At 63.9% G+C, this 43,274-nt stretch carries 42 protein-coding genes, 1 tRNA gene and 1 pseudogene; 23 read left to right on the forward strand and 21 right to left on the reverse strand.

Annotated features, from left to right (window positions below; translation table 11 throughout):
• A partial coding sequence (locus OOJ09_RS30390) for a RidA family protein (protein ID WP_269908746.1) occupies positions 1-304 on the forward strand: 304 nt, incomplete at its 5' end.
• A gap of 9 nt (positions 305-313) precedes the next feature.
• Here OOJ09_RS30390 and OOJ09_RS30395 read toward each other — a convergent pair.
• From OOJ09_RS30395 to OOJ09_RS30410, 4 genes are read right to left on the reverse strand one after another with little or no spacing between them, the layout of a single operon-like run.
• Positions 314-1,117: an ABC transporter permease gene (locus OOJ09_RS30395; protein WP_269908747.1), complete on the reverse strand. Its 804-nt coding sequence runs from the start codon at positions 1,115-1,117 to the stop codon at positions 314-316.
• A 1-nt stretch (position 1,118) separates the two neighbouring features.
• Positions 1,119-2,030, reverse strand: a complete 912-nt coding sequence (locus OOJ09_RS30400; RefSeq protein ID WP_269908748.1) for an ABC transporter permease — start codon at positions 2,028-2,030, stop codon at positions 1,119-1,121.
• Positions 2,031-2,038: 8 nt separating this feature from the next.
• Positions 2,039-3,085: an ABC transporter ATP-binding protein gene (locus tag OOJ09_RS30405; protein ID WP_269908749.1), complete on the reverse strand. Its 1,047-nt coding sequence runs from the start codon at positions 3,083-3,085 to the stop codon at positions 2,039-2,041.
• Positions 3,086-3,139: 54 nt separating this feature from the next.
• Positions 3,140-4,186, reverse strand: coding sequence for an ABC transporter substrate-binding protein (locus OOJ09_RS30410; protein WP_269908750.1), 1,047 nt, complete (start codon positions 4,184-4,186; stop codon positions 3,140-3,142).
• A gap of 216 nt (positions 4,187-4,402) precedes the next feature.
• Between OOJ09_RS30410 and OOJ09_RS30415 the strand changes: the two genes are divergently transcribed.
• The 4 genes from OOJ09_RS30415 (at position 4,403) to OOJ09_RS30430 (ending at position 8,311) form a co-directional block, all read left to right on the forward strand.
• The gene (locus tag OOJ09_RS30415) at positions 4,403-4,798 is read left to right on the forward strand and encodes a hypothetical protein (RefSeq protein ID WP_269908751.1); all 396 of its coding nucleotides are present in this window, start codon (positions 4,403-4,405) and stop codon (positions 4,796-4,798) included.
• Complete coding sequence (locus tag OOJ09_RS30420; RefSeq protein ID WP_269908752.1) at positions 4,791-5,435, forward strand: 4-carboxy-4-hydroxy-2-oxoadipate aldolase/oxaloacetate decarboxylase; 645 nt, start codon at positions 4,791-4,793, stop codon at positions 5,433-5,435. Before OOJ09_RS30415 ends, OOJ09_RS30420 begins: the two co-directional genes overlap by 8 nt.
• 64 nt (positions 5,436-5,499) lie before the next feature.
• Positions 5,500-7,137: a GMC family oxidoreductase gene (locus OOJ09_RS30425; protein ID WP_269908753.1), complete on the forward strand. Its 1,638-nt coding sequence runs from the start codon at positions 5,500-5,502 to the stop codon at positions 7,135-7,137.
• Positions 7,124-8,311, forward strand: a complete 1,188-nt coding sequence (locus tag OOJ09_RS30430; protein WP_269908754.1) for a serine hydrolase domain-containing protein — start codon at positions 7,124-7,126, stop codon at positions 8,309-8,311. The genes OOJ09_RS30425 and OOJ09_RS30430 overlap by 14 nt, the downstream gene beginning before the upstream one ends.
• A gap of 251 nt (positions 8,312-8,562) precedes the next feature.
• Here OOJ09_RS30430 and OOJ09_RS30435 read toward each other — a convergent pair whose 3' ends face one another.
• Both OOJ09_RS30435 and OOJ09_RS30440 read right to left on the reverse strand, forming a co-directional pair.
• Positions 8,563-9,525, reverse strand: a complete 963-nt coding sequence (locus OOJ09_RS30435) for a VOC family protein (protein WP_269908755.1) — start codon at positions 9,523-9,525, stop codon at positions 8,563-8,565.
• A gap of 24 nt (positions 9,526-9,549) precedes the next feature.
• Positions 9,550-10,446, reverse strand: a complete 897-nt coding sequence (locus OOJ09_RS30440; RefSeq protein WP_333474503.1) for a fumarylacetoacetate hydrolase family protein — start codon at positions 10,444-10,446, stop codon at positions 9,550-9,552.
• A gap of 147 nt (positions 10,447-10,593) precedes the next feature.
• On the opposite strand from OOJ09_RS30440, the gene OOJ09_RS30445 reads away from it, so the two are divergent.
• Entirely contained in the window at positions 10,594-12,237 is a 1,644-nt protein-coding gene (locus OOJ09_RS30445; protein ID WP_269908757.1) for a bifunctional 3-(3-hydroxy-phenyl)propionate/3-hydroxycinnamic acid hydroxylase, read from the forward strand.
• Positions 12,224-13,081, forward strand: coding sequence for an SMP-30/gluconolactonase/LRE family protein (locus OOJ09_RS30450; RefSeq protein ID WP_269908786.1), 858 nt, complete (start codon positions 12,224-12,226; stop codon positions 13,079-13,081). The genes OOJ09_RS30445 and OOJ09_RS30450 overlap by 14 nt, the downstream gene beginning before the upstream one ends.
• 16 nt (positions 13,082-13,097) lie before the next feature.
• On the opposite strand, the gene OOJ09_RS30455 is transcribed toward OOJ09_RS30450, so the two are convergent.
• Both OOJ09_RS30455 and hisD read right to left on the reverse strand, forming a co-directional pair.
• Positions 13,098-13,868: an SDR family NAD(P)-dependent oxidoreductase gene (locus tag OOJ09_RS30455; protein WP_269908758.1), complete on the reverse strand. Its 771-nt coding sequence runs from the start codon at positions 13,866-13,868 to the stop codon at positions 13,098-13,100.
• A gap of 2 nt (positions 13,869-13,870) precedes the next feature.
• Positions 13,871-15,178 carry a histidinol dehydrogenase gene (hisD, locus tag OOJ09_RS30460; RefSeq protein WP_269908759.1) on the reverse strand — a complete coding sequence of 436 codons (1,308 nt, stop codon included), beginning with the start codon at positions 15,176-15,178 and terminating at the stop codon, positions 13,871-13,873.
• 15 nt (positions 15,179-15,193) lie between these two features.
• Here hisD and OOJ09_RS30465 point away from each other — a divergent pair, with 15 nt between their 5' ends.
• The 6 genes from OOJ09_RS30465 (at position 15,194) to OOJ09_RS30490 (ending at position 21,361) form a co-directional block, all read left to right on the forward strand.
• Positions 15,194-16,126 carry a GntR family transcriptional regulator gene (locus tag OOJ09_RS30465; protein ID WP_269908760.1) on the forward strand — a complete coding sequence of 311 codons (933 nt, stop codon included), beginning with the start codon at positions 15,194-15,196 and terminating at the stop codon, positions 16,124-16,126.
• Between the two features lie 20 nt (positions 16,127-16,146).
• On the forward strand, positions 16,147-17,109 hold the full coding sequence (locus OOJ09_RS30470) for a sugar ABC transporter substrate-binding protein (RefSeq protein ID WP_269908761.1): 963 nt from the start codon (positions 16,147-16,149) through the stop codon (positions 17,107-17,109).
• Positions 17,110-17,215: 106 nt separating this feature from the next.
• Complete coding sequence (locus OOJ09_RS30475) at positions 17,216-18,682, forward strand: sugar ABC transporter ATP-binding protein (RefSeq protein ID WP_269908787.1); 1,467 nt, start codon at positions 17,216-17,218, stop codon at positions 18,680-18,682.
• Positions 18,679-19,641: an ABC transporter permease gene (locus tag OOJ09_RS30480; RefSeq protein WP_269908762.1), complete on the forward strand. Its 963-nt coding sequence runs from the start codon at positions 18,679-18,681 to the stop codon at positions 19,639-19,641. The genes OOJ09_RS30475 and OOJ09_RS30480 overlap by 4 nt, the downstream gene beginning before the upstream one ends.
• Positions 19,642-19,694: 53 nt before the next feature.
• Positions 19,695-20,639: an ABC transporter permease gene (locus OOJ09_RS30485; protein WP_269908763.1), complete on the forward strand. Its 945-nt coding sequence runs from the start codon at positions 19,695-19,697 to the stop codon at positions 20,637-20,639.
• Between the two features lie 35 nt (positions 20,640-20,674).
• Positions 20,675-21,361: a GntR family transcriptional regulator gene (locus tag OOJ09_RS30490; RefSeq protein ID WP_269908764.1), complete on the forward strand. Its 687-nt coding sequence runs from the start codon at positions 20,675-20,677 to the stop codon at positions 21,359-21,361.
• A 298-nt stretch (positions 21,362-21,659) separates the two neighbouring features.
• Here OOJ09_RS30490 and OOJ09_RS30495 read toward each other — a convergent pair whose 3' ends face one another.
• Positions 21,660-22,085 carry a globin family protein gene (locus tag OOJ09_RS30495; protein ID WP_269908765.1) on the reverse strand — a complete coding sequence of 142 codons (426 nt, stop codon included), beginning with the start codon at positions 22,083-22,085 and terminating at the stop codon, positions 21,660-21,662.
• Between the two features lie 575 nt (positions 22,086-22,660).
• A tRNA-Ile gene (locus tag OOJ09_RS30500) sits at positions 22,661-22,736 on the reverse strand.
• A 134-nt stretch (positions 22,737-22,870) separates the two neighbouring features.
• Between OOJ09_RS30500 and OOJ09_RS30505 the strand changes: the two genes are divergently transcribed.
• Positions 22,871-23,581, forward strand: coding sequence for an SIMPL domain-containing protein (locus OOJ09_RS30505; protein WP_269908766.1), 711 nt, complete (start codon positions 22,871-22,873; stop codon positions 23,579-23,581).
• A gap of 356 nt (positions 23,582-23,937) precedes the next feature.
• Here the strand turns inward: OOJ09_RS30505 and OOJ09_RS30510 are convergent, their stop codons facing one another.
• A complete protein-coding gene (locus tag OOJ09_RS30510) occupies positions 23,938-24,294 on the reverse strand; it encodes a hypothetical protein (protein WP_269908767.1) in 357 nt (118 codons plus the stop codon).
• 263 nt (positions 24,295-24,557) lie between these two features.
• Entirely contained in the window at positions 24,558-25,004 is a 447-nt protein-coding gene (locus OOJ09_RS30515; protein WP_269908788.1) for a YcgN family cysteine cluster protein, read from the reverse strand.
• Between the two features lie 197 nt (positions 25,005-25,201).
• Here OOJ09_RS30515 and OOJ09_RS30525 point away from each other — a divergent pair, with 197 nt between their 5' ends.
• Complete coding sequence (locus tag OOJ09_RS30525) at positions 25,202-27,379, forward strand: OmpA family protein (RefSeq protein WP_420107573.1); 2,178 nt, start codon at positions 25,202-25,204, stop codon at positions 27,377-27,379.
• Positions 27,380-27,710: 331 nt separating this feature from the next.
• Positions 27,711-28,226 carry a TIGR00645 family protein gene (locus OOJ09_RS30530; RefSeq protein WP_269908770.1) on the forward strand — a complete coding sequence of 172 codons (516 nt, stop codon included), beginning with the start codon at positions 27,711-27,713 and terminating at the stop codon, positions 28,224-28,226.
• Positions 28,227-28,334: 108 nt separating this feature from the next.
• Here OOJ09_RS30530 and OOJ09_RS30535 read toward each other — a convergent pair whose 3' ends face one another.
• The 3 genes from OOJ09_RS30535 to OOJ09_RS30545 all read right to left on the reverse strand — a co-directional run bounded on the left by OOJ09_RS30535 (position 28,335) and on the right by OOJ09_RS30545 (position 30,813).
• A complete protein-coding gene (locus OOJ09_RS30535) occupies positions 28,335-29,201 on the reverse strand; it encodes an SDR family oxidoreductase (protein WP_269908771.1) in 867 nt (288 codons plus the stop codon).
• A gap of 101 nt (positions 29,202-29,302) precedes the next feature.
• On the reverse strand, positions 29,303-29,932 hold the full coding sequence (locus OOJ09_RS30540; protein WP_269908772.1) for a helix-turn-helix transcriptional regulator: 630 nt from the start codon (positions 29,930-29,932) through the stop codon (positions 29,303-29,305).
• 8 nt (positions 29,933-29,940) lie between these two features.
• Positions 29,941-30,813: a S1C family serine protease gene (locus tag OOJ09_RS30545; protein WP_269908773.1), complete on the reverse strand. Its 873-nt coding sequence runs from the start codon at positions 30,811-30,813 to the stop codon at positions 29,941-29,943.
• Positions 30,814-31,039: 226 nt separating this feature from the next.
• On the opposite strand from OOJ09_RS30545, the gene OOJ09_RS30550 reads away from it, so the two are divergent.
• The 3 genes and pseudogenes from OOJ09_RS30550 to OOJ09_RS30560 all read left to right on the forward strand — a co-directional run.
• Positions 31,040-32,002, forward strand: coding sequence for a S1C family serine protease (locus tag OOJ09_RS30550; RefSeq protein ID WP_269908774.1), 963 nt, complete (start codon positions 31,040-31,042; stop codon positions 32,000-32,002).
• A gap of 109 nt (positions 32,003-32,111) precedes the next feature.
• Positions 32,112-33,071, forward strand: coding sequence for an endonuclease/exonuclease/phosphatase family protein (locus OOJ09_RS30555; RefSeq protein ID WP_269908775.1), 960 nt, complete (start codon positions 32,112-32,114; stop codon positions 33,069-33,071).
• 273 nt (positions 33,072-33,344) lie between these two features.
• Positions 33,345-33,588 (forward strand): annotated as a pseudogene (locus OOJ09_RS30560) (TetR/AcrR family transcriptional regulator); the annotation flags it as partial.
• Here OOJ09_RS30560 and OOJ09_RS30565 read toward each other — a convergent pair.
• Complete coding sequence (locus OOJ09_RS30565; protein WP_269908776.1) at positions 33,521-34,477, reverse strand: LysR family transcriptional regulator; 957 nt, start codon at positions 34,475-34,477, stop codon at positions 33,521-33,523. The pseudogene OOJ09_RS30560 and the gene OOJ09_RS30565 overlap by 68 nt on opposite strands.
• A 110-nt stretch (positions 34,478-34,587) precedes the next feature.
• On the opposite strand from OOJ09_RS30565, the gene OOJ09_RS30570 reads away from it, so the two are divergent.
• Complete coding sequence (locus OOJ09_RS30570) at positions 34,588-35,223, forward strand: FMN-dependent NADH-azoreductase (protein ID WP_269908777.1); 636 nt, start codon at positions 34,588-34,590, stop codon at positions 35,221-35,223.
• Positions 35,224-35,278: 55 nt separating this feature from the next.
• Here the strand turns inward: OOJ09_RS30570 and OOJ09_RS30575 are convergent, their stop codons facing one another.
• Positions 35,279-35,578, reverse strand: a complete 300-nt coding sequence (locus OOJ09_RS30575) for an AzlD family protein (RefSeq protein WP_269908778.1) — start codon at positions 35,576-35,578, stop codon at positions 35,279-35,281.
• On the reverse strand, positions 35,575-36,309 hold the full coding sequence (locus OOJ09_RS30580) for an AzlC family ABC transporter permease (RefSeq protein ID WP_269908779.1): 735 nt from the start codon (positions 36,307-36,309) through the stop codon (positions 35,575-35,577). The genes OOJ09_RS30575 and OOJ09_RS30580 overlap by 4 nt, the downstream gene beginning before the upstream one ends.
• 173 nt (positions 36,310-36,482) lie before the next feature.
• Here OOJ09_RS30580 and OOJ09_RS30585 point away from each other — a divergent pair, with 173 nt between their 5' ends.
• Positions 36,483-36,941: an Lrp/AsnC family transcriptional regulator gene (locus OOJ09_RS30585; protein WP_269908780.1), complete on the forward strand. Its 459-nt coding sequence runs from the start codon at positions 36,483-36,485 to the stop codon at positions 36,939-36,941.
• 38 nt (positions 36,942-36,979) lie between these two features.
• Here OOJ09_RS30585 and OOJ09_RS30590 read toward each other — a convergent pair whose 3' ends face one another.
• Complete coding sequence (locus tag OOJ09_RS30590; RefSeq protein ID WP_269908781.1) at positions 36,980-37,822, reverse strand: hypothetical protein; 843 nt, start codon at positions 37,820-37,822, stop codon at positions 36,980-36,982.
• Positions 37,823-38,065: 243 nt separating this feature from the next.
• On the opposite strand from OOJ09_RS30590, the gene OOJ09_RS30595 reads away from it, so the two are divergent.
• Entirely contained in the window at positions 38,066-39,268 is a 1,203-nt protein-coding gene (locus OOJ09_RS30595; protein ID WP_269908782.1) for an MFS transporter, read from the forward strand.
• 154 nt (positions 39,269-39,422) lie between these two features.
• Here OOJ09_RS30595 and OOJ09_RS30600 read toward each other — a convergent pair whose 3' ends face one another.
• Together OOJ09_RS30600 and OOJ09_RS30605 are read right to left on the reverse strand one after the other, a co-directional pair.
• A complete protein-coding gene (locus tag OOJ09_RS30600) occupies positions 39,423-40,556 on the reverse strand; it encodes an NAD(P)/FAD-dependent oxidoreductase (RefSeq protein WP_269908783.1) in 1,134 nt (377 codons plus the stop codon).
• Positions 40,557-40,595: 39 nt separating this feature from the next.
• Positions 40,596-41,264 carry a peroxiredoxin gene (locus OOJ09_RS30605; protein WP_269908784.1) on the reverse strand — a complete coding sequence of 223 codons (669 nt, stop codon included), beginning with the start codon at positions 41,262-41,264 and terminating at the stop codon, positions 40,596-40,598.
• 140 nt (positions 41,265-41,404) lie between these two features.
• Between OOJ09_RS30605 and OOJ09_RS30610 the strand changes: the two genes are divergently transcribed.
• Positions 41,405-43,030: a BTAD domain-containing putative transcriptional regulator gene (locus tag OOJ09_RS30610; RefSeq protein ID WP_269908785.1), complete on the forward strand. Its 1,626-nt coding sequence runs from the start codon at positions 41,405-41,407 to the stop codon at positions 43,028-43,030.
• Positions 43,031-43,274 lie beyond the last annotated feature (244 nt).

A 43,274-nucleotide genomic window follows, 5' to 3' on the forward strand; every position in this document is an offset into this window, starting at 1 on the left:
GGATATTTCCATGGAACAAGGTCGCGAGGCAGCGACAATCGCTGCACTCAACCTGTTGGCGCAGTTGAAGGCGGCTTGCACGGGCGACCTCGACCGGATCTCATATTGCGTGCGGATTTCCTGCTTCGTCGCCTGCGCCACCGACTTCCACGAGCACCCGAAGATACTGGACCCGGTGTCTTCCATCCTTGTCGCCGCCTTCGGCGAAGAAATCGGCGTCCATGCGCGGCTTGCCTACGGTTCGTCCGCGCTGCCCTTCAACTCGCCGATCGAGATCGACGGCATCTTCAGGATGTCGGTATAGCGTCGGACATCACGTCTTCAGTGCCGCCGCGCCCTTGCGCAGGATGACGACCACCGCCACCGTCGCGACGACCAACAGCACGGTGGACACGACGGCAATCGTCGGATCGATCTTGTCGCGCAGCGCGGTGAACATGACCTTCGGCAGCGTCGCATTGTTGCCGCCGGAGATGAACATGGCGACCACCACCTCATCGAGCGAGGTCACGAAAGCAAGCAGACCGGAGGCGAGGATCGGCCCGCTCACCTGCGGCAGCACGACGCGAAACCACGCCTGGTGCCAGCGCGCGCCCAGGCTGCGGGCGGCGCGCTCCTGGCTGAAATCGAACTGGCTGAACGCCGCGCTCATCACCACGAACACCACCGGTATCGCCAGCGCCACATGGCCGAGCACCAGCCCGGTCATGGTGCCGACCATGCCGATGCGGGCCAGCACGAAGAACAGGCCGATGGCGATGAGGATCGAGGGTATCACCGCCGGCAGGACGATGAGCCCGCTGACCAGCAGCCGCCAGCGCTGGCTGAGCTGCATGGCGCCATAGGCGGCGAAGATGCCGATGGGCACTGACACCAGCGTGGTCAACGTGCCGGCGGTCAGCGAGGCTCGCGCGGCCTGCGTCCAGGTGATGGAATCGAGGAAATACTGGTACCAGCGCAGCGACAGCGACGGCGGCGGAAACGCCAGGAAATCCGACGATGAGAACGACATCGGTATGACGATGAAGGATGGCGCGGCCAAAAAGATGACCAGGAGAATGGCGAGCAGCCACTTCAGTCGCTCGATGAGCGGTCTTTCCTCGAACCCATCAAGCATGTCAGCTCCTCTGCCGGGAAAGCAGGACGCGCTGGACGCCGTAGCTCAGCGCGAACAGCAAGGCCGTGAACACCAGCAGCAGCACGCCGAGCGCGCTGGCGGCGCCCCAGTTCGAATAGTTGGAAAGGCTGCGCGCGATGCGCATCGAGATGACGTTGACATTGCCGCCACCCAGGATGGCCGGCGTGACGTAGAAGCCCAGGCTCATCACGAAGACGAGGATCGCGCCGGCAGCGATGCCCGGGGCGGCGAGAGGCAGGAAGATCCGGCGATAGGTGTAGGACCGGGACGCCCCCATGCTGGCGGCGGCGCGGATCAGCGCGCTATCGATGTTGCGCATGGCGCCCAGCACCGGGAGGATGAAGATCGGCAGCATGATGTGGGTCATGCCGAGCACCGTGGCGAAATGGTTGAAGGCAAGCTCCAGCGGCGCCTTGGTGATGCCGAGCCCCATCAGCACCGAATTGACGATGCCGGTGCGCTGCAGCAGCACCAGCCAAGCATAGGCCCGTACCAGCAGCGAGGTCCAGAACGGCAGCAGCACCGCCGCCAGGAAGATCACCGAGCGCCTGGGCGGGAGGCCATTGATGAAACTGGCGAAGGGCACGCCGATCAGCACGCAGGCGGCGACCGTTGCCAGCCCGACCTGGAAGGTCGTGATGAAGATGCGCGCGTAGCTCGCCCCGTCCAGGATGCGCTGGTAGTTCTCGAGACTCGCTTTGCCGTCCGAGCCGAAGGCCGACAGGAAGAACAGCCAGGCGCAGGGCACGAGCACGCACAGGGCGACCACCGCCAGGCAGGGCAGTGTGAAGGCAAAGGACACGAGGCGCTCCAGCCTGGCATCCCAGGCCAGGCGACCGCCATTGTCTGCCTGTGCCACTGATAAGGATGCGGGCGGGTTCAGGGCGACCATGTCTCTACCTACAGGAAATGCACGCGGTCGCGCTGGACGTGCAGGTCTATCGTCTGTCCGACCTCGAGCGCGCCGACCTCGGCGCTGAAATGCTTCTGCGCGCGCGCCGTGATGGCCTGGCCGTCGGCGAGATCGACCTGCAGCAGCCAGCTATCGCCCTGGAAGACGACGCCGCGCAGCAGGCCGCCGACGGCGAGCCAGCCATTCTCGTCGCCGCTCCTGGCAAGGCAGAAATCCTCGCTTCGCACCATCAGCGCGTATGCCGATGGCGCGACCGCGCCGAGGTCGCCCGACACCACGGCGCGCGCCTCGGCCAGCGGCAATATGGTGGCCTCTCCGATGAAACGCGCGACGAATTCATTGACTGGCCGCCGGTAGATTGTCTCGGGATTGTCGAGCTGGACGATCTTGCCCTTGTCCATGACGGCGACGCGGTCGGCGATGGTCAGCGCCTCGCGCTGGTCGTGCGTGACGTAGAGCGTGGTGATCTGCAGCTTGTTGTGGAGTTCGCGGATCTCGATCTGCATCTCCTCGCGCAGGATTTTGTCGAGCGCCGAAAGCGGCTCGTCCATCAGGAGCACCTTGGGCTCGAACACGATGGCGCGGGCGAGCGCCACGCGCTGGCGCTGGCCGCCCGAGAGTTCGCCGATGCGCCGCGACCCGTAGCCGCCGAGCTTGACGACGTCGAGCGCGGCCAGCGCCCGCCTGCGCGCTGCGTCCTGCGGCACGCCGCGAACCTGCAGCGGAAACGTCACATTGGCCATGACGTCCATATGCGGAAACAGGGCATAGCTCTGGAAGACGACGCCGAAACCGCGCTGATTGGCGGGAAGCCTGACGATGTCGCTGTCGCCGAAGAAGATCCGCCCGCGATCGGGGCGGATGAAACCTGCGACGGCCATCAAGAGCGTGCTCTTGCCCGAGCCCGAAGGGCCGAGAATAGCGACGAATTCGCCGGCCTCCACCGTCAGGCTGACATCGTCGAGGGCGCGGAAATCGCCATACATCTTGGACACGGCCTCGATGCGGACCGATTCGGCGGAACGACTGCTCATATGACCTGTCTGGCTATGGGTGGAGGCCGGGGAAAGAAGCATAGGGGACCGCGGCTATTCGGTCATCATGTCTTCGAACAACTGCTGGACGTGGTCGTTGTTCTTCGCCCACCAGTCGATGTCCTGGACGACCATGGCACCCGAATTGGCCGGGCTTGTCGGCAACACGGCCTCGGCTTCCTTGCTGATGATCCCGGTCTTGTAGGCGCCCTGGTTCAGAGGTCCGTAGGAGACGTATTTGGTGAGGCCGGCCTGCGACTGCGCCGACGACATCTCGTTGATCATCTTCATCGCCTCGGCCTTGTGGGTCGAGCCCTTCGTCACCGCGAAACAGTCATAGGTCAGGATGCCCTGGTTGTAGGTGTAGTTCACCGGGCCGCCGGCTTCCTTGGCGGTCTGGAAACGGCCGTTCCATCCGGTCGTCATGTCCACCTCGCCGTCCTTCATCAACTGGCCGTGCTGCGCGCCCGACGACCACCATACGGAGATATTGGGTTTCAGCGTCGCGATCTTGGCGATGGCGCGCTTGATTCCATCCTCGGTGCCCAGCACCTTGTAGACATCCTTGGGCGCGACGCCGTCGGCCAGCAGCGCCATCTCGACCTGCGCCTCGGCATCCGAACGCATCGAGCGCTTGCCCGGGAATTTCTCGACATTCCAGAAGTCGGCCCAGCTCGAAGGCGCTTCCTTGGCATAGGTCTTGGTGTTCCAGGCCATCACCGCCGCGTAACCATAGATGCCGACGCAATAGGGCGCCGCCGTCCCCGGCAGGAAGCCGGAAGCATCGACCGCCTTGTAGTCGATCGGCTCCAGCATGCCTTCGGTCCCGGCGATCGCCGCCTGATAGCCGCTCATGATGATGATGTCCGTCTTGACCGAGTTGGAGCCGACCTCGAGCCGGAGCACGTCGAGGGCGTTGTCGGCCGTCTCTTCCTTGACCTGGAAGCCGAGCTTCTTGGCCGCCGGACCCCAGAGCACGGCGCGGCCGCCTTCCTGAACGGCGCCGCCGGGTGTGTTGAGCGTAAGCGTCGTCTCCTCGGCGGACGCCGTCCCGGCAAGAGCCGCCGCAAGAATGCCTGCAGCCAGTATCGAACCACGCATTGATCGTCTCCCATTCTTGTTGAGTCCGACAATGTTTGTTTTTAACACAACATTTATACCGGACAACACGATGTAAGGCCACCGTACCGCTGATTGTCAAGCGCTTTCGCCGCATTTTTGTGCCTATCGCAATTTTTTGTTCTTATAAAACAATTTCTGTTGATCAATTTTCCAGCTGTCGATATGGGTCCTCTCAACAAACAAGGATGGCGCCAGATGAGTGACGGCGAGGCAAAACTGATCAATCTCGCATTCCGCGTCGGCAGCGTCGCCGAAGCGGAGGCGCTGGTCGAAAGCACCGGCGGCTGGTCGAAGCGGGCCATGCACGACATCGATGGCGAACAGTTCCTGGAAGCCCGCTTTGGTGGCATCAGCATCAATTTCTTCGAGACGGCGCTCTACGACGGCAAGGCCGAGCCCGCCAGGGCCGGCTTTCTGCACGCAAGCTTCGCCGTGCCCAGCCTTGCAGCCATTCTCGAAAATCCCGACTGGAGCGCCAGGCTTGTCTGGGGGCCCTCGACGATCCGGGGCGGCTTCGGCCATCGCCGCATCGCCTTTTTCGAACCCCTGCCCGGCTGCCGGATAGAACTGATGGAGGAAATCGATGATTGAGGCCTCACAACTCCAGTTCTTCGCCCGCGCGGGCGCGGCCACCGTCTACGAGGCCTATGGACGGATCGGCGATCTCGACCCGGCCGTGCGCGCCATGCTGCCGGGCCTCGCCGTCGCCGGTCCGGCCTTTTGCGTCCAGTGCGAGCGCGGCGACAACCTGGCGCTACACCGCGCGGTGGCAGAGGCGGCGGCCGGCGACGTGATCGTGCTGTCCGGCGACGGCGAGGCCTGCGGCTATCTGGGCGATATCCTTGCCGAGGCGGCGGTGTGCCGGGGCATTGCCGGTGTGGTGGTGGACGGCTTTGTGCGCGACGTGGCGGAACTGACCAAGATGCGCTTTCCGGTCTGGGCCAAAGGCCTGGCGATCCGTGGGGCGACCAAGGTGCATCCCGGACTGATCGGCGCGCCGGTCCTCTGTGGCGGGGTCCGCATCGCGCCCGGCGACCTCATCGTCGCCGACGACGACGGCGTCTGCAAGGTGGCGCACGCCGACATCGCCCGCGTCTTCGAAAGCACCGGAAAGCGCCTTGCACAGGAAATCGCGATGCGCGACCGGCTGCGCCAGGGCGCGCTGACGCTGGACCTTCTCGATCTTCGCAAATATCTGTTTGCCGCCGGCGAGGAGCAGCCGCGATGATCAATTGCCGCGACTGTCGCCGGCCGTCCGCATGCCAGTCCCGTTCGTGTCCGAGGTCCTAGCGATGCCCGATGCCCAGAATGCCCTGCCGCTTGACGGCGGCCCCTATGACTTCATCGTCATTGGCGCGGGTTCGGCCGGTGCGGTGCTGGCCGCGCGGCTCAGCGAAAGCGGGCGCAAGAAAGTGCTGCTGCTTGAAGCCGGCCCCAGGGACCTGAACCCCTGGATCCACCTGCCGATGGGCTATTCCAGACTGTTCACCGACAGCCGCTACAACTGGATGTATGAGAGCGAGCCGGAGAGCGCCCTTCAGGAGCGCGTGCTCTACCAGCCGCGCGGCAAGGTGCTGGGCGGATCGAGCTCCATCAACGGCATGATGTATGTGCGCGGCAATGCCAAGGATTTCGACGACTGGGCAAAGGCCGGCTGCGGCGGCTGGTCCTATGACGAGGTCCTGCCCTATTTCCGCAAGGCCGAAGACCAGTCGCGCGGCGCCGACCGTTGGCACGGTGTCGGCGGCCCGCTGAAAGTGTCCGACCAGTCTTTCGAGCGTGAACTGCCGAACGCGCTCTGCGCTGCGGCACGAGAAGCCGGGCTGGAGCGCAACGAAGATTTCAACGGCGCCGCGCAAGACGGCTTCGGCTACTACCAGATGAACACGCACAAGGGCCGGCGCTGGAGCACGGCGCGCGGCTATCTGGCCCCGGCCCGCAAGCGCGCCAACCTCAGGATCGTCACCGGTGCCAGGGTCGAGCGGATCGTCGTCGAGAACCACGTCGCCAAAGGCGTATTGTTCAGCCAAGGCGGGCAAAGGCGGATCGCGGCCGCTGGCGAAATCATCCTGTCGGCCGGCACCATCGCCTCGCCGCAACTGCTTATGATGTCCGGGATCGGCGCCGCCGCGCCCATGCAGGGCCTCGGCATCGGCTGCGTCCTTGACCTGCCGGAAGTCGGCTGCAACCTGCAGGACCATACCTGCATCCAGCTGATGTTCCGCTGCACCAGGCCGATCACCGTCAACGACATCGCCAACAGCCTGGTCAGGCGCATTGGCGTCGGCATGCAATATGCTCTCACCCGCAAGGGCTACCTCGCCGAGACGGGCATTTATGTCGGCGGCTTCGCCCGCAGCGACGACACGCAAGACCGGCCGGACATCCAGATGGCGATGGCGGCCTGGAGCGTCGGCGAGCGCACGCCCAAGGGTGCGAAGCCGCATCCGTTTTCCGGCTTTAGCTTCAGCCCCGAACATGTCAATCCCGATGCGCGCGGCGCAGTCACGCTGCGCTCGGCCGATGCCACGGCTGCGCCGAGCATCAACTTCAACTTCTTCCAGAGCGACTACGACATCCGCGCCATGACCTTCGGCATAAGGCTGGTGCGCAGGATTTCCGAGCAGCCAGCCATGAAGCCCTACGTCGCCTCGGAAGTGCAGCCGGGCAAGGACGTACAGACCGATGACGAGATCCTGCACTTCATCCGCCAGAAGGCGGGTTCCGACATCCACGCCGTCGGCACCTGCCGGATGGGCGCCGATGCCGGCGCGGTCGTCGATCCGCGCCTGCGCGTCAACGGCATCGCCGGCCTGCGCGTGGTCGATGCCTCGATCATGCCGCGCATCGTGCGCGGCAACACCCACGCCGCCGTGGTCATGATCGCGGAAAAGGCGGCGGACATGATCCTGGCCGATGCGCAATCCTGAACCCGGGCGCCCGCCCCGGCCCAATGACCTGACGCTGGCCAACTGGGACCGCGCGCCGCATAATCGCTGGGCTTACCAGCACATCAGCGATTTCCTGCCCACCGTCCCGATCGCCAGCGGAGAACCGATGGCCCTCATCGCGGCGGACACCGGCCTCGACCTCGCCGCCCTCACCTTCACCGATCATCGCGGCGACAGGGTGAACGCGGCCGCGGCACTCGACGGCTCCTGGACCGACGGCTTCCTCATCCTGCATCGCGGCCGGGTCGTGTTTGAGAATTATCGCAACGGCATGCGGTCCGGCAGCGTGCACCTGACGCAGTCGGTATCGAAATCGGTCGTGGCGGCGCTTACCGGAATCCTCCATCAACAGGGCTGTTTCCCCCTAGACAGGACCGTCGCGGCCTATGTGCCCGAACTGGCGGCCTGCGCCTATGGCGATGTCACCGTCAGCCAGTTGCTCGACATGACCAGCGGCGTGCATTTCCCGGAGGGCATGGCCGACCCCGTTTCCGGCATCGGCCTGATGGATATCGCGGTCGGCTGGAAGGCCGCGCCGCCCGGCAATGCAAGCCCGCGAACCGTGCGCGAACTGGTCGCCTCACTGCGCCGCCTGTCGCGCCCGCATGGCCAGGAGTTCGAATACCGGTCGATGGAAACCGAGGTGCTCGGCCTCTGCATCGAGGCTGCCATCGGGCGAAGGCTCGCGGATCTCGTGTCCGAACTGATCTGGCGACCGATGGGCGCCGAGGACGACGCGAATTTCGCGGTCGATCCGGAGGGATACGCCATCGCCGATGGCGGCCTGTCGGCAAGCCTGCGCGATCTCGGCCGCTTTGGCCTGATCTACGCGCGGGACGGCTGCGCCAACGGCAGGCAGATCGTACCGGAGCAATGGGTGGCGCGCACGCGCGTCGGCGACCCCGCCCTGTTCCCCGATCGGTACCGCGCCGACCGCCCCAACGGCGCTTACCGCAACCAGTTCTGGATCGCCGATGTCGGCGCCCCGGTCATCCTGGCGCTCGGGGTCTACGGGCAGATGATCTACATCGACCACCAACGGGATTTCGTCGGCGTGAAGCTGTCGACGTGGCCGCGGGCGATCAACCCGGCGATGCGCATCGACGTGCAGAACCTGATGGGCACGGTCGCCGAGGTTCTTGGTGCGGACTAGAAGCGGTCGAACACTCCGGGGTAGGGCTGAACTTTGGTCGAAGCTCACCTCCGGCTCTGGTGAGAAGCCGAGATTGTCCTTTGATATTTCTTTCCGGAGCCGACACAGACTGGAATGATGGCGCATTGGCGCACGGACATATGCCGTAACGCGGGGAGTTGCACTTCAACGAATAGGTGCGCCGGGCAAGTACCCTGCTCTGAGTGGGATGATCAAACACCGGGCCAATGCTGCATTGATCTGACGCAGCTTCAGTCCGTGGCCTCCTCGTAGTTCACCGTGAAGTCGTCGGGAGGTGTCGGGCCCCAGATGTAGAAGGCATCCTCCGCGGCATGATCACCCGCATCCCAGTCATGGTCCGCTGACACATAGTCGATGTCCGAGGAGTACTCGGAATAGCTGCCCCATGGGTCGCGCACATAATGGAAAAAGTTTGATCCGAGCACGTGGCGCCCGAGACCCCAGCCCTTCGAAAACCCCTTGTCAGCCATTTGCATGGCGCCGAGGCCGATCTCCTCGACCGAGCCAACGTCCCAACTGCAATGATGCAGGCCGGGCCCAACCGATTTGGCGAAGGCGATAAGATGATGATCGCTGCCATGAACCCCATGCATGAAGGCGATGCCGTCGCCGGAGCGATCCGAAAGACGCAGGCCCAGGATTCGGGCATAGAAGATGACCGCCTGGTCGACGTCGCGCGTGAAGATCAGCAAATGCGCAAGCCGGCGGGGTCTCGTTGTCGCGGCGCGTGATCTGAACGAGGCTCCGCGCTGATTGGCCGGAACAGACAGGTTGCTTATCTCGGATTTGCTGTTGGGAGACGTCTTTTCCGCCACTCGAATTTCGACCAGATTCCCGTCATGGTCGCGGAACCAGAAACCGTTGCTGGAGAGCCCGGGCGGCGGATCGATCAATTTCACGCCCTGCCCTTCGACATGCCTGCGAAATGCCTCGAAATCATCGTCGAAGACACCGAACGAAAGATAGCTGAGCTTCTTGCTCGCCCCCTCCGAAATACTTCCCCACCGATGCGTGTGGCCGAACGTATAGAGCCCGAGCGTATTGCCTTCCTCGCGAACGTCCATGCCGAAGGCGCCATAGAAGTCCTTCGCCTGCTGCAGGTCGGGAACGACCATGTTGAAGTTGTCCATGGAATGGACGCCGAGCGTTCCGGGGCGCCGGCTTGCACCGACAAAGCCTCTAATGGCGGTCATGCCGCATCTCCTCCCTGAAACGGATCAGGCGGCGGCCTGTGCGTCAGCCGTCTCGTCCACGACAGTATTGACCAGAACTCCGAGTTTTTCGATCTCGACTTCGCAGATGTCGCCGGGCTTCATGAAGAGCTGTGGCTTGCGCGCGGCGCCCACGCCGGACGGCGTGCCGGTCACGATCATGTCGCCTGGCTCGAGCGTCATCGTGCGGCTCATGAGAGCCACCAGTTCAGCCACGCTGAACACCATGTCGTCGATCTTGGCATGCTGCACGACCTGGCCGTTGAGCCGCGTTTCCAAAGTAAGACCCAGGCAGCCGGCAGGCAGTTCGTCGGCGGTAACGAAGGCAGGTCCAAAGGCGCCGGTGGAATCGAAGTTCTTGCCGATCGTCCATTGCGGGGTGATGTGCTGGAATTCTCGGATCGAGCCGTCGTTGAAGATCGAATAGCCGGCGACGTGGTCAAGCGCGTCCTGTTCCGCGATCTTTGAGCCGCCCTTGCCGATCACCGCCACCAACTCACCCTCGTAGTCGAGCGTGTTAGAAAGCTGCGGCCGCACCATCGCCGTCTTGTGGCCGATCAGGCTCGACGTAAAGCGGCCGAACACGGTCGGATAGGGTGGTTGCGCATAGCCGGACTCGGCCGAATGGTCCCGATAGTTCAGGCCGACGCAGATGATCTTCTTCGAAGCCGTGAACGGCGCCAGATAGTCAATCGCCGCCGTGATCCTTTTCCCGGCACGTAGTTTCACGGCCGCATCGGCAATCGCCTCGCTATCCGAGACAAGCGAATCGAGCGTCCCAGGGAAATTCCGGTCCGTCGCCAGGAGCCCATGAAGGACGCCGTGCTCCTCGATCGCCAGCCCCTCCTCGCCCTTCTCCGCAAACCTGACGAACCTCATGACGTTCTCCTTGCGCACTGGCATTTTGGTAAAATGGTTATCTTTCCACTTAACATATTTGTCAATCAAAAATATATTTTCAAGGCGATCATGATGTGGTAGTCGTCTTGCCTGTCGGCAGCGCGCTTCGCTCGCAGCCCCGTCAATGGCATTTGATTTCGGGAGGTAGCAGTGCCAGCAAGAACATTTGACATCGTTGTCGTCGGACGCGGTCCCGTCGGTCTCGCCGCGGCAGCTTTCGCCGAGCAGCTCGGGATGAGCGTGGCAATCGTGGAAAAGCACCGGGATCTCTACGCCTTGCCCCGTGCCGGACATGTTGATCACGAGATTGTCCGCCTGTTTCAATCGGTCGGTGTCGCAAGTGCCATGCTGGAGGATAGTTATCCGACCACCGAATATGTCTGGGTCAATGCGGACGGCGAAACCATCATGGAGTTCGATTGGGGCTCGAAAGGCATTTCGGGCTACAATTCCGACTACATGCAATTCCAGCCGGTGTTCGAGAATGCGCTGATCGAGCGGGTTGCCGGCAGCAGTCTGGTCGAGCAATTTCTCGGCTGGGAAGCACAGACCTTCGACGAGCAGCCGGATGCCGCCGTGGTTGGCCTCGCAAAGACCATCATGGTGCCCGGCCAGATCCGTCCGGTGGCAACCGACGAGAAGCAGACCATCCGTGCACGCTATGTGATCGCGGCCGACGGAGCCAACAGTGGCGTCAGGGCGAAACTCGGGGTCGAGCGCGACGATTTCGGCTTCAACGAAAAATGGCTGGTGGTCGATGCACGCAAGAAGCGCGAAATTTCGTTCGATTTCGATTGCGGCCAGATCTGCGACCCGAAGCGGCCTATCACGGTGCTGCCGCTCGGCAAGCGACACCGGCGCTGGGAATGGGCCATGCTGCCCGGCGAAAGCGTTGCTGAACTCGAGAGCCCGGAAATGGCATGGAAGCTCCTCGCCGAACAGAACATCACGCCGGACGATGTCGAGATCATCAGGCGGCTCGTCTACACCTTCGAGGCGCGTCACGCGCGCGGTTGGAGACGTGGCCGCATCTTCCTTGCCGGCGACGCAGCCCACACCATGCCGCCCTTCATGGGACAGGGCATGTGCTCGGGCCTTCGCGACGCCAAGAACCTCGCCTGGAAGCTCGATCTGGTATTGCGCGGCGTGGCGCACCCTTCCTTGCTCGACACCTACGAGGGGGAACGTTCGCCGCACACCAGGGACTGGACACTGATTTCACTGGAAGCAGGCAAGGTGCCCTGCACGCTCGATCCCGTGCAAGCGCGCCTGCGCGACGAACGATTCCGCTGCGGCTGGAAGCCGCCGATGCCGAACTTCCCCAAGCTTGACGACGGTGTCCTGTCGTTTGGGCCAAACGGCAAGCCCGCTGGTCTTGCTGGCACGCTCAGCCTGCAGGCCAAGATCGCGAAAAACGGAAGCGCCGAGCTGTTCGATCAATTCTTTCCAAGCACAGGCTTCATCGTCATCAGCACGAAGGCGAATCCCGCTACGGGGCTTTCTGGCCGTCAGACCAAGGCCCTGCAGCGGATCGGCACGCACTTCGTCCATGTCGGGTCCGACGCAGGCGCGGACGCCATCGACGTGGACGGAGCCTATGCTGCGTATTTCGCTGAGCATGGTATCGAGGCGATCATCCATCGGCCCGACTTCTATGTATTCGGCGCGGCCGCCAGGCTCACGGATCTGCCCGGCCTGGTGGACGAACTCCTGCAGCGGCTGGACTATATCGAAGTCACCAATGCAGATGTCGGCAAAAAGAACCGGACAGGACAACAAGATGCCGTCGCGTGACGAACCAGTCCTGCTGGCTACAGGCCTCTCGTGGCCGGAATCCCCGCGCTGGCGCAATGGCGCGCTGTGGGTTTCGGACGTACACAATTTCCGGCTGGCGCGGGTCGACATGGACGGTTCGGTAGAGACCGTTTGTGCAGTCGAAGGTCGCCCCTCAGGCATGAATTTTTCGGCCGAAGGGCACTTGCTCATGGCCACCGCGCTCGGCAGGCAACTTCTCGACATCTCTGTGCCGGATGGCGTGCAGCGGCCGATGGCCGACCTTGGCAGCTTGACGAAAGCCTATCTGAACGACCTTGTGACGAGTGCGGACGGCTGGTCGTGGGTTGGCGACACAGGCTTCGTTTTTGGCATGGCCGAGCCGCATCGATGCGGCAGCCTGATTGGTTGGCATCCGTTGCATGGCGCACGGATCGTCGCTGCCGACATTTTCTTCCCCAATGGCATGGTGATCACACCCGACGGCTCGACCCTCTATCTGGCCGAGACTTTCGGCAAATGCATTTCCGCTTTTGATATCGGCCGCGACGGCGCCCTGGACAACCGCCGCCTTCATGCCGAATTGCCCGGATCGCCAGACGGACTTTGCCTCGATGCCGAGGGCTGCCTTTGGGTGGCATTGCTGTTTGAAGGCCGATTCGTCCGCCTGTCGCCCCAAGGCAAGGAGATCGACAGAATCGATTTTCCCGGCAAGAGCGCCATCGCCTGCATCATCGGCGATGACGACGAGTCGACGCTGTTCCTGTGCGTCTCCCGTATCGACAACAGCGATCCGGCCAATATTGTTCGCCACGGCGAAATTCATAGAATGCGCGCGCCGGCCGCGGCCGCCGGGCGGCCCTGACCCGACCGAGGGCGTTTCAATCGGCGGTCCAGCCACCGTCGATCAGCAGCGAGGTTCCCGTCACCATCGAAGATGCGTCGCCGGCGAGATAGACCAGACCGCCAAGAATGTCCTCGACCTGCCCGACCCGCCCGAGCTTGATCTTGGCCAGCACGGACGCGCGGAACGTTTCGTCGAGAAGGAAAGGTCGCGTCATCGGCGTCTCTATGAAGGTCGGGCAAAGCGTGTTGACGCGGATGCCGCAAGGCGCGAGGTCGAGCGCCATAGCCTTGGTAAGGCCTTCCAAAGCGAATTTCGAGCAGCAGTAGATGGTCCGATTGGGCGCGCCGACATGCCCCATTTGCGACGACATGTTGACGATGGAGCCGCGCGTTCCGGTCTCGACCATCTTGCGGGAAACCGCCCGGGCGACGAAGAACGCCGCCCGGACATTGAGGTCCATCACCGCGTCGAAATCATCTTCAGTCACCTCGTGGAAGGACTTTGGCCGGTTGGTGCCGGCATTGTTGACAAGGATCTCGAACGGCGGCTCGGCAGCGACAAGCCGATCCACCGCAGCCACGTCGGTGACGTCGAGCGCGCGCGCCTCCGCCTGGCCGCCGCGTCGACGGATTTCAGCTGCCGTTTCGGCAAGCTCCTCGATGCTGCGCGCGACCAGTGTGACGGCCGCCCCTGCGTCGGCCAGGGCCGCGCCAGACGCTGCACCTATGCCGCGGCCGGCACCGGTCACAAGCGCACGCTTGCCGTCAAGCCGGAAGGATGGCGAGACCGGCAATCCCTCCCCCATCGTCACTCTGCCGCAACCCCGTAGGGAATGTTGCGGCCGCCATAGCGGCGCACGCGGATATTGGCCTGTTCTGCATGGCCAATGAAGCCTTCCAGCATGCACAGGCGCGAACAATACTCGCCGATGAGTGCCGATGCCTCGTCCGTCAGCACCTTCTGGTAGGTGCAGGTTTTCAGGAATTTGCCGACCCACAACCCGCCTGTGTAGCGGGCAGCCTTGTTGGTCGGCAGCGTATGATTGGTACCGATTACCTTGTCTCCATAAGCGACGTTGGTGCGCGGCCCCAGGAACAGCGCGCCATAATTGGTCATGTTCCGCAGGAAATAATCCGGATCGCGGGTCATCACCTGGACGTGCTCCGAAGCGATGCGATCTGCTTCGCGCAGCATCTCCTCCTCGCTCTCGCAGACGATCACCTCGCCATAGTCTTCCCAGGCCTTGCGGGCTATGTCGGCAGTAGGCAGGATCGTCAGAAGCCGCTCGATTTCGGCCATGGTTTCGCGTGCCAATTTTTCCGAAGTGGTAAGCAGGATAGACGGCGTATTCGGTCCGTGCTCGGCTTGCCCTAGCAGATCGGTCGCGCACAATTCGCCATCGACCGTCTCGTCGGCGATGACCAGTGTCTCGGTCGGGCCGGCAAAAAGATCGATGCCGACGCGACCATAGAGTTGGCGCTTGGCCTCGGCGACAAAAGCGTTGCCCGGACCAACCAGCATGTCGACCGGACGGATGCTGTCCGTTCCAATGGCCATGGCGCCGATCGCCTGAATGCCACCCAGGCAGTAGATCTCGTCAGCGCCGGCCATATGTTGTGCCGCAACTATGGCTGGCGCCGGCTTGCCCTTGTAGGGCGGCGCCGCCGTGATGACCCTGTCGACGCCCGCGACCTTTGCCGTGATCACCGACATGTGCGCGGACGCCAGCAAAGGATATTTGCCGCCCGGCACATAGCAGCCGACCGAGTTCACCGGAATGTTGCGATGGCCCAGGATAATGCCGGGCATGGTCTCGACCTCGACGTCGAGAAGTGCTGCCTTCTGATGCTGGGCGAACTCACGCACCCGCGATTGCGCAAACCTGATGTCCGAAAGGTCGCGCTCACTTAGCTCGGCAAGGCAGGCTTTGATCTCGACATCGGTGAGCCGGTAGTCGTCGCGATCCCACCCGTCGAATTTTATGGATAGTTCCCGAACAGCGGCATCTCCGCGCTGCTGGATATCGGCGAGCGTCGATTCGACCGTATTGCGGACGGTTGCGTTCTGTTCAGCGACAAGCACGGCGTCACGCCCGGCTTTCAGGATGCGTGGCATCAAGGCTCCTCCCGGTTGGTTTTCGGCGCAAGGCTACGCACATGGCGGCTTTCGCTTCAACGCCAGACTATCTCAGTAAAACCATTTGTCAATGTAAAATATATTTTGCTTGCCAAAATAGGTTTATCGACATATCGTCTGCCCATGCATCGGAAACCGCCCTCCATTCAGTCCGCGTCAACGCAAGCCGATTGGGCTTATGCGCGGACGCGTGCCGACATCATGAGCTGTCGCCTGATGCCTGGAGCAAGGATCAGGATCTCGGACATTGCAGAGACTCTTGGCGTCAGCCTCGGCGCCGTACGCGAGGCATTGGCGCGTCTGGCCGCCGAGAACATGGCGGTCGCTTCCGCGCAGCGCGGATATTCAGTCGCCAGCGTTTCGATCGATGAGCTTGTCGACCTCACTCGGACGCGCATCGCCATCGAGCAGCTTTCACTGCGGTCGTCGATCGCGGGCGGCGACGTCGAGTGGGAGACCGGGCTCGTGGCGGCCCTTCACCGCCTTCAGCGCATTCCCGAAGTCGACCCCTCCGACCTCTCGCGGCTGAGTGATTCATGGGCTCAAGCCCACCTTCAGTTTCACGACGCGCTTGTCGCTGGCTGCGGCAGCCCCTGGACGCTCAAGCTCCGCTCCATGCTGTTCTTCCAGACAGATCGCTATCGCCGGCTGTCCGTGCCGCTCCGGACAAGTGAGCGCGACGTGGGCGCCGAACACAAGGCGCTCTGCGATGCCGCCCTGGCGCGCGATGTGGAATTGGCCTGCCGGCTGATCAGCGAACACCTGATGCGCACCGCCGACATTCTGTTGGCGTCGCCACTGCTTGTGGCCCCGGCACCCCTGAGACCGGAGAGAGCCTCCGGGACGGGCATTGGAAGCTTGGGATCGCACGCGGAAGACCTGCGCAGTCAAGAACCGTTGAACTTTGAAAACCGGAGGAAACCATGAAAACTTTCAGATACACGCTCTTGGGCGCGGCCGTCGCCATCCAGGCAATCGCGGCGACTTCGGTCCAGGCCGATCCGCAGGGAAAGAAGCTCGTGCTGTTGAGCGGACCGACTGAAGACCGCTTCATCAGCGCTTTCTCCACCTTGTTCGCAGGCAAGGCAAAGGAACTGGGCATGAGCCTTACGCAGCTCACCAGCCCATTCGATCCTGCTCTCCAGGCACAGCAACTCGACGACGCGATCGGCCAGAAGCCCGACATGATCGTCCTGCAGCCCTTGAGTTCGGGCGCGGTAGCGCCGGCCCTCAATCGCGCCAAAGCAGCCAGCATCCCGGTCTTCCTCGTCATATCGCAGGTCGACAATGGCGATAGTCTTTCGGTCGGCGCCATGGGCCTCGACGACGTGAGATCCGGTGAGCTTGCGGCAGAAGCGATGATCCAAGGGCTAAAGGCCAGCGGGCGAACGGCGGCAAAAGTCGCTGCCATAACCGGGTCCCTGGCCGAGGGAATCGCGCCGAAGCGGCTCGCAGGCTTCAAGGCGCGCCTGGCCAAGGAAACGTGGATTGAATTGGTGCAGGTCGAGGACGCCAAGTGGATCCCGCCGATTACCGAACAGATCGCTGGTCAAATGTTCGCGCGCTATGCCGCGACCGGCGGGCTGGACGCGATCTATGGCATGAACGACGCGATGGCGAACGCGATCATCCAGGCAGCCGATAGCGCTGGCGTGACGCTCGGCGCCAAACCCGGTGAGTTGCTGGTAATCGGCGGCGGCTGCCAGGAATCGGGCGTCCGAAACATCAGGGACGGCAAACAATATGCGACGCTGAGCGGCCCGCTCCCCCCCTATGACGGGCCGAAGGCGGCCGAGCTGATTGCTGACCATTTTTCCGGCAAGGCGATACCGGCCCTGAGCGTCACCACGCCGCTCGAAATCATCGATGCTGCCAACATCGACAAGTACGCCGCGCTTTGCAGCTACTGAGCCAGACCGCCATGGCCGGCTGGAGGGCCGGCCATGGCGGACGTTTGGGAGGACAGGATGAACGACCTTGCAGATCTTTCGCCGCCCCGGCTTGCGGTGCGCGGAATTGGAAAGCGCTTCGGCGATTTCATCGCGCTGGAAGACGTTTCGCTGCAGCTGGCGTGGCGAGATTCGCGCTCTTTGCGGCGGCAATGGTGCCGGCAAGAGCACGTTGATGAAGATCCTGAGTGGTGTGATCCGCCCAAGCGAGGGCACGATCGCGATCGACGGGAAATTGGTTGCGTTCCGCAGCCCGATCGAAGCGCAGCGCGCGGGACTGGCGCTGGTCGCGCAGGAACTCAGCCTGGCGCCGGATCTATCCATCCACGATAATCTTTGGCTCGGCCATGCATCGGCGCCGATGCGGCGACAGACAGGCGTCACGGCCCAGAAGGCGCGATCCGCGCTTGTAAGCGTCGGCCTCGACCATCTCGATTTAGGAACAAAAGTGCGCACCCTTGGCATCGCCGAGCGGCAATTGCTCGAGATCGCACGCGGACTGGTTCGCAACGCGTCGCTGCTCATTCTTGACGAACCCACCGCGACGCTGTCGGACAACGAGATATCGCGGGTTTTCGGCGCGGTGCGAACGCTGAAGGCCAGAGGGTGTTCGGTGATCTTCATCACCCACCGCATGGGCGAGGTCTACCAACTTTGCGACACGGTGACCGTCTTGCGCAACGGTCGCGTTATCGCGACGGAACCGGTCGCTGCCATGCCGCGCGAGACGCTGCTCGAGCTGATGCTCGGCCGCAAACTCACCGACATCTACCCGCGCCACTCGACACAACCGGGTGATCAAATCCTCACGGTACGTGGGCTGACTGTACCCGGCGTCGTCCACGACATCTCGCTCGAGGCGCACGCGGGCCAGATTCTCGGTGTGGTGGGACAGATAGGCTCAGGTGCCATCGAAACCGTCAGGGCCCTTGCCGGGCTCGCCCATGCCGCCACCGGTGAGGTGTGGATTGGCGGCGTGCCTCTCAGACTGGGCTCGGCTCCAGCCGCAGCCGCATCCGGGGTCCGTTTCGTTTCGGAAGATCGGGGCGAAGAAGGTATCTTTCTTGACCAGCCGGCAAGCATCAATCTGCTTGCCACGCGGCTTGCCGAAGTTGCAAGCAGGGGCTTTCTGAGGCCCGCTTCGTTGCGAAAGACGGCCGCCGCACTTGCCGCCCAGGTCGGGTTCGATACGCGACGACTGGATACACCCGCCTCGACCCTGAGCGGCGGCAACCAGCAGAAGCTTGCGGTGGGGCGCTGTGCCAACCGCGACATGGCCGGGGTCATCCTGATGAACGAGCCGACGCGCGGCGTTGACATGGGCGCGCGCGCGGAAATCTATCAGATGCTGCGCCGCTTCTGTGACGAGGGCAACGCCATCGTGCTCGCTTCGACCGACATCGAGGAGGTGATCGGATTGGTTGATCGGGTGGTGACACTCTACAGGGGCCGCATCGTCGGGACCCACCAACATCCGGGCATCGTCGAAACCACAGTGTTGGCCGAGATCACGCGCGCGGAGGCCGCGCTATGACCAGCACTCCGGATGCAGCGATTGCAGCCTCGCCTGCAACCCCTCGCCAGCGGCTCGCGCCGGCCGATCTCGCAAGATTTTCGTTGGTCCTCGCGATTGTCGTATTGGCGCTCTCGACGCCCGGGTTCTTGTCTAGGCCGAGCCTGATCGCGCTGATCAACGCCATGTCGCTGGTCGGCTGCGTCGCGCTCGCCATGACCTTCATAACGCTCGGCGGCAATATCATGTCATTCAGCCTCGGCGCCACGACTTCGGTCGCAGGCATCGTGTTCATGGCAACACTCGGCCTTGGCCTGCTGCCGGCGATCGTTGTCGCGATCGTCGCGGGCGTCGTCATCAGTGCGGCGCAAGGCGCGGTGATCGGCTGGCTGCGAGCCAATCCGATCATCGTCTCCATGGCCGCCTACGCGCTGCTGATCGGTGCTACCCAGATGATCGTCGGGCCCAAGGTCGATGCGCCGAACCTCGCCTACGAGGTTCTCAAACAGCGGCTTTTCGGCGTGCCTGCCTCCTTCTTGGTCCTTGCCGCCATGGCTGTTCTGGGCCAGTTGGTGCTCACCTTCACCCGCTTTGGGCACGAACTCATGCTGGTTGGCAGCAATGCCCGGGCGGCCGAGGCAGCGGGACTGGATGTCGGCCGCGTGACGACGGCGGCTTACATGGTTGCGGGGGCATTCAGCGCGGTCGCGGGCATCCTGGTCGCTTCCCGATTTGGCTCGGCAGACATGCAGACGGCGCGCGGCTTCGAATTTACCGCGATCGCAGCCGTTCTGGTAGGTGGCACGGCGATTGGTGGCGGGAAGGGTTCGCTGTGGCAGACATTCATCGGCGTCGCGGTCATGGCGACCATCAACGCGGTCACGCTCTTGCGAGGCTTCAGCATCGAGATCCAGCAACTTGTGGTCGGTCTGGCCGTGCTCGGCGTGATTGTCTTCCAAGGTATCGGCAGGAGGACCTGAACATGCGCTCCGCGCTTCAAGACGATACCGGCCCGATTGGCATCTTCCTGGTCGTGGCGGTGGCGCTGGTGGCTGCGCTCATCGTCCGGGGAAACTTATCGTTCGACCTCATCCTGTTCAGCCTATTGCAGTATTTTGCTACAATCGGCCCGGTCGCGCTTGGCCTCGGCCTGACCATGATTGCACGCGAATTCGACCTGTCAGTGGGCAGCACCATGGGCTTTGCCGGCTGCGTTGCGGTTCTGACCAGCGGCGACAACGCGCTCATCAGTGCTTCCTGCGGGATCGGCGCGGGCCTTGTCGTCGGCCTCTTTCAAGGGTTGGCTATCGCCGGCCTCGGCTTGAGCTCGATTGCAGTGTCGCTCGGCGGCCTGATGACAGTTGCCGGCCTGTCCTATGTCGTCACCCACAACGAGACCATTTCGTTCGCCAACCAGGCGGTGACGATCCAGATGAACGCACCGCTTCTCGCCATATTCTCCGTGCGAAGCCTGCTTGCCATCGCCTGTTTCGTCATCGCCGCAGTCGTCTTTGTGCGCACGCGGATTGGCGCGAACCTGATCGCCACCGGCAGCGACCGTACCGCGGCGACGACGTCCGGGGTCAAGACCGGCCGCGTGGTGGTGTGCGTGTTCATGCTTTCGGGTGCGCTTGCCGCCCTGTCCGGCGTCCTCCTCACCTTCGGCCTGTCGGTTGCCTCGCCGGCCGGACTGACCGACATACTTGTGCCGGCGATCTCGGCAGCCATTATCGGTGGCGTGTCGCTTTCTGGCGGGCGCGGTAGCCCGGTCGGCATTGCGTTCGGAACCCTCACCCTCTGTGCGTTGAGCGCCGGCTTGAATGCGCTCGGCCTGTCGCCAGTCGTCCAGCAGATCGTGATGGCCGGCGTTCTTTTTGCGGTCGCAATCGCTGCCGCACCGAGGCTTTATCGCTTTCATCACTGGCAGGCTCTGCGAGTGCGGAATGGAAATTTGCAGAAAACAGATGAATGGATATAAAATAGATTTTCAGACCAGAGCACAAAGGAAGATGTATGCGCAGCGCATCAGGCCCTACCCAGCTGGACACGGCCTATGATCGTCTGCGCTCCGACATATTGAGCTGCCGGCTCAGGCCTGGCACGCGCATTCACATCAACGAAGTTGCCGAGGAACTCCAGGTCAGCGTTGGGGCAGTACGCGAGGCTCTTTCCCGGCTGGCTGCCGAAGACATGGCGGTGGCTACCGCACAGAAAGGTTATAGCGTACCGGAGGTCTCGATCGAAGAACTTCGCGACCTGACCAATACCCGCATCGCGATAGAGGAATTCTGCCTGCGTGACTCGATCGCACATGGCGATATCGAGTGGGAGACGGAACTCGTCGCTGCATACCACCGATTGCAGCGTCTGCCTGAACGCGAGCCCTCCGATCCGACCCGGCTGAGCGACGCCTGGTCAGCCGCCCACCAGCGCTTCCATGCGGCATTGGTCGCCGGCTGCAAAAGTCCATGGATGTTGAAGATACGGGGCATGCTGTATGTCCAGACTGAACGTTATCGTCGCCTGTCGGTCCCCCTCCGCACGACTGAGCGTGACGTTGCCGCCGAGCACAAAGGGATTTTCGACGCCGTAATGGCCAAGGACGGCGATCTTACCGCTGAGCTGATGCGCCGGCACCTGACGCTGACAACCGAGATTCTGGTTGGTTCCGCTGAGTTATCGGAGACCAATATCCAGTAACACGGAGGATGAACACAAGGCGTTTTGGGCCACGCACTCTGCGACGCAGAGGTTCAGCTCCGCTCGCCGGTCGGAACCAGCGAGCCCTTAGGCGAATTGGTCAGACTTTCTGTCCATCACCAAGGCGACGCCTCGAGCCGCAGCGATCTTTGCGACAAGGGCCTCCAAATCGGCATCCGATCGCATCGATCCGGTTTTCTGTTGAAGGGGGGAAACCGCCTGTGTGACAGAAAGGGGCTTCCCCGTTCGTCCCGCTCAAAATTCCGTCGGCTGCCGCCACGACGTTGCAGGTCTCTTGTCATGCAGCGAGCTGATGCTCGCGGGCTGCCGCGATCATCACACTCGCGAGCAACCCGTAGGCTGCCTCCCAGGCCTCGCGCACCGCCGGCGTAAACGCCGTGCCGAGACCGGCCGCCAGCGTCTCGATGAGCGCTTGCCCGACGATCGGGTAATGACGCTCCTGGACGCCGTAGGTCACGTGACGCCTGGCGAGTTCGCGCACGGTCGGGAGAATGGTGTCGGCACGATCCAGTCCATGCACGACGAAGCCCAGGCTCGCCATCAGCTTGGCGCCCTGCTTGGTCATGTCTCTCACCGGAAACAACGCTCGAAGACCTTCGTCGATCGCGAACAGGCGTTCATAGAACAGTGCGGCGGCGGCCACGCGTATTGGGACGACGTCGCGAAAACTATCCTGGACAAGTCGAATCTGGTCGGGTGTCATCGGCAGCGCTCCTCGGTTTTCCGGTGAGGCTCGACCATCGCCCCAAAGCGTTTCGCGGGGATGTCGCTCGCCGCATCGATGTGTTTCAATTAGGTTTCAGTTTGCGCTCAGTTGTTTTCGAGTTCTTTCTGTGGCCCTGCTCATTGCGCGGACTGAGCACTGGCTGAACTCGGCCACGCACTGACCCAGGACGCCACGATCGAGCCTGACGCCGAGACCGGGCCAGTCGGGCGCACAAAGGGGCGCCATGTTCGTCGCGCGGGGCGTCGGGCGCGACGCTGACGGTATGTAGGCGTTGAAATCGGTCGAGGAGACGCGGAAGCGCTCCGGGGTCGAATACTGTCATTCCGGTGCAACGCCGCGCCGTACATGGCCGCTCTTGAGCAGGCCAGTATTCACCAAGACATCGTCCCGTTCAGTCGTTTTCTCGGAGAACTGCAGTCAAGGTATATCGGGGAAGGCAACCGCGTCACTTCCCGCCGGTTAAGCCGCCACCTTGGCGCGCATGGCCTGGCGATACTCGCCGTGGGCCAACTGTCGGACTTCACGTAATTTACGCAATAAATCAATGGTCATGGTGGGCCCGGAGGGACTCGAACCCCCAACCAAGCGGTTATGAGCCGCCGGCTCTAACCATTGAGCTACAGGCCCCACGCGGGCTGGATTAATGTTTTTCCCGCCGCGGCACAAGGCTTTCCCGACGGGCTTTCCGTGATCGCCCAAATCAACCCATAATCGCGCTCTACGCGAGCCGTGCGACTTGATCGCGGACCAAGGAGATTTTCATGACCAGACACCTTTTGCCCCTCGCGCTCGCCGCCGCGATCGCTTTTCCGGCGATGGCTGGAGCCGCCGACTTGCCGACGCCGCCCCGCATCATTGTCAGCGGCGAAGGCGAAGCAACCGTGGCCCCCGATCTGGCGGTCCTGACGCTCAGCGTCATGCGCGAAGCCAAGACCGCGCGCGCCGCGCTCGACGCCAACAACGACGCCATGGCCGCCGTGATCGCGGCGATGAAGTCGGCCGGCATCAAGGACCGCGACCTGCAGACCGCCGGCATCCAGATCAATCCGCGCTACAACTACACCAACAAGCCGGACGGCAGCCAGGAAGCCGAACTCGTCGCCTATCAGGTGACCAACACGCTTTCGGTGCGCGTGCGCGACGTCGACAAGACCGGCGATATCCTCGACAAGGCGGTGTCGCTCGGCGTCAACCAGGGCGGCGGTATCGCCTTCACCAATGACGACCCGGCGGCCACCGTCACCGAGGCGCGCAAGAAGGCGGTCGCCAACGCCATCGCCAAGGCCAAGACGCTGGCCGAAGCCGCCGGCGTCAGCCTCGGCCGGGTGCTCGAGATCACCGACCAGAACATCGCGCCGACGCCGATGCCGATCAACGCCAAGGCCTTCGACGCCGCGGCCGGCGCGGTTCCGGTGCAGGCCGGCGAAAACTCCTACAACGTCCAGGTCACCGTCACCTTCGAGTTGAAGTAACCGGCTCTGACGATCCGTGGCCGGGCTTGCTCGGCCACGGGTTCGATCATCGCCGATACCGTGCATGAAAAACCCCGCGGGATTGCTCCCGCGGGGTTTTTTCGAGCCACACCCTTCAAGTGGAAAGGGGCTCAGCTAGTCCAAGCTCATCTTCGCAGAAGATGATGCTTCCAGGCTGATCTTCGCAGAAGATCATGCCTCCAAACTCCAGGCTGACCCTCGTCGAGGGTCATGCCTCCAGGCTGATCCTCGCAGAAGATCATGCCTCCAAACTCCAGGCTGACCCTCGTCGAGGGTCATGCCTCTGGCTGATCCTCGCGGAGGATCATGCCCTTACAATCAAGTCGAACCTGGCCTCAGCGATAAATAACCGGGCAGCCACGCTCGTTGGCGAACACGATGACGACGCGGTCGCCGTCTTGGCGGCCCACCACTTTGACCGTGCGGCGGTTCACGTCGACGATGCGGGCCCGGTAGAGGCCCATGCGCTCTGCCTTGTCGAGGGCGCGCTCCGGCGAACAGCCACGGCGCCAGTAGTCACGGCGTTCATCACGGCGATGGCGGTAGCCATCGTCACCAGTATAGACGCCGAAACGCGGGTCGTCGTTGTTGCCGAAGCCGAGATAGAGGCTGTCGGCATGAGCGGGCATGGCCGCCAGCGTGCCAAGGCCGATCAGGGCCGAGAGGGCCGCCGTCTTTATCGTATTGAACATGGTCTTCTCTCCTTGTTGCGGGCTTTCGCCCGTCCTCGTGAAATCGATGGGGGGAGAATGCACGAGCCTGTCTGAACTATTTACGAACTCGCCGTTCATCCGCGGTTCATGTGGCGGGAAAGGGAAATCGCTGGCCGCTTCTCAATCTTCGCCGGTTTTCGAACAATGGCCGCCAACGCCTTTTCCCCGCGCCCGGTTCCCGGCGTACGGAGGACTCCCGCGCCGATGGCGCAAGATCGGGGTCGATCGTCCCGAGGCCAGCCCTATGGCTCCTCGTCCAGCATATAGTCGAAATAATCTTCCGGCTCGGCAAGGTCGGTCTCGCTCGCCTTGACCCGGCCGCGCATCGAGATGCCGGCCTCATGCACGGTCTCGGCACTGCCCGATACCAGCCGGTGCCACCAGTAGAGATCGCGGCCCTCGGCCACCAGCCGGTAGGCGCAGGTGCTGGGCAGCCAGCTGATGCTGCGCACATTGCGCGGCGTCAGCCCGACGCAGTCGCTGACGCGCGCCAGCCGGTTGGCATAGTCCGAGCAGCGGCAGCTCCGCGCGTCGAACAACCGGCAACCGACGCTGGTCCAGTAGATCTCTCCGGTATCCTCGTCCTCGAGCTTCGACAGACAGCATTTGCCGCAGCCGTCGCACAGCGACTCCCACTCGGCCGGGCTCATTGCCTCCAGCGCCTTGGTCTTCCAGAATGGCGTTTCCATTTCCGGGATGTGGCCCCGGCCGCCGGCAAGGTCAAGCGCCGCAACAGCCAGAATGCGGCGATCGCCAGCCAAAAGACATGAAGTTGCCTTCAAAAGGCCGGCCAATCGCCCCGTACGGTCCCTATCCCGGCGAAACCGGAACCAATCGGCGCAAGATCGGTTACGGCAAGGATGGGACCCCACAAGGAGAATTTTTAATGAAACGCCAACCACGGATTCTGGCAGGCACCGCACTTGGCCTGTTGATGGCATCCGCGCCGTTGGGCGCGTACCCGCTGCAAGGCAATGCCGCATTCGGCCCGGCCCAGCGAACGTCAGCCCCATTCATTTTGGCGCAGGCCGCGTGCGCCGAGGGCGAATCAGCCGAAGCCTGTGCACAGCAGCAAAGGGTCCCCAAGAAGCAGGAACAGGCCCAGCCCGCGCAAGGCGAGCAGCCAGCCCAGGCGGAGCAGCCCGCGCAAGGCGAGCAGCCACCGCGCAAGAAGCGTGACCAGCAGCAGACCGAGCAGGCACCCGCCGACCAGCAGGCGCAGCCCGAGCAGCAGCCGCGCAAGAGGAAGCACGATCAGCAGCAGCAGATCGAAGCCGCGCCAGCCGAACAGGCCGCTCCGGCCGCCGAACAACAGCAACCTCGCAAGAGGAAGCGTGATCAGCAGCAGCAGACTGAACAGGCGCCAGCCGAAGCAGCGCCAGCGCAACAGGCTGCTCCCGCCGTCGATGAACAGCAGCTGAAGCCGCGCAAGAAGAAACGCGATCAGCAACAGCAGATCGAAGCCGCTCCGGCTGGAGAGGCTCCCGCCGGCCAAGTGGCACCCGCCAACGACAACCAGCCGGCCGATCAGGCCAAGCCGCGCAAGAAGCACAGGCAGGACCAGCAGGCCCAGCCGGCCGAGCCGGCCGTCGTGCCGACGCCGACCCAGAAGGCAGCTCCTGCCGGGGAAGCGGTTCCCAAGATCGAACCGGCTCCTGCCGGCGAACAGCCCGCGCTCCAGGGCGACCAACCGCAGGACAAGAGGAAGAAGCACGGCAAGAAACCGGTTGGCGAGCAGCCGGCCACGGCTGAACAGCCCGCCACCGGTGAGCAACCTGCCACTGGTGAGAAGCCGGTAACCGCGGAACAGCCAGCCATCGGCAGGCAACCGGCCAATGGCGACAAGGCAGCGCCCGTCCAGGGTGAAAACCCGGTGCAGGGCGAAGCACCCGCCGATCCCAATGCGGCCCCCATTCTGGACAGCCAGAAGGATGCCGTGCGCAAGGGCGGCAGGAAGCACGGCCAGCAGAATGGCGAGCAGCAGAATGGCGGGCAGCAGAATGGCGGGCAGAACGCCCAGCAAGGCGGCGATCAGGGCCGCAAGCCGGCGGTCGCTCCCGTCGACCAGGGACCGCCGCCAGCCGACGACAAGGCCGCTCAGCAGGAGATCAAGCCCGAGAAGATCGTCCCCGTGACGGAGGAAAAGGGCAAGCGCCTCGATCGCGCCCCCGACGAGAACATCCGCGACCGCCGCCGCCCCAAGGGCGTCGACGTGCTCAGGGAAATCGGCGACCGCGTCATCATCCAGCTCGGCGGCCAGACGATGGTCCAGAGCAACGATGCCCCGCGCATGAACCGCGGCGCCAAGGATGTCTATTACGAGGATCTGCCGCAGGGCCGGACGCGCGAGACCGTCGAGCGCGGCAATGGCGTGCGGATCGTCACTATCCGCAACCGTTACGGCGATGTCATCCAGCGTTCGCGCATCACCCCCGATGGCCGCGAATATGTGCTGAGCTATGTCGACGAGCGGAGCTATCAGGATGATGGCGACTGGCGCGATCCCGGCGACGACCTGCCGCCGATGCGGCTGACCATCCCGCGCCGTGACTACATCCTCAATTCCGAGGACGTCGAGGGCCCGGACGACTACTACACCTTCCTCGACCAGCCTCCGGTCGAGAGGGTCCAGCGTCTCTACTCGATCGACGAGGTCAAGCGTTCGGCCCGCGTGCGCGACATTGCGCGCCGCGTCGATCTCGACACGCTGAACTTCGAATTCGGTTCGGCCTCGATCTCCGACACCGAAGTGCAGAAGCTCGAAGGCGTCGCCAACGCCATGGAGAAGCTGTTGAAGAAGAACCCGGCCGAGACCTTCCTGATCGAGGGCCATACCGATGCCGTCGGCACGCCGGAGGCGAACCTTGCTCTGTCCGACCGTCGCGCCGAAGCGGTGGCCGAGGCGCTCACCAACGCTTTCGGCATCCCGCCGGAGAACCTGACGACGCAGGGCTATGGCGAGGAATATCTGAAGGTCGACACGTCAGCGCCAAACCGTGAGAACCGGCGCGTCGCCATCCGCCGCATCACCTCGCTGGTGGCGCCTGTCGCCAGCAACAATTGATCTGCCTTTCCAGAGGCTTGAGGAGGCTTCTGGAATCGGATCGGCAAGAGAGACCCATCCCGGCGCACCGGGATGGGCGGAAACGCGGGCGACGGTCCCAGCTCAACAAGAATTGTACCGGCATCAGAGCCCGCTCATTGAATCGAAGCGCCGCCTACCCCAGATTCAGGGCTGGGCGTTCCCTGCCCCGTCCCGACTCCAGCGGGACGCATTGAGCCCCGCCGGCCCCTCTCCGGCGGGGCTTTTTTGTCTGGCAAACTTTGTCTTGCAAACAGGGGCGACCTGACCGAAATACGGCCCGCATCCCAAGGAAGCCAACCGGAACCACTCCATGAAGCGTCTCGAACTGGCCATCGAATCGATCATTCTTGCCTCGCGCTGGCTGCTGGTCGTCTTCTATCTCGGCCTTGGCGTGGCGCTGGCCATCTACGCGCTGTCGTTCGGCAAGAAGCTCTACGAGTTCGTCACCGTGGCCTTCACGCTTGGCGACACCGACACCATCCTGAAGATGCTCGGCCTGATCGATGCCGCACTGGTCGCTTCGCTGGTGGTGATGGTCATCATCTCGGGCTACGAGAATTTCGTCAGCCGCTTCGACGAGAATGACGGCAAGGTCCATTGGCTGGGCACGATCGATGTCGGCTCGCTGAAGGTCAAGGTCGCCTCGACCATCGTGGCGATCTCGTCGATCCATCTGCTGCAGGTGTTCCTGAACTCGGTCTCCTATACGACCGACCAGCTGATGTGGCTGACCATCATCCACCTCGCCTTCGTCCTCTCGGCGCTGATGCTCGCCTATATCGACCGGCTGATGGGCCTGGGCAAGGCCAGGAAGGACGAGGGCTAAGCGGCAGCCGGATGTTTGATCATTCCGGCAGGATCGACGCTCTATCGCCTCGTATGGGCAAGGCTTTCCCCCGGCTCAGCGACTTGCGGGCGGCAAGCCGGCCTGCCTTTAGTAGATGCTCTTGATCTTGCTGTCCGTCCGGGCGAACACCTCGTCCGGCACGAAAAAGTCACCGGCCAGCGGCCCGGTCGCGCCCGGCGCGTAGGCCGAGAAATCCGTGACGCCCTCGGCGCGCAGCACCTCCTCGTCGATGTAGAAATTGCCGGTCGTTTCGCGCGATGGCCGCATGAAGATGGCATGCGCGGCGTCGGCCATGATGTCGGGGGAACGGCTCATCGCCGCGACCGTCGCGCCTCCCAGCAGATTGCGCACCGCCGCCGTGTCGATGGTCGAGATCGGCCACAGCGAATTGACCGCGATGCCGTCCCTGGCGAACTCCGCGCTCATGCCCAGCGTACACATCGACATGCCGAACTTGGCCATGGTGTAGGCAACGTGATTCTTGAACCACTTGGCCTTCATGTCGAGCGGCGGCGCCAGATTCAGGATGTGAGGATTGTTGGCTAACTTCAGGTGCGGAATGCACATTTTGGACACCAGGAAGGTGCCGCGCGTGTTGATCTGGTGCATCAGGTCATAGCGCTTCATGTCGGTCTCCAGCGTGCCGGTGAGCTGGATGGCGCTGGCATTGTTGACGCAGATGTCGATGCCGCCGAATTTTTCGACGGTCCTTGAAACCGCCTCGGCGACCTGCGCCTCCTCGCGGATGTCGCACAGCACGGGCAGCGCCTTGCCACCGGCCTGCTCGATCTCTTCAGCGGCGGTGTAGATCGTGCCAGGCAGCTTCGGATGCGGCTCGGCGGTCTTGGCGGCGATCGTCACATTGGCGCCGTCCCGCGCGGCGCGCAGCCCGATCGCCAGCCCGATGCCGCGCGATCCGCCGGAGATGAACAGCGTCTTTCCCTTGAGCGACATTCCTTGCGCCTCCCTTGCAACATGGCAGGCGCGAACCTTTGCGCGGCGGGCGACCACAGCGCAAGGCCCGAGATGCCCACATGTGGGTTACGCAGCGGAGGCTAAACCAGCACCAGGCCCTGCCGCATGGCGATGGCGATCGCGTCGGTGCGGTTGGCGGCACCGAGCTTGATCAGGATCGCCGCGACGTGGAACTTCGCCGTGTGCACGGAAATGTTGAGCCGCCGCGCGATCACCTTGTTGGGCGCGCCTTCGGCCAGCAGCGCCAGCACTTCCGCCTCGCGCGGCGACAGCGTCGGTCGGGCGGCATGCTCGTCGGAGGTCTCGTCCTCGAACGGCTCGCCCTCGCCGGCATGGAAACCCTCATGGCGCCCGCTTCCGCCATCGTCCGTGACGCGAAAGCCGGCCGCCGCCAGCCGCGCCGCCGCGGCGATCAGCAGATCATCCGCGCTTGCGGGCAGGATGGCCATCACCTCGCCGGCAGGCCGCGCCACGTTGGCACGCCCAGACAACAGCACCCGTGGCGTGGAAGCCGGCACGGCATCACCGCTCCTGTCGTCAACGATGGCGACATCGGCGGCGCCGGCCACGACCGGCAACAGGTCATCGCTGGCGGCAAGCGAGGCAGCCAGGCGCTCGGCGCGGCCCGCGTCGCCAAGCGCAATCAGCACCACCAGCCGCCGCGAGGCGGCGCCGTCACCCATGATCCGGTCGCTGGCGGGCCTGTCCATCGATCCCCTCAGGAAAGCGGCTTTTCGCCGATGGTCAGCGCAACATCGCGCTGTTCGCCGCCGCGCACCACGCCAAGCGTCACCGAAGCGCCGGCGCTGTCGGGGCCAAGCCTGCGGATCAGCTCACGCGGGCCATGCACGGCCTCGCCATTCCACGCCACGATGATGTCGCCGAGGGAGAGGCCGGCGGCCTTGGCCGGGCCATCCTCGTCGAGGCTCATCACCATCGCGCCATGCGCGTCACGGTCGCGCACCGGGTGCAGGCCGGCGCCGAGATAGCCGCGCGCGACATGACCCTTCTCGCGCAGCGTTGCCACCGCCCGCTCGATCGTCTCGTAGGGCATGACCAGCGCCCGGTGGCGCGGTCCGAACAGAAGCATGCCGATCAGCGCGCCCTTGGCGTCGAGCACCGGGCCGCCCTCGAAACGGCCGCCGGCGCCGATGGCCAGATTGAGCCGCCGGTCGATGGTGCCGCCGCGCATCGAGCGCCAGGTCGGACCCACCTCGCCGACCGAGCCCGACACCGCCAGCGCGGAACCCTCGCTGTTGCCGATGGCGATGGCGATGTTGCCGGGCCGCACCGCATCCGCCTTGGCAAGCGTGGGCACAGTGGCCGCATCGGCGGGCTTCAGCAGGGCGACGCCGGTCGAGGGATCGCGGCCGACCAGCTCGGCCTTCACCGTCTCGCCCGAAGCCAGCGTCAGCTCGATCTCCTCGCCGGCCTCGACAGCTTCCTCGGCGGTGACGAAATAGCCGTCGCGCCAGTGGAAGGCGGTGGCGGTGCGGTGATGATGCGTGGACAGGCTCGCTGTAACCGGTGCCGCCTTGGCGGCGAGATCGGCGATGGCCTGGGAAAACGCACTCAGATTGAAATCGCTCATATTGGTCTCCTGGGTTCATCCATGCCCCAGATATCGCTCGACAGTGCGCTCGGAGGTACTCGCCTGACGGCTAGTTGGTGGTTTGACTGGCCATCTGGTCAGGTCGCGGCGGTTCCAGCCGCTCCGCACATATAGTGCGTGTCGCGCAAAAGTGCCCAGCGGTTTTGGGACAACGACACACCCAGAAGAAAAGTCTTCCTCGCGCCCGAAAACACGGAGCCCGCCCATGGCCCTCGCCGCCGCCAAATTCCCAGCCGATGACATATTGGCCGACGACACGCTGCTCGACGCCTATTCGACGACGGTCGCCGACGCGGTCGACCGCATCGGTCCGGCCGTCTGCCGCATCGAGCGCATCGGTGGCCAGGGCGGCCATGGTTCCGGCTTCGTCATCGCGCCGGACGGCCTGGTCGTCACCAATTTCCACGTCGTCGGCGACGCCAAAACGGTGCGCGTCTCGATGCCGGACGGCGCCTCCAGCGAAGGCCGCGTGCTTGGCCGCGACCCCGACACCGACATCGCGCTGGTGCGCGCCGATGGCAGCTTTGCCGATGTCGCACCGCTTGGCGATTCCAAGCGCCTGCGGCGCGGCCAGATCGCCATCGCCATCGGCAACCCGCTCGGCTTCGAATGGACCGTCACCTCCGGCGTCGTCTCGGCGCTCGGCCGCTCGATGCGCGCCTCGACCGGCCGGCTGATCGACGACGTCATCCAGACCGACGCGTCACTTAACCCCGGCAACTCCGGCGGGCCGCTGGTGTCGTCGGCCGGCGAGGTCATCGGCGTCAACACCGCCATGATCCATGGCGCGCACGGCATTGCCTTCGCGGTCGCCTCCAACACCGCCAATTTCGTCATCTCGGAGATCATCCGCTTCGGCCGCGTGCGCCGCGCCTTCATCGGCGTTTCGGCCGACACCACCAATTTGCCACGCCGCGCCGCCCTTCTGTCGCAGGTGTCGACCAGCACGGCGGTGCGGCTGCGCAGCGTCGAGAAGGACGGCCCGGCGGCCAAGGCCGGCCTGAAGGAAGGCGACATCATCGCCGCCATCGACGGCCGCCCGGTCACCGGCGTCGACGACCTCGTGCGCATGCTCGACGCCGAGCGCATCGGCCGCGAGACGCTGTGCACCGTGGTGCGCCGCACCGGCGTCAGCCAGGTGACGGTGACGCCGGTGGCAAGGGGCTGAGCGGGCTAGGGCCGGCGGACGAAGCCCGGCCATCGGTCATGTCATCGGCCTGCCATCTGGCCAGCCTATTGGGAGAACTCTCGACAGGATATTCCCAGAGGAAATCGACATGAACGCAAAGGTACTGGCGGTCGCGCTTGGCGTCCTGGCGGCGGCGGGCGGCAATGCATCGGCCACCGAGACGTCGCTGACGATGATGGCGTTCAACATCTGGGGCGGTGGCGGCAATGCCGGCAAGCCGGTCGATGAAACCGTGGCCGCAATCAAGGCGGCGGGCGCCGACATCGTCGCCATTTCGGAGACGCGGCTGGAAGGTGATCCCTGCACGGCGGATGTTTGTGCGCCACGCGGTGAATCCGTCGCACCGAAAATCGCCGCCGCACTTGGCTTCCACTACTACGACCAGACCGCGGCCAACCCGGCGATCTGGGCCAATGCCGTCATCTCGCGCTATCCGATCGTCAAGCCGACGGCGGACGATCTCGGCGTCGCCATCGATGTCATGGGGCGAAGCGTCTATGTGTTTTGCGTCAACCTGGACGACGCGCCATACCAGCCCTACCAGCTTCTCAACATCGAATATGGCGCTGCCCCTTTCCTCAAGACAGCGGACGAAGCCATCAAGTCGGCCGAGTCGACCCGCGGCAAGGCCTTCAATGCACTGATCGCCGATGCCGATGCCGCAACCAATGCCGACGCGGTCTTCATCGCCGGCGACTTCAACGAGCCCTCGCACCGCGACTGGACACCGGGCACGGTGAAGGCCGGCTTCCAGCCACTGGCCGTCGCGTGGCCAGGCACCAGCAAGCTGGAGAAGGCAGGCTTTGTCGACCTCTTCCGCGCGGCCTATCCCGATGAGGTTGCCAAGCCCGGCATCACCTGGACGCCGACCACCGAGGCCAGCGATCCGAAAGACCATCACGATCGCATCGACTTCATCTTCGCCCGTGCCAAGGCGCTGAAGGTCCACAGCGCCGGCGTCGTGGGTGAGAAGGCCCCTGAAGCCGACATCGTCGTTTCACCATGGCCGTCGGACCACCGTGCGGTGGTGGCCAAGGTGTCATTTTGACGCGGGAAAAGTCAGCTTAAATAATGGGATAGAGCTGCGTTTTGATTCTATTTGATCACGCGCCGCGCAAGAATCCATGGAGGCAGCGGCACCAGCAGCGCCGCCATGGAGCGGTGGGATGGGACCGGCCAAGCGGCCGTGGCTCCGGGCACCACCTCTGCCGACAGTTGCTGACGGGAACCGCCGTTCAGACCCCCGCGGCACCCTCCATATATTGCGCCGGAAACGCCCGGCGGGCGGGATCGGCTTGATGATGACGTCGATCAGCACGCGATCGACAACCGCCACGGCAACCGCTCGCTGCGCGAAGGCCTTGTCGCTGCGATGCGGGCCAATACGATGACGAGACTGCCGGCGGAGGCGCTGACCGCGCTGCTGGCTTCCGCCTTCGACCGTGCGGGCACTGGCCATCGAGGCCGGCGCCCCGGCCGGCGACTATCGCACAGTTCTCATGGCGATGATTGATGGATTGTCTCCGGCTCTTCGTCAGGCACCTGGCCCGGCTCGAACTCGTTGAAACAGCCGAGCTGGCGTTTGAACTGGTCGATCAGCCAGGCCGCCGCCGGCTTCGGGCTGCGGTCGGCACGATGCATGGCAAACAGCGGCGAGCGCACCTCGCTGTAGGGCTCCAGATCCAACTCGACCAGCCGGCCGCTCGCCAGGTCGTCGGCGACCAGCCAGCGCGGCAGCCCGCCCCAGCCCAGCCCCTCGCGCATCAGCGCATGCTTGGTGCGCACATCGGTCAGCCGCCAGGTGCGGTAGGCGAACACGCCGTAGTCGTGTCCCTTGGTGCGCTCCGACTGATCGGAGACGACCAACTGCGTGTATTCGCGCACATCCTCCAGTGGCACCGGCCTGGGCAGCAGCGCCAGCGGGTGGCTGGGTGCCGCAACCGGCACCATCGAGGTGAAGCCAATGCGCAGAAGGTGCACGTCGGCGTCGCCCGGAATGCCGCCGACGCCAAGATCGGCCTCGCCGCTGACGACATGATCGATGATCAGCCCGAGCGAACCGATATGCAGCCGCAGCATGACCGTGGGAAACTGCGCCTCGAACGCCTTCAGCACCCGCACCAGCACCGGCGAGGGCAGCGACATGTCGACCGATATCGCGACTTCCGCCTCCAGACCTTGCCTGTGCCCATCGACGCGCGAGCGGATGCGCTGCAGCACGCCGACCATGCGGCGCGCATCTTCCAGCGTCGCCCGGCCGACATCGGTCAGCCGCGGCTCGCGCGTGCCCTCGCGCTCGAACAGTTTCAGGCCAAGTTGCGCCTCGAGATTGGCAATGCCGTAGCTGATGACGGATTGCGCCCGGTTCAGCTTGCGGCCGGCGGCCGAGAAACTGCCGGCATCGGCAACGGCAACGAGGATCTGAAGCTGGTCGAGCGTCGGGTTCGGTTGCATGGTGATATCCAATTTATCGATGGATAGTATAAGAAATATACCAGTTTTTCGAATGGATCGATAGCCCCATATCTGGCGGGACAATTCAATTCCCACTGGAGAGACCCGCCATGTCCATTCTTCTTGTTACCTCGAGCCCGCGCGGCTCTGCCTCGCACTCGACCCGCATCGCCACCGAATTCGCCGAGAAGCTGCTTGCCGCCGATCCGTCGAACACGCTTGTCGTGCGCGACCTCGTCGCCAACCCGCTGCCGCATATCGACGCCGACTATGCGACCGGCATCTACACGCCGGCCGAATCCCGCACCGCGCGCCAGGCCGAAGTGGTCGGCGTTTCCGACATCGCGCTCGACGAGCTGTTCGCCGCCGACACGGTCATCCTCGCCACCGGCTTCATCAACTTCAACATCTCCTCGACCTTGAAGTCGTGGGTCGATCACGTCGCCCGCTCCGGCAAGAGCTTCGCCTATGGCGAGAACGGCCCCAAGGGCCTCGTCACCGGCAAGAAGGTCTATATCGTGCTGGCTTCCGGCGGCATCTACTCCGAGGGTGCGGCCGTGCAGATGGATCACGCCATTCCTTACCTGCGCAGCGTGCTCGGCTTCATCGGCATGACCGATGTCGACGTCATCCGCATCGAAGGCGTCGGCATGGGCCCTGACGCGGTGACCGCCGCGCTCGCCAAGGCGACCGCCAAGGTCGACGCCGTGGTCGCGGCCAGCCGAGACGTCGCGGCCGCCGCGTAAAATACTGATCCTGTCCCCATCGAAAGGCAGGCGCGGTGCGCCTGCCTTTTTCGTTCTATCCGATGAAATGTCTGAGCAGCCCCGCCGAGGCCACCCCGAGCAGAACGGTCGGCAGCATGGACAGCCGCGTCGCGGCGGCGAAAGTGATCGCCAGCGCCAGAAGATCGGCAGGGTGCCTCGACACGAAGGCTGGCGCGATGACCGAGATCAGCACGCAACCAGGCGCCGCTTCCATCACCGCCGTGGCGCGGGCGCCGAGCACGCGGTTGCGCAGCACGACATAGCCGCCGATCCGCGTCAGATAGGTGACGCCGGCCATCAGCACGATGGTGAGAAGGGTCGCTGGATCGATCATGCATCACCTGCCATCAGCCAGGCCGAGACCAGTCCCGACACGGCGCCGGCGGCGACATACCAGGCGCCCGGAATGAAGAGATAGGCAAGTGCGGCGACGACCAGGCTGACCAGCCACGGCCGCGCTGCCGCCATGCCCTTCCACATGCCACGCATCAGCACCAGGAAGACAGCCGGAAACGCCATGTCGAAACCATAGGTCTCGACATCGCCCAGCATCGGGCCGAGCAAGGCCCCTGTCGTGGTGAAGGTCAGCCAGGTGAGATACATCGCAAGTGCCGCGCCCATGTAATAGCGCGGGCTGAAGGCTGGTATTATGCCAGCGGCGGCACGCTGCCTGGCGTCGGCAAGGCCGAGTGCCCAGCTCTCGTCGCATAGGAAGAACAGCGCCGGAAACATCTTGCGTCGCGGCAGATGACGCAGGAACGGCGCCAGGGCCGCGCCCATCAGCAGATGCCGGCTGTTGACCAGGAAGGTGATGGCGACGATCAGCACGATGTGCGGCGGCGACGTCCACAACTGGATCGCCGCGAATTCCGAGCCGCCGGCGAAATTCAGCCCTGTCATGACAGGCAGTTCGACGACGCTCAAGCCCTTCTGCGTGGCCTGGGCGCCGAGCACCAGCGCGTAGGGGATGGTGCCGAACAGCACCGGCGCGCATGACGCCACGCCACGGCGGAACTCGGATCCCGAACCATCGCCAGTCGTCTCGACTGCTTGTGAAATGCTCATTTCTATCCATGGGCTGGCCTCGCGGCCGCCGCTTCCGGTTGCGTTTGAAATCTCGTGGTGTCGGCGGCAAACATACCCAAGCCCGTCCGCAATTTGGTTGCGAAGATGCGTTTCATCTGCCAAAATTTAGCACCAAACATCACGATTTCGAAAAATGATGGAATCCATAGCCAATGAAACTGGATGAGATCGACAGGCGGATCCTGCGGGCGCTGCAGCGCGACGGTCGCATGGCCAACACCGACCTGGCCAATGAAGTCGGCCTGTCGCCCTCGCCATGCCTGCGGCGCGTCAAACTGCTGGAGGAGGCCGGCGTCATCGACCGCTATGTCGCGGTGCTCAATCCGGCCAGCATCGGCAAGGGACTCACCTTCTTCACCCGCATCTGGCTGAAGACGCAGGACGAGGACACGATCGAGCATTTCGCCACCGAAGTGGCCAAGCTGCCGCAAGTGATGGAATGCTATCTGATGCTCGGCGACTGCGATGCCATGGTGCGCGTGGTGGCGGCCGGCATCGACGACTATCGCCGCTTCCAGTCGGAGCATCTGAGCCGCATCAAGGGCGTGCAGAACGTCAAGACCGACGTTCCCAGCCAGACGATCAAGTACACGTCGGAATTGCCGATCTGACGCGTGTCACAGGCGCTTCGGCGCCTGCCTTTCCGCTTTCAGGGCGAACCATCCTCGCGCAGGATGTTCGGGCTGAGCCGGGCGACAGCAACCGGACCAATCAATGGAGTGGCTCCGAAAAATGGCGTGGCCCTTGTGCCGAGATAGATCGCACTGGTGGTTGCCATGCTCGATAGCGTAGCGAACGCATAGGCGAAGGGCAGCCAGCCGTCGGACAGCGCCAATGCCACGACCGTGAAAAAGGCCGCGAAAGAGAACGACCCGACGATAACGCCACGCAGCAGATTGGCGGCTGCGGGTGCTCCCCGCTGATGATGGGTGAACATCGCCAGGACAAGGACGAATACGGGAAACGGCGCCACAAGCCCACTGAGCTGCGGCCCAAGATACCTGGTCGACAGGGTGATCAGGAAGACGAAGCCTGTCGAAACGATCATCCGGGCGGGAAGGTCCCATCTGGGCGCTATCCCGGCAAGCGCTTCCATATTCACCGGTTTGGTGAGGAAGGACAGAAGCAACAATGCCGCCAGAAGCAGCCCAATGGCCTGTGCGAATGTCCAACTGGCCAGGTTCCAGACAAAGGTGGCGAGAAAGAAGGCGCAGACTCCCGCGATCATGCTGACCCAGCAGTTGAAGCGCCTTGCCGCGCGGGCGTAGACAAAGCAGAAGATGCAGGTCGAGACTTGGCCCACCAGATTGCCCACCGCCGCGTGCCGGGCGAACGCCGCACCATTTTCCAAGGCAGTGAAGACCGATACCGGGCCGGTCACCAGTGGAATCCCCATCAGCAGCCCGCCCACCGCCGGCCCGAAACGCCGGCTTAGCAAGGTGAGGCAGAGGATTAGGAATGGAGTGCTGAGAAGCTTGAAGACCAGGATCATGAACGGATGTCTTGGCCTTGTCCGGCCGCCTTGAAGAAGGATCACCCATCGAATACCGCAGCAAGTCAGCCGATGCCACTCCGATCACGGCAAGCGCTCGCGGAAAGCACCCGCGACGGCCGGGAAAAGGGCTGCATTCCAGACTGGATAAAAAATGCAACCGGATTGTAGGATTGGCCTCGGCGCCAGCGTCCTTCGGATGCAAGCAGCGCGCGGCGCTGCGCTCTGGCATGGGAGATTTGAATGAGCCTTTCCTATCGTTGGGTCATCGTCGCCGCTGGCGCGCTGATGTCCTGCGTCGCCATCGGCACGATGTTCTCGCTGGCGATCTTCCTCGAACCGATGGCGCTCGATACCGGCTGGTCGCGCGCCGGCATTTCGAGCGCCATGACGCTCAACTTCCTGGTGATGGGCCTTGGCGGCTTCGCCTGGGGCGCCCTGTCGGACCGCTTTGGCGCCCGCATCGTCGTCATGATCGGCGCAGTGCTGCTCGGGCTGGCGCTGGTGCTGGCCAGCCGCGCCGGCTCGCTCGTAGCCTTCCAGGTCACCTATGGCGTGCTGGTTGGCCTCGCCGCCAGCGCCTTCTTCGCGCCGATGATCGCGCTGACCACGGGCTGGTTCGACACCCATCGCGGCCTTGCCGTTTCGCTGGTCTCGGCCGGCATGGGCGTGGCACCGATGACGATCTCGCCCTTCGCCCGCTGGCTGATCTCGGCCTATGACTGGCGCACCGCAATGTTCGACATCGGCATCACGGCCTGGGTGCTGCTGTTGCCGGCGGTGCTTCTGGTGCGCCAGCCACCAAAGCCAGTTGGGCCCGGGACCAGCTCCGCGCCTGTTGCCGAAGGCGCCGGCATGACGGTCGGCCAGGCGCTGCGCTCGCCGCAGTTCATCGTGCTGGGACTGACCTTCTTTGCCTGCTGCGCCGCGCATTCCGGGCCGATCTTCCACATGGTGAGCTATGCCATGCTGTGCGGCGTCGCCCCCATGGCGGCGGTCTCGATCTACAGCGTCGAGGGTCTGGCGGGCCTCGGTGGCCGGCTTCTCTATGGCGTGCTGGCCGACCGGCTGGGCGTCAAGCCCGTGCTGATCGCGGGCCTCGCCATCCAGGCGGTCGTGATTGCCGCCTATCTCTCGATCAGCCAGCTCGAACAGTTCTATATGCTCGCCGTCATCTTCGGTGCCACCTATGGCGGCGTGATGCCGCTCTATGCAGTGCTGGCGCGCGAGTATTTCGGGCAGCGCATCCTCGGCACCGTGTTCGGCGCCGCCACCATGCTATCCAGCCTCGGCATGGCACTCGGACCGCTGGCCGGCGGCATGGTGTTCGATGCCTACGCCAGCTATTCCTGGCTGTTCATCGGCTCGGCCATCATCGGGCTTGGCGCGGCGGGCATCGCCATCGCCTTCCCGCCGCTGCCGCGCAGGCAGCTGCAGATGGCCTGAAGCAATTCCAGGAAAAGTGTGAAGCGGTTTTCCCGGGAAAGCGCGTAGCGGTTTTCCCGGGGAAAGCGCGTAACGCTTTCCCCGGGGAATTGCGTCAAACAAACCTGCTCTATCGGATGGGACGGGCGCCGGCGGCGCCCGCCTTTGCCGAAGCTCAGTGCCCGAACCAGCGGGCCTTGCGGCTGGAGCCGAAGTTCACCTTGTCGACTCGCAACGCCTCCGACGGTTCATAGAAAGCACCGGTGGGTTTTGGGCCGGAAAAGAAATCCACATCCACCCTGGCGATCCTGTTGGCGCCGAATTCGATGTAGCAGGATCCCGCACCTGGGTTCTTTGCCGTCTGCTCCTCATGGCGCAGTCTGGCGATCAGGTTCGCTGCAACGGTGCGCGCGGCGCCCTCGGCAAAGACCCCCGCCTTCGGCGCACCCGTATTGGCCAGATCGCCCAGCGCGTAGACGCCGGGAAAGCGGGTTTCGAGTGTGCGGGGATCGATGGTCACCCAGCCGCCCTCGGTCATGCCGGCCTCGACGACGACATCCGGAGCGCGGTTCCTGGGCACGCCAAGGAACAGATCGCAGGGCAGTTCGCTGCCGTTGTCGAGCGTCACGACCTTGCGGCCCTCGTCCACGGAAACCACGCGGGTGCTCGCAATGAAGGCAATATCGCGTTCGGCGAAAGCCGCGAGAAGCGCCTTCGAGGTTTCGGGAGAAGGCGGCACCGGGCTCGACATCGGGTTCACATAGGTGATCTGGCAGTTGTCACGGACACCTCTATCGGTCAGGTAGTCGTGCAGCATCAGGGCACACTCGCTGGGTGCTGGCGGGCATTTATAGGGCGCGCCGCAGACGCCGATCACGGCATGGCCGCGGGTCAAGCCGGGCAGCACCTTCGCCATGTGGGCGGCGCCCGGTACGGAGTAAAATTCGTTGCGGCCGAGCGTAATGCCGGGCGTGGCCGAAACGTCGTAATCCGCGCCGAGAGCGACTACCAGTATGTCCGCCTCGTGCACACCCTTGTCGGTCGTCACGCGCCGCCGTTCCGGGTCGATGGCGGTGACGGTCTCGCGCTTCATCGTGACGCCGGATTTGGCGTAGTCGGCGTAGGGTAGCCGCACGGCCGCTTCGGTTGCGCGGCCGAACATCAGATCGAGCTTGGCAAAGCCGAACACGAAGGCATCCGACTTGTCGATCAGGGTGACAGCAATGCTGTCACCCAAAGCTTCGGACAAGGACGTGCTGAGCTCGAGCCCGCCGAAACCGGCGCCAAGGATAAGGATACGGGGTTTCATACTGTCACCTCTTGTTGCCGGGTTGCCTGGAAAGAAGGCTCAGGCGTTGCTGTGCGGTTGCGGGACGATGCGGATGTAGGGCTTGGGCTGCTTCCAGCCCTCGGGATAGAGCACCTTGGCTTCATCGTTCGAAACCGAACCCGCGATGATCACGTCGTCGCCCTGCCGCCAGTTCACCGGCGTGGCGACGCGATGCTTGGCGGTCAGTTGCATGGAGTCGACCACACGCAGGATCTCGTCGAAGTTTCGCCCGGTGGTCATCGGATAGGCGATCATCAGCTTGATCTTCTTGTCGGGCCCGATGACGTAGACATGGCGCACCGTCTGGTTGTCGGCCGCCGTACGCCCCTCGGCGCTGTCGCCGGCCGTGGCGGGCAGCATATCGTAGAGCTTGGCAACGGCCAGCATCGGGTCGCCTATCATCGGGAAATTCGGCGCGTGTCCCTGGGTCTCGGCAATGTCATCAGCCCATCCGGCATGACGTTCGACCGGATCGACGGAGAGCCCGATGATCTTGACGCCGCGCTTGTCGAACTCGGGCTTCAACTTGGCCATGTAGCCGAGTTCGGTCGTGCAGACCGGGGTAAAGTCCTTGGGATGGGAAAACAGGATCCCCCAGGATGTACCCAGCCATTCGTGGAAGTTGATCGGGCCGTGTGTGGTCTCGGCGGTGAAATCGGGCGCGGTGTCGGCGATACGAAGAGACATTTGATCCTCCTGTGAGTGGTCGGAATTGACTACGGGTGCAGCTTAGGCAACCTATGTTCCGCCAGCGTTCCCCGCCCCACAGGTGCTTGTGACGGCCGATTTCGGGCGTGCGGGCCTCGCATCCTGGAAGGATCTTTCGAGTGCGCGTTCAAATTCAATTGCTCGGCGGGTTCAGTGTCGGTCTTGACGGTCAAGTCATTCCGGCCGCGGCGTGGCGGCGGGACCGTGGCGCGGCGCTGGTGAAGCTGCTGGCCGTCACCCGCTCCCACCGCATTCACCGCGAACAGGTGATGGAGGCGTTCTGGCCGGATCTCGATCCCGAGGCCGCGGGTGCCAACCTGCGCAAGGCCATCCATTTTGCCCGCCGCGCGCTTGGCGCCAATGACCTCATCGAGCAGACGGCCGATGTCATCGCCCTTGCCCTGGCGGCCGATCTTGAAATTGACGTTGACGCTTTCGAGGCCGCCGCCAAGCTTGCCTTGCGCGGCTCCGACCCTGCCGCCTGCGAAGCGGCGGCCGACCTTTACGCCGGCGACCTGCTGCCGGACGACCCCTATGTCGATTGGTTCGAGACGCCCCGCCAGGCCTTGCGCCAGCGCTATGCCGATGTGCTGCGGGCAGGCAAGCTCTGGCAGCGTCTGATCGCGATGGACCCCGCCGATGAGCAGGCCCAATGCGCCCTGATGCAGGCAGCGCTGGACGCCGGCAACAGGGCCGAAGCAATCAGGCTGTTCAATCACCTCAGCCAAAGCCTGCGCATCGACCTTGGAGTCGGCCCGGGTGCTGAAACCGTGAAGCTCTACGAAAAGGCGTTGGCCGTGCCCTCGATTGACCCAGTCGGGTTGAGCGACCGCATCCGCGCCTCGTTGGCCTGGGGCCTGCTGCATCTGCAAAGCGGCGATTTCGCCAAGGCCGCCCAGGTCGGCAGGGAAACCCGCGAGCTGGCTATGGGTGCCGGACTTGCCCGCGAGGTTGGCGAGGCCAGCGCCTTGATCGGGCTGGTGGCGCACATGCAGGGGCAATGGCGCGAATTGTTCCGGGCGGAATTCATCGAATGGGTGCGGGCCAAACCAGCCTTCGTCTCCAACGTCTTTGACGGGCATCTGTGCCTGGCCGAATTCTGCCTTTGCAGTGCCAAGGGCCATCACGACATCGCCGCTTCGGCGCGTGAACTGCTATCGGTCGCCGAGGGCGCCGGCTCGCTTGCCGGGCGCGGCCTTGCCTCCCTGGTGCTGGGCGAAGCTGCCTTGTTTTCGGGCCAGTTGGCCGAGGCCGAACGCATGCTGACGGAAGCCGAAAAACTCTATGCGCAGGTTGGCGCCATTGCCGGCCGCGTGCTGGCGCTCCAGCGTCTGACGGAACTTGCCCTGGCGCGTGGCCAGAAATGGCAGGCGGGACGGCTGATCCGGCGCGCCACGACCCTTGCCCAATCTTCCTGGCTTGCACCGCATCTGCTGATCAGCCTGAAGGGCCTCGAGGTGCGGGCCGCCTCCACGCCCGAAAAGATGGCCGCGACCATCCAGGAAGGCGACCGCATGTTGTCCGCCGGCCACAGCTGCCAACCTTGCTCGATGACCTTCCGCACCGCCGCGGCGGTTGCACTGGCCGAGGCGGGCGAAGTCGAACAGGTCAACCGGCGGCTCGATGAGGCTGAGCGGGTGGCCGGCATGTGGAATGGCGGACCCTGGGTGGCGGCCGTCTGGGAAGCGCGCGGTGTGCAGCGCCGCGCCGAGCAGAGCGAAAACCGCCGCCATGGCGGCATTTGAAGAAGCGGCCTCGCGCTTCGCCGCTCTCGGCAGGCCCATCGATGAGGCCCGTTGTCTGGAGCGTATGACGACCCCGGGCTAAAATGTGCTGAATCCGAAGATCCGTTTGCCGGTCGCCCTGATTTGAGTTCCGGCATGGCTTTTGGGCGCCTTGCCGCCGGAACATCAGATCGCATGAACGCATTCTAGCTTCGCGTGCAACCCGTTAGGCTGGCCGCGGACAGTCTGGAGTGCGTGGGAAACC

The organism is Mesorhizobium qingshengii (genome assembly GCF_027563465.1).
Taxonomy (GTDB): Bacteria; Pseudomonadota; Alphaproteobacteria; order Rhizobiales; family Rhizobiaceae; genus Mesorhizobium; species Mesorhizobium qingshengii_A.

What these genes read in the sequence shown, in the direction of transcription:
- OOJ09_RS30395 (WP_269908747.1), bottom strand. Translation starts at nt 1,117, where the DNA reads ATGCTTGATGGGTTCGAGGAAAGACCGCTCATCGAGCGACTGAAGTGG.
- OOJ09_RS30400 (WP_269908748.1), bottom strand. Translation starts at nt 2,030, where the DNA reads ATGGTCGCCCTGAACCCGCCCGCATCCTTATCAGTGGCACAGGCAGAC.
- OOJ09_RS30405 (WP_269908749.1), bottom strand. Translation starts at nt 3,085, where the DNA reads ATGAGCAGTCGTTCCGCCGAATCGGTCCGCATCGAGGCCGTGTCCAAG.
- OOJ09_RS30410 (WP_269908750.1), bottom strand. Translation starts at nt 4,186, where the DNA reads ATGCGTGGTTCGATACTGGCTGCAGGCATTCTTGCGGCGGCTCTTGCC.
- OOJ09_RS30415 (WP_269908751.1), top strand. Translation starts at nt 4,403, where the DNA reads ATGAGTGACGGCGAGGCAAAACTGATCAATCTCGCATTCCGCGTCGGC.
- OOJ09_RS30420 (WP_269908752.1), top strand. Translation starts at nt 4,791, where the DNA reads ATGATTGAGGCCTCACAACTCCAGTTCTTCGCCCGCGCGGGCGCGGCC.
- OOJ09_RS30425 (WP_269908753.1), top strand. Translation starts at nt 5,500, where the DNA reads ATGCCCGATGCCCAGAATGCCCTGCCGCTTGACGGCGGCCCCTATGAC.
- OOJ09_RS30430 (WP_269908754.1), top strand. Translation starts at nt 7,124, where the DNA reads ATGCGCAATCCTGAACCCGGGCGCCCGCCCCGGCCCAATGACCTGACG.
- OOJ09_RS30435 (WP_269908755.1), bottom strand. Translation starts at nt 9,525, where the DNA reads ATGACCGCCATTAGAGGCTTTGTCGGTGCAAGCCGGCGCCCCGGAACG.
- OOJ09_RS30440 (WP_333474503.1), bottom strand. Translation starts at nt 10,446, where the DNA reads ATGCCAGTGCGCAAGGAGAACGTCATGAGGTTCGTCAGGTTTGCGGAG.
- OOJ09_RS30450 (WP_269908786.1), top strand. Translation starts at nt 12,224, where the DNA reads ATGCCGTCGCGTGACGAACCAGTCCTGCTGGCTACAGGCCTCTCGTGG.
- OOJ09_RS30455 (WP_269908758.1), bottom strand. Translation starts at nt 13,868, where the DNA reads ATGGGGGAGGGATTGCCGGTCTCGCCATCCTTCCGGCTTGACGGCAAG.
- hisD (WP_269908759.1), bottom strand. Translation starts at nt 15,178, where the DNA reads ATGCCACGCATCCTGAAAGCCGGGCGTGACGCCGTGCTTGTCGCTGAA.
- OOJ09_RS30480 (WP_269908762.1), top strand. Translation starts at nt 18,679, where the DNA reads ATGACCAGCACTCCGGATGCAGCGATTGCAGCCTCGCCTGCAACCCCT.
- OOJ09_RS30490 (WP_269908764.1), top strand. Translation starts at nt 20,675, where the DNA reads ATGCGCAGCGCATCAGGCCCTACCCAGCTGGACACGGCCTATGATCGT.
- OOJ09_RS30495 (WP_269908765.1), bottom strand. Translation starts at nt 22,085, where the DNA reads ATGACACCCGACCAGATTCGACTTGTCCAGGATAGTTTTCGCGACGTC.
- OOJ09_RS30505 (WP_269908766.1), top strand. Translation starts at nt 22,871, where the DNA reads ATGACCAGACACCTTTTGCCCCTCGCGCTCGCCGCCGCGATCGCTTTT.
- OOJ09_RS30510 (WP_269908767.1), bottom strand. Translation starts at nt 24,294, where the DNA reads ATGTTCAATACGATAAAGACGGCGGCCCTCTCGGCCCTGATCGGCCTT.
- OOJ09_RS30515 (WP_269908788.1), bottom strand. Translation starts at nt 25,004, where the DNA reads ATGGAAACGCCATTCTGGAAGACCAAGGCGCTGGAGGCAATGAGCCCG.
- OOJ09_RS30525 (WP_420107573.1), top strand. Translation starts at nt 25,202, where the DNA reads ATGAAACGCCAACCACGGATTCTGGCAGGCACCGCACTTGGCCTGTTG.
- OOJ09_RS30530 (WP_269908770.1), top strand. Translation starts at nt 27,711, where the DNA reads ATGAAGCGTCTCGAACTGGCCATCGAATCGATCATTCTTGCCTCGCGC.
- OOJ09_RS30535 (WP_269908771.1), bottom strand. Translation starts at nt 29,201, where the DNA reads ATGTCGCTCAAGGGAAAGACGCTGTTCATCTCCGGCGGATCGCGCGGC.
- OOJ09_RS30540 (WP_269908772.1), bottom strand. Translation starts at nt 29,932, where the DNA reads ATGGACAGGCCCGCCAGCGACCGGATCATGGGTGACGGCGCCGCCTCG.
- OOJ09_RS30545 (WP_269908773.1), bottom strand. Translation starts at nt 30,813, where the DNA reads ATGAGCGATTTCAATCTGAGTGCGTTTTCCCAGGCCATCGCCGATCTC.
- OOJ09_RS30550 (WP_269908774.1), top strand. Translation starts at nt 31,040, where the DNA reads ATGGCCCTCGCCGCCGCCAAATTCCCAGCCGATGACATATTGGCCGAC.
- OOJ09_RS30555 (WP_269908775.1), top strand. Translation starts at nt 32,112, where the DNA reads ATGAACGCAAAGGTACTGGCGGTCGCGCTTGGCGTCCTGGCGGCGGCG.
- OOJ09_RS30565 (WP_269908776.1), bottom strand. Translation starts at nt 34,477, where the DNA reads ATGCAACCGAACCCGACGCTCGACCAGCTTCAGATCCTCGTTGCCGTT.
- OOJ09_RS30570 (WP_269908777.1), top strand. Translation starts at nt 34,588, where the DNA reads ATGTCCATTCTTCTTGTTACCTCGAGCCCGCGCGGCTCTGCCTCGCAC.
- OOJ09_RS30575 (WP_269908778.1), bottom strand. Translation starts at nt 35,578, where the DNA reads ATGATCGATCCAGCGACCCTTCTCACCATCGTGCTGATGGCCGGCGTC.
- OOJ09_RS30580 (WP_269908779.1), bottom strand. Translation starts at nt 36,309, where the DNA reads ATGAGCATTTCACAAGCAGTCGAGACGACTGGCGATGGTTCGGGATCC.
- OOJ09_RS30585 (WP_269908780.1), top strand. Translation starts at nt 36,483, where the DNA reads ATGAAACTGGATGAGATCGACAGGCGGATCCTGCGGGCGCTGCAGCGC.
- OOJ09_RS30590 (WP_269908781.1), bottom strand. Translation starts at nt 37,822, where the DNA reads ATGATCCTGGTCTTCAAGCTTCTCAGCACTCCATTCCTAATCCTCTGC.
- OOJ09_RS30595 (WP_269908782.1), top strand. Translation starts at nt 38,066, where the DNA reads ATGAGCCTTTCCTATCGTTGGGTCATCGTCGCCGCTGGCGCGCTGATG.
- OOJ09_RS30600 (WP_269908783.1), bottom strand. Translation starts at nt 40,556, where the DNA reads ATGAAACCCCGTATCCTTATCCTTGGCGCCGGTTTCGGCGGGCTCGAG.
- OOJ09_RS30605 (WP_269908784.1), bottom strand. Translation starts at nt 41,264, where the DNA reads ATGTCTCTTCGTATCGCCGACACCGCGCCCGATTTCACCGCCGAGACC.